Source organism: Streptomyces sp. NPDC087844 (assembly GCF_044742785.1).
Classification (GTDB): domain Bacteria; phylum Actinomycetota; class Actinomycetes; order Streptomycetales; family Streptomycetaceae; genus Streptomyces.
Genome location: NZ_JBIUVD010000003.1, coordinates 1 through 55,222, shown reverse-complemented (window position 1 = coordinate 55,222; position 55,222 = coordinate 1). Strand labels below are relative to the sequence as shown.

The window sequence follows — 55,222 nt, the reverse complement described above, 5'->3', positions numbered from 1 at the left end:
CGACGACGTACACCCCGGTGGGGCCCGCGCTCTTCATGGCCTCGTCGAAGCGGCTGCCGGTGCCCTTGGAGCCCAGCATCACCGCGCCGTTGCCCTGCACCAGCTCGGCGTGCACCACCTTGCCCTCCTCGTCCTCGTACACCGAGGCCTCGGTGAAGCCGAAAGCATCCGCGAGCTGCCTGAGCGCGGATTTCGCGTCCGCGTACAACAGCGTCGGGTAGATGCTCGGGCGTCCGCTGTCCGTGCCGGCCATGCCGATCACTCCTTCCGGTCCCCGCTGTCCTGTCCCACCGATGGGGCAGCACCTGAATGTGACCTGCCCCACAGTCTGGCACCCGGCACTGACAGCGCCCCGCGAACGCCTGCGAAGGCCCGCGAACGTCCGGGAGCGGACGCTCGGCGGAAGGTGTCGCAGCGGGCGGGCCGAACGGAGGACGAGGAACGACGGGCGGCCACGGGGCAATGAGCGTCACACCCCCGAACACCCGCACACAGAAAAAGTGGTTGCATCGCCCCGTTAGACTTGGTCCATGGCCATTCTCCTCGTGCATTAGACGGCGTGAACGCCCTCAGCCGCCCGCCCCGTCAACAACCCTGCCCAGGAGTCTGTCCGTGATTTCCGCTTCCGGTATCGAACTGCGTGCCGGCGCCCGCATGCTCATCGAGTCCGCCACCTTCCGCATCACGAAGGGCGACCGTATCGGTCTGGTCGGTCGCAACGGCGCGGGCAAGACCACGCTCACCAAGGTCCTCGCAGGTGAGGGAACCCCCGCCGCGGGCACCGTCGCCCGCTCGGGCGAGGTCGGCTACCTCCCGCAGGACCCGCGCACCGGCGACCTCGACATGCTGGCCGGCGACCGCGTCCTGTCCGCGCGCGGCCTGGACACCCTGATCCGCAAGATGCGCGAGAACGAACAGCGCATCGCGAGCGGCTCGGGCGCCACCCGCGAGAAGGCGATGCGGCAGTACGAGCGCCAGGAGACGGAGTTCCTCACCAAGGGCGGGTACTCCGCCGAGGCGGAGGCCGCCACCATCGCCGCCGCGCTCAACCTGCCCGACCGGGTGCTCGGCCAGCCCCTCCATACGCTCTCCGGCGGTCAGCGCCGCCGTATCGAGCTGGCCCGCATCCTCTTCTCGGACGCGGACACCCTGCTCCTCGACGAGCCCACGAACCACCTCGACGCCGACTCCATCGTCTGGCTCCGCGACTACCTGAAGACGTACCGCGGCGGCTTCATCGTGATCTCCCACGACGTCGACCTGGTCGAGACGGTCGTCAACAAGGTGTTCTACCTGGATGCCAACCGCGCCCAGATCGACGTCTACAACATGGGCTGGAAGCTGTACCAGCAGCAGCGCGAGGCCGACGAGAAGCGCCGCAAGCGCGAGCGGCAGAACGCCGAGAAGAAGGCCACCGCCCTGCACACACAGGCCGACAAGATGCGCGCCAAGGCCACCAAGACCGTCGCCGCGCAGAACATGGCCAAGCGGGCCGACAAGCTCCTCGCGGGCCTGGAGGCCGAGCGGAAGTCCGACAAGGTCGCCAAGCTGCGCTTCCCCGACCCGTCGCCCTGCGGCAAGACCCCGCTGATGGCGGAGGGCCTGTCCAAGTCGTACGGCTCCCTGGAGATCTTCACCGACGTCGACCTGGCCATCGACAAGGGTTCCCGCGTCGTCATCCTCGGCCTGAACGGCGCGGGCAAGACGACCCTGCTCCGCCTCCTCGGCGGCGCGGAGAAGCCCGACACCGGCCAGGTCATCGAGGGCCACGGCCTCAAGCTCGGCTACTACGCGCAGGAGCACGAGACCCTCGACCCCGAGCGCTCGGTCCTGGAGAACATGCGCTCCGCCGCCCCGGACCTCGACCTCGTCCAGGTCCGCAAGACGCTCGGCTCGTTCCTGTTCTCCGGCGACGACGTCGACAAGCCGGCCTCCGTCCTCTCCGGCGGCGAGAAGACCCGTCTGGCGCTCGCCACCCTCGTGGTGTCGTCCGCGAACGTCCTGCTCCTCGACGAGCCGACGAACAACCTCGACCCGGCCAGCCGCGAGGAGATCCTCGGCGCGCTGCGCACCTACAAGGGTGCCGTCGTCCTCGTCACGCACGACGAGGGTGCCGTCCACGCGCTCCAGCCGGAGCGGATCATCCTGCTGCCCGACGGCGTCGAGGACCTCTGGGGTGCCGACTACGCGGACCTGGTGGCCCTCGCCTGAGCGGTTCACGGTGTTTGATCGTTTGACTGATCCACTTCGTATGGATCATTCGGCCGATCGGTGATCCATCATCTGAGTGAGATCTCCTCGTACCGAGGTGTGTCCTACATCCATTCTCCGGCCGGGCCCTCCGTCTCCGAAGGCCCGGCCGTCGCGCGTCTCTGACCTGGACCTTCACCTCCGAACTCGTGCGGAGGTACGGACAGCGGGTGGATGGAATATGAAATTCCGCTCATGGTGACGAGCTGCCACAACGCAAGCTCGTCCCATCGACCTTGCCGAATGGGTGGCCAGGACGCTCATGAGGGGTGATCATGAGAAGTCCAGAGCGCACTTCCGCTGAGGAGGCACGGGTGGCCGAGACTCTGAAGAAGGGCAGCCGGGTAACCGGCGCCGCGCGCGACAAGCTCGCGGCAGACCTGAAGAAGAAGTACGACTCCGGTGCGAGCATTCGGGCGCTGGCCGAGGAGACCGGCCGCTCGTATGGTTTCGTGCACCGGATGCTCAGTGAGTCGGGCGTCACGCTTCGTGGGCGTGGCGGAGCGACGCGAGGCAAGAAGTCCGCGTCGGCCTGACGCCGGACGGCTCCTCGTTCTCCGATGGTGGCCACCCGGTCGGTCTCTTGACCGCCCGGGTGGTTACTGTGCAGTCACTTAAGGGTGTGCCCGCACGGCACCCCCGCTGACCGCACCCATCGGAGGCGCCCCCATGGCTTCGTTCGACTTGCTGCTCGACAAGGACGGCGTACGGCTCACCGTCGACGACGCGATCGCCACGGTGACGCTGACCAACCCGGCCAAGCGCAACGCGCAGAGCCCCGCCCTGTGGCGGGCGCTGGCCGAGGCCGGTCGGCTGCTGCCGGGCACCGTCCGGGTCGTGGTGCTGCGCGCCGAAGGCAAGTCCTTCTCCGCGGGGCTCGACCGGCAGGCGTTCACGCCCGAGGGCTTCGACGGCGAGCCGTCCTTCATCGATCTCGCACGCGGTTCCGACGCCGAACTCGACGCGGCCATCGCCGAGTACCAGGACGGTTTCACCTGGTGGCGGCGGAGCGACATCGTGTCCATCGCGGCTGTACAGGGACACGCCATCGGCGCGGGCTTCCAGCTCGCGCTCGCCTGTGACCTGCGCGTCGTCGCCGACGACGTGCAGTTCGCCATGCGCGAGACCGGCCTGGGCCTCGTCCCCGACCTCACGGGTACGCATCCGCTGGTGGGGCTGGTCGGCTACGCCCGTGCGCTGGAGATCTGTGCGACGGGGCGGTTCGTGCAGGCGGAGGAGGCGCAGCGGGCCGGGCTCGCGAACATCGCCGTGCCCGTCGATCAGCTCGACGACACGGTGAGTGAACTGGCCGTCGCGCTGCTGGCCGCGCCGCGTGACGCGCTTGTCGAGACGAAGGCGCTGCTCCAGGGTGCGTCGGGTCGTACGTATGAGGAGCAGCGGGTTGCCGAGCGGGGGGCTCAGGGGCGGCGGTTGCGCGATCTCGCGGGGCTTTCCGACTGATTCCGACCAGGGGGTAGGCGTCCCCGGGCGGGCCTCGTCCCCGAGGGGGTGGGGTCCGCGGGTCGGGGGCACGTGCGGGTCCGATGGGGTCCGGTGAGGGCCGGTTGCGCAGTTCCCCGCGCCCCTGACGGGCCCCTGACGGGGCTCCTAAGGGCCCGGAGTCACCGCTGTCACCAGTACCGCTGCCGACGGGTGGTCCGGAAGCGATTCGGTGGTGGTCGCGCGGACCGCTCCGGCCACGTCCAGCGCGCGCTCGGTCGTGTCCACCGCGATCTCCACGTGGACATGGCGGCGGGGGAGCGCCGCCTCGCTGTGGAGCTCGGTGACGCGCGCCTTGCCCGTCAGGGCTGTCACGCCCGGGACGGCGAGTGCGGCGGTGGCCACGCGGGACTCGTCCGTGTCGGGGGAGGGATGCGGCACGGCGGAGGGTGCCGGGTCGGGCTCCGCCGGGCGCGGCGGGTCCTCGCCCTCCTCCAGCAGACCCTCCTCCAGCAGGCCCGTCACCCGCAGGTCCACCTCCGTGACCGTCAGACCGAGAGCGTCCACCGCCGTCGTGGTGAGGGCCGCGCGGAGACGGGACGCGGCCGTCGGCAGGGGCTCGGTCGGCGTGGCCGCGAACTCCGCGTCGATGCGCAGTGGACCGGGCGGCAGCGCGCTCGGCGGCGGGGGCACGGCGGGCTCGGCCGCGCTGTCCGGGTCGACGAGGGCGAGGCGCAGGGAACCGAGGCGTACACCCGGCACAGGGTGTGCCGCCCGGCGCAGTACGGCGACGGCCGCCGCCTCCGTGATCCACGCGCCGTCACCCGGGCCGCCCAACGGCAGCAGTCTGCCCAGGCCGAGCTGTTGCCGCACTGCTTGCGTCCATCGGTCCGCCGTCATCGTCCCAGCCTGCCGTATTCCTGGCGCGCGACTCGGCAACCCGTCCTAATGTGGGCGAAGAGGCCCACCGAAAGGGGATGCACGGCGATGAGCGACACGACTCAGCGCAATCGGCCGGAGAGCCCGGAGGCCGAGCAGCCGGACCAGCAGCAGGTGAGGAAGGCCGCCGTGACCAAGCGCGGCGGCGGCGATCCGTCGACCCGGGGGCGTACCACCATCGCCGACGGGGTCGTGGAGAAGATCGCCGGGCTCGCCGCCCGGGACGTCCTCGGGGTGCACGCCATGGGCAGCGGGATCTCGCGGACCTTCGGTGCCGTCCGCGACCGGGTGCCGGGCGGTGGCGCGAAGTCCGTCACGCGCGGGGTAAAGGCCGAGGTCGGTGAGGTGCAGACCGCGCTCGACCTGGAGATCGTCGTCGACTACGGCGTGTCCATCGCCGATGTCGCCCGTGACGTACGGGAGAACGTCATCGCGGCCGTCGAGCGCATGACGGGCCTTGAGGTCGTCGAGGTCAACATCGCGGTCAGCGACGTCAAGCTGCCGGACGAAGAGGACGAGGAACCGGAGAGCCGGCTCCAGTGACCGACCTGCTGAGGAGCGCACCATGAGCATGGCCGTGATCGGCATGATCGCCGGAATGGCGCTGGGATTCGCCGGGTACTTCGGCGGCTTCGGCGCGTTCCTCCTGGTGGCCGCGCTGGGCGCCATCGGCTTCGTCGTGGGCCGCTTCCTTGAGGGGGACCTGGACCCCGGTGACTTCTTCCGGTCCCGCGGCACCCGCGACGACCGCCGGCGGTGACGCGCGTGTCCGAGGCTGTCGCGCCGGGCGAGCGGGGCGCCACGAGGATCGCCGACCGGGTCGTCGCGAAGATTGCCGCGCAGGCGGCCCGTGAGGCGCTCGACGTGCTGCCTCCCGGCGCGATGCCCCCGCACGCCACGGTCGTCGTCCACCAGGACTCCGCCCGTGTCGGTGTCAGTCTCGAACTCGGCTACCCCTGTGACATCGGCGGCCGGTGCGGTGCCGTGCGTCGCCGAGTCGCTCAGCGGGTAGAGGCGTTGGCGGGCATGAAAGTTCCCGAGGTCACCGTCCAGGTGGAGCGGTTGCACTCCGCGCAGACGCGCGGCGCGGTACAGGGGAGGACGCGATGAGCGAGCCCCAGGGCTCCGAGAGCACCCGGCAGCTGCCCGTCATCGAGAAGGCCGCCGAGAGCGAGCTCGGCCGGTCCACCGCCGCCGCCGACCACACACCCCTGCCGACCCTCGACCACGGCGAGGACGGCGACGGCCGGTTCTGGTCGGCCCGCCGCATCCCCGCGGGCGTCCTCGCGCTGCTGGTCCTGCTTGCCGCGGGTCTCCTGCTGTACGACGTCGTCGCCGTCCGTGCCGGCCGGCCTGCCATGCACTGGCGCAGGTCCCTGGCCCGTGAACTCGCCGAGCGGCCCCTGGACGACACCGGGGTGCTCGTCGGCGCCGGGGTCGCGACCGCGCTGGGCCTGTGGCTGCTCGTCCTCGCCGCGACCCCGGGACTGCGTGACGTTCTGACGATGCGGCGCGCCCACCCCGACGTACGGGCCGGCCTGCACCGGAACGCCGCCGCGATGGTGCTGCGCGACCGGGCCATGGAGGTGTCGGGCGTGCGGTCGGTCCGGGTCCGTATGGGGCGTGGGAAGGCCGACGTCCGCGCGGTCGCGCACTTCCGTGAACTCGACGACGTACGCGCCGATCTGGACGCCACGCTCGCCGACGGCGTCAGGGGGCTCGGCCTGGCCCGGCGGCCCGCGCTGTCGGTGCGTGTCGCCCGGCCGGGCCGGAAGGGGTGAACGGAGTGCTGAGGATCGTGAACCGGGTCCTGCTGGGCCTCGCGGGTCTGCTCCTGGTCGTGCTCGGCGGCTCCGTGCTCGCCGTGGGCCTCGGTGCGGCCCCGCCGTCGTGGTGGATCCACGACGGCCGGCACGACGTGCTGCTGAGCGACGCCGACCGGGCGCGGTGGCGGGCCGACGGCTGGTGGTGGCCGGCCGTCATCGCCGCACTGGCGGTGGCCGTGCTGCTCGCCCTGTGGTGGCTGACGGCGGTGCTGCGCCGACGCCGCCTCGCCGAGGTGCTGGTCGACACCGGCGACGGCGAGGGCGCGCTCCTGCGGGGCCGGGCCCTGGAGGGCGTACTGGCCGCCGAGGCGGGCGCGTCGGAAGGGGTACGGGGCGCGCGGGCGTCGCTCATGGGCCGGCGTAGTGCCCCCGAGGCGCGGGTCCGCCTGGTGCTGGAGCCGCATGCCGACCCGGGCGAAACCCTGACCCGCCTGACGACGGAGTCACTCGCCCACGCCAGGGACTCGGCCGGCCTGGCGTCACTCCCGACGGAGGTACACCTGCGCGGGGCGAAACACGGCGCAGAACGAGTCAACTGACCCGCACCCCGCCTGTTTTCCGGGGGCGCGGGGAACGGCGCGACAAGTCCCCACGATCGCGCAGCGACGAACTGACCAGCGGCCCCGCCTCCAGGGGCGCGGGGAACTGCGCGACAAGTCCCCACCGGCCGCGGCGACAACACGACCCGCGGTCGAAAGCGGAACCCCCGGGATCAGAACCCGTTCCGGGCCCCGCCATCCACCGGCACCATGATGCCGGTCAGATAAGACGCCGCAGGCGACAGCAGAAACGCGGCGGTCCGCCCGAACTCCTCCGGCCTCCCGTACCGCCGCAACGGAATCCGCGCCTCATTGGCCGCCCGAGCGGCCGCAGGATCGGCCGCGTACCCGTCCAGCTCGCGCACGCGATCCGTGTCGATCCGGGCAGGCAGCACCCCGACCACCCGGATCCCGCGCGGACCCAGCTCGTCGGAGAGGGACTTGGCGAACCCGGCGAGCCCGGGGCGCAGACCGTTGGAGATGGTCAGCCCCGCGATCGGTTCGTGCACCGAACCGGAGAGCACGAAGCCGATGACCCCGCCCTCGCCCAGCTCGGCGGCAGCCGCCCGCGCCAGCCGCACCGCGCCGAGGAAGACGGACTCGAACGCCGCCTGCCACTGCTCGTCCGTGTTGTCGGCGACGAAGCCGGGCGGCGGGCCGCCGACGCTGATCAGGATGCCGTCGAAGCCGCCGAACCGCTCACGGGCGGCCGCGATCAGGCTCGCCGGCGCCGAGGGGTCGGCGTTGTCCACGGCCACCCCGTGGGCGTTCGCGCCGAGCGCGGTCGCCGCCTCGGCCACCGTCTTCGCGTCGCGCCCGGTGACGATCACCTTCGCGCCGTCGGCGACGAGTTCACGCGCGGAGGCGTGACCCAGGCCGCGCGTTGCTCCGGTGACGACGTAGACGCGGTCCTTCAGCCCAAGATCCATGGCTCCTATCCTGCCTCGTCCGCCCCCGCCCCGTCCCCCTCGGGCACTCCGGTCTTCTTCTCGTCGTCGAACAGCGCGAGGGCGGTGCCCACCAGACCGATGTGGCTGAACGCCTGCGGAAAGTTGCCGAGCTGGTGTCCGGCCACGGGGTCGTACTCCTCCGCCAGCAGCCCCACGTCGTTGCGGAGCGCAATCAGCCGCTCGAACAGGTCGAGGGCTTCCTTCGTACGGCCCGTCAGATGCAGTGCGTCCGCCAGCCAGAAGGAACAGACGAGGAACGAACCCTCGCCGCCGGGCAGGCCGTCGACCTCCTTGAGGTCCGAGCCGGACGGCTCCGATCCGTGCGGGCCCGAGCCGTCGGGGGAGGCGTCGTAGCGGTGTACGAAGCCGTCCCGGGCGAGCTCGGAGCGCACCGCGTCGACCGTGCCGACCACCCGTGGGTCGTCCGGCGGCAGGAAACCGAGGCGGGGGATGAGCAGCAGCGCGGCGTCCAGTTCACGGGAGCCGTAGGACTGCGTGAACGTGTTCCGCTCGGGGTCGAAGCCGCGCTCGCACACCTCCCGGTGCACCTCGTCCCGCATCGCGCGCCATTTGCCGACGTCGCCGTCCAGCTCGGGGTTCTCCTCCAGGGTGCGTACCGTGCGGTCGGCGGCGACCCACGCCATCACCTTCGAGTGCACGAAGTGGCGGCGCGGCCCGCGCACCTCCCACAGCCCCTCGTCGGGCTTGCGCCACGCCGTGTGCAGGAAGTCCATCATGGCCTGGTGGAGACGCCACATGTCCGGTTCGGCCGGCAGCCCCGCGTGCTGCGCCAGCGTGAGGGAGTCGATCACCTCCCCGTACACGTCGAGCTGCAACTGCCGTACGGCCTCGTTGCCGATCCGCACCGGCGCCGAGCCGCGGAACCCGGGCAGCCACGCCAGTTCGTACTCGGGGATCCGTCGCTCGCCCGCCAGCCCGTACATGATCTGCAGGTCCGCCGGATCGCCCGCGACCGCGCGCAGCAGCCAGTTGCGCCAGGCCTCCGCCTCCTCCTGGTAGCCGCACGCGAGCAGCGCGCCCAGCGCGAGTGTGGAGTCCCGCAGCCAGCAGTAGCGGTAGTCCCAGTTGCGGACGCCGCCGATCTCCTCGGGGAGCGAGGTCGTGGGGGCGGCGACGATACCGCCGCTCGGCGCGTACGTGAGGGCCTTGAGGGTGATCAGGGAACGGACGACGGCGTCGCGGTGCGGTCCGTCGTAACGGCAGCGGTCGGCCCAGGCCTGCCAGTCGTCGACGCTGTGCCGCAGCGCCTCGAAGGGGTCGACGAGGTCGGGCCGCGGCTCGTGCGAGGGGTGCCAGGTCAGGACGAAGGCGACCTTCTCGCCCTCGGCGACCGTGAACTCCGCGTGCGTACCGCAGTCCTCGCCCCAGGTGTGGACCTCGGGCTCGCTGCGCAGCCACACCGAGTCGGGGCCCGCCACGGCCACCCGGTGGCCGTCGGACCTGCGCACCCACGGGACGACCGAGCCGTAGTCGAAGCGCAGCCGCAGGGTGCTGCGCACGGTGACGCGGCCCCTGAGCCCCTCGACTATCCGCACGACATCGGGGGCGCGGTCGCGCTGCGGCATCAGGTCGGTGACGCGTACCGAGCCGTCCTCGGTGTCCCACTCGGTGTCGAGCACGAGTGTGTCGGGCCGGTACGCCCGGCGGGTGCAGGTGCCCGATCCCTTCGGCGCGATCCGCCAGTGTCCGTTGTCCTCGTCCCCCAGCAGTTTCGCGAAGCAGGCCGCCGAGTCGAACCGGGGCAGGCAGAGCCAGTCGATCGAACCGTCCCGCCCGACCAGGGCGGCGGTCTGGTGGTCGCCGATGAGCGCGTAGTCCTCGATGGAAGGGTGCACGTTGTGCGGGTTCCCTTGGGATCCGGCGATCAACCTTTACGGGTCGACTCGCCAGCTCCCCCTGCGGGCAGCGTGTTTCGGATGCGGATGCGGATGCGGGTCCGGTGGGGGCTGGTCGCGCAGTTCGTCGCGCCCCTGAAGGCGCGCGGTTGGCCGCGCAGCCGAAGACGCGCGGGTGCCCGGGCATCTTCAGGGGCGCGGGAACTGCGCAGTCTTTTCGCCTTCAGGGGGCGTGGGGCTCAGACGGGGGCGGGCTCCGTCGTCGGGGTGGACTCGGCCTCGGCGGCCTCCGCGCGGTCGCGGTGTTCGCGGCGGACCAGGACCACGAAGCCCACCGGGACGCCCGCGGCGAAGAGCCACCACTGGACCGCGTACGCCATGTGGGGGCCGATGTCGCTGTGGTTGGGCGCCGGGATCAGTTCGGGGACGTCGCCCTCGGGCTCGGGCTCGGTCAGTTCGACGTAGCCGCCGAGGACCTGCTTGCCCAGCGCCTTCGACTGCTGCTCGCTGTTGATCAGCATGACCATGCGGTCGGGCAGGCCGCGCACGTCCTTGATGCCGCTGCCGCCGGCCGTCTCGTCGGCCATCAGCCGGCCGGTGACCGTGATCTCGCCCTTCGCGGGCGCGGGAATCCTCGGGAACTCGGTCTGCGCGCCCTCCGCGGGGATCCAGCCGCGGTTGACCATGAGGACCCGGCCGTCGTCCAGGACGAACGGTGTCAGTACGTGGAAGCCGACCTCTTCGTCGGAGTTGGTGCGGCGGCGGACCACGACCTCGTCGGCGGTGTCGAAGGTGCCCTTCGCCGTCACCCGGCGGTACAGGTTCTCGTGCTGGACCGCCTGCCCCGGCGCGGTCAGCGACTCGGCGGGGGCGGGCTTCGCGGACAGCGAGTCCGAGATCACCTGGTTCAGGGCGACCTTGTGCTCGTGCCGGTGCAGTTGCCAGAAGCCCAGCTCGATCATCGTCGGGATGAGCGCGAGCATGATGAGGGTGAGGATCACCCACTGCCGGGACAACAGGAAGCGGTACACCCCACGACCGTACAACCGGGTCGTGGGGTGCGTTCGGTCGGGTACCGGGTCACCCGCGCGCCGGGTCACACCCTGTCGATGATCCCCACCTTTCCCTCCGCGCGGGCGCAGTGGGCACCGCAGTACCAGTGGCCCTCGACCTCGACGCCCTGCCCGATGATCTGGACCCGGCAGTGCTCGCACAGGGGTGCCATGCGGTGGATCGCGCAGGAGAAGCAGTCGAAGACGTGCACCGCTCCCTGTGCGTGGACTTCGAAGGTCATTCCGTAGCTGTTGCCGCAAACCTCACATGTCGCCATGCGCCACAGGGTGGGCCGTTCCCGCGGTCCGGGCGAGCGGTCCGTGGGCGAGTCGCGTGGCAATCACCCGTCCGTACGGTCACGCCCGCGCCGCCGGTCCCGCCGCCGGTTCCACATTCCCGAGGAGTTGGCCGAACGCCGCCTCGTCGACGACCGGGGTGCCGAACTGGCGCGCCTTGACCACCTTGGACGTACCGGACTCCGGGTCGTTCGTGACGAGCAGGCTGGTCAGGCGGGACAGGCTCGTCGCGACATGCAGCCCGGCCTCGACGGCACGGTCCTCCAGGAGGTCGCGCTCGACCGAGGTGTCCCCGGAGAACGCGATACGCATGCCCTGTTTGAGCTGCTTGCCCGGTTCGTACCGGCCCGGATTCGGATACGGGCAGGCGGGCCGCTTGCGCGAGGGACGCCAACTCGCCGGTGGACCCGACGAGTAGCCACCGGACGAGTAACCCCCGGAGCCCCCGGACTGCCGTCCGATGAGCGGAGCCGCCCGGTCCGTCCACTCCGTCAGCGGCCGGCACTCCAGGAGCGGCAGCCGTACGCCGTCGCGCGCGGCGGTGTGCAGACTCGGACGGAACGCCTCGGCGAGCACGCGCGCGTCGTCCAGCGCGTGGTGCGCGCGCTGCTGTACGACGCCGAAGTGCGCGGCCAGCGACTCCAGCTTGTGGTTGGCCAGCGGCAGCCGCAGTTCCTTGGACAGCGCGATGGTGCACAGCCGCTGACGGACCGGTGCCTCGCGCTGGGCGCGCGCGTACTCCCGGGCGATCATCGACCAGTCGAAGACCGCGTTGTGCGCGACGAGCACCCGGCCCTCAAGCCGGGTCGCGAACTCCTCGGCGATCTCCGGGAACAGGGGCGCCCCTTCGAGCACGTCGCTCGTCAGGCCGTGGATCCACACGGGGCCCGGGTCCCGCTCCGGGTTGACCAGTGTGTACCAGTGGTCCTCGACCTCGCCGCGCGCGTCCAGCCGGTAGACCGCGGCCGACACTATGCGGTCGTCGCGGGCCAGTCCTGTGGTCTCCACGTCGACGACCGCGTACCCCTGGGGATACGCGGCCGGCCACGGGGTGGTGGACGGTGCGGTCTGACGGTCTTCGAGCATGGTCACTGAGGATAAGGGGCGCGACTGACACTCCTGTCCCCGGAGTCCGAACCCGGGGCGTATTCAGCACCCTTCGGCGACATTGCGGCGACATTGCGGCGATTCGCCGCGGGTTCGTGCCCGCACGGCTATGGACCATTGCCGCGCCCGGTGCGACTGTGCTGCGCGCCTGGACCGAACGGTGGCACGCGCGAGAGGAAATGCGGGAGTGGCACGCACGAGCGGAATGCGCGAGTGACACGCACGAGCGAGACGCATGCGACGCGAAGGGCGGTACGGCATGGCACGCGTACGGTACGGCGCGCGGACCGGGGCGGAGATCGCCGCCGCGCGCACCGCGGGTTCCCGGCTCCCCGACATCTGGTCCACCGGTGTGGTGGCCGTCTGGGAGAGCGACCCGGACGCGGTCGCGGCGGTCCTGCCGCCTCCGCTCAAACCCACCGGACGTCCCCTCGTGAGGGTGAACATCAGCAAGGTGGACCTGCGCGGATACCCGCTGGGCGCGGGCTCGTTCGCGGTCGCCGCCGCGCACGACGGGGTCGAGGGCTGGTATCCGCTCGTCATGCCGATGACCCACGAACGGGCTCTCGTCGGCGGCCGTGAGGTCTTCGGCGAACCCAAGAAGCTCGGCGAGGTGGCGGTCGAGCGCGAGGGCCTCGTCGTACGCGCCGCCCTCGCCCGGCACGGCATCGAGTTCGTGGAGGTGCGCGGCGCCGTGAGCGGTCCGCTGTCCCTGCCGGAACCGGCCCGGAAGACCGACTTCTACTTCAAGTTCCTGCCCGCGGTGGACGGTTCGGGCGACGGTTCCGGCTTCGACGCCGACCCCGTCCTCGTGCACTGCGTGCGCGACGAGAAGGTGCGCAAGCTGGAGCGGATCACCGGTGACGTCGTCCTGCGGGAGTCGATGTACGACCCCGTCGCCGATCTCCCGGTCCGCGAACTCCTCGGGATCACCATCGGCGAGAAGACCACGGACCAGAAGGGCACGGTCGTCGGACGCGTCGACGCGCGGGCGCTGTTGCCCTACATCCACCAGCGGTACGACGACCCGCGGCAGATCCTCGACGGGCCGCCCGAGGGGAGCGCCCGATGAACCTGGCCGAGGGGCAGGTCGCCGTCGTCACCGGCGCGGCGAGCGGGGTCGGCCTCGCCCTGGCACGGCGGTTCGCGGCGGACGGGCTGAAGGTCGTCCTCGCGGACGTGGAGGCGGGCGCCCTGGAGAAGGCCGCCGCCGCGCTGCGCGAGGAAGGCGCCGTGGTGCACGCGCGCGTGGTGGACGTCGGCGAGCGCGAGGAGGTCGTCGCGCTCGCCGAGGAGACGTACGAGAGGTTCGGCGCCGTGCACGTCCTGTGCAACAACGCGGGGGTCGGCTCGGGCGCCGAGGGCCGGATGTGGGAGCACGACCCGAACGACTGGAAATGGGCGTTCGCGGTCAACGTGTGGGGCGTCTTCCACGGCATCCAGGCCTTCGTCCCGAGAATGCTCGCCGGCGGCGAACCGGGACACGTCGTCAACACCTCGTCCGGCGACGGCGGTATCGCGCCGCTGCCCACCGCTTCCGTGTACGCCGTCACCAAGTCGGCCGTCGTGACGATGACGGAGTCCCTGTACGCGCACCTGAGGGCGGAGCACGCGCGCGTGGGGGCCTCCGTGCTCTTCCCCGGACCCCACATGCTCCGTACGGGCCTGTGGGAGTCGCACCGCAACAGGCCCGTACGGTACGCCAAGCAGCGGCCCCGCAGGACCCCGTACCGCAGTCTCGGCCAGTGGGAGGCCGCGATGCGGGAGGCGGGGAAGGAGGTGCGGTTCACGCCGGTCGAGGAGGTCGCCGACTTCGTGGTGGACGGCATCCGCGCGGACCGCTTCTGGCTGCTGCCGCCGAGCGAACACAGCGACGCGCAGATCCGCGCGCGGTCGCGCTCGATGCTCGACCGCGCCGATCCGGCGTACCTGGAGAACTTCGTCCTGGACTGAGAGCCGAACCGAGGAGCCGTTATGGCCTCTGCACCGGAGCCCTATCTGATCATCTCGTCCGACTGCCACGCCGGGCTGCCCACCGAGGAGTACCGGCCCTATCTGGAGGCCCGTTTCCACCGGGACTTCGACGAGTTCCTCGCGGGGCAGGGCCGCCGCCGCGAGGAGATGACACGCCTGGGCATCCGCAACGAGTCCTTCGCCGACAAGTGGTTCCACGACAACGAGGAGGGCCTGCGCGGCGGCTGGGACTCCGCGCAGCGCCTCAAGGAACTGGACGGCGACGGAGTGGCGGGTGAGGTGGTCTTCCCGGACGCCGACGCCGTGGACAGCCGCACGGCCGCACCCTTCGGCGTGGGCCTCGGCCTCTCCGGCGACCACGACCCGGGCCTCGGCATGGCGGGCGCGCAGGCCCACAACAGGTGGCTCGCCGAGTTCGTCGGCGAACACCCCGAACGCCACTGCGGCGTCGCCCTGCTCCCCGTCACGGCACCCACGGACCGGGTCGTCGCCGAGATCCACCGCGCCAAGGAGTCAGGACTCGGCGCCCTGATGATCCCGTCCATGTGGGTCGACAAGGAGCCCTACCACGACCGCCGTTACGACCCCGTGTGGGCGGCGGCGGCCGAGTGCGGAATGCCGGTGATGACGCACTCCGGGGCGGCGCCGCGCCACGAGTACGGCGACCACCTCGGCATCTACGTGAGCGAGGTGACCTGGTGGCCCGCCCGGCCGCTGTGGTTCCTGCTCTGGTCGGGCGTCTTCGAGCGGCACCCCGGGCTCAGGTTCGGTGTGGCCGAGTCCGGCTGCTGGTGGCTGCCGAACCTGCTGTGGTTCATGGACCGGCTCTATCTGGGCGCGCACGGCGGCAAGAAGCTGTCCCCCTTCGCGGAACTACGGCGTCCGCCGCACGAGTACCTCGACCGCCAGGTCTTCGTCTGCGCGACGAACACCAAACGCCGTGAGCTGGCACAGCGGTACGAGATCGGCGTCGACAACATCCTCTGGGGGAGCGACTTCCCGCACCCCGAGGGCACGTGGCCCGACACGCGCGCGTGGCTCTCGCGGACCTTCCACGACATCCCGGTGACGGAGACCCGCCGCATGCTGGGCCTCGCGGCGGCGGAGGTCTTCGGCTTCGACACCGACGCGCTGGCCCCGCTCGCGCGGCGCATCGGCCCGACGCCCGCGGACCTCGGCCAGTGCGAGGACCAGCCGTCGGTCGAGGCGTCCTGGGCGCGCTCGCGCGAGGTGGGCCGCCACTGGCTGACGGACCACGACTTCCCGGTCCTGGGGGCGGACCGGTGAGCGCGGACCGTACGAGCGGCTCGGACCGCTACACCGTCATCTCGGCGGACTGCCACGCGGGAGCCGACCTGCTGGACTACCGGCCGTACCTGTCGAAGGCGTACCACGACGAGTTCGACGCCTGGGCGGCCACGTACGTCAATCCGTACGAGGACCTGATGGCCGACACGGCCGACAGGAACTGGAACTCGGAGCGCCGGCTCGCGGAGCTCGAACAGGACGGCATAGTCGCCGAGGTCGTGTTCCCGAACACCATTCCGCCGTTCTTCCCGTCCGGGTCACTGATGGCGCCGGCGCCGGCGGCCGAGGAGTTCGAACGGCGCTGGGCGGGGCTGCGCGCCCACAACCGCTGGCTCGCGGACTTCTGCTCGGCCGCTCCCGGCCGCCGCGCGGGCGTCTTCCAGATCCTCCTGAACGACGTGGGGGAGGCGGTGAAGGAGATCAGGTGGGCCGTCGGTGCGGGCCTCAAGGGCGGCCTGCTGCTGCCCGGCACCCCGCCCGGCTCGGGACTGCCGGAGCTGTACTCATCGACGTACGACCCCATCTGGGCGGTGTGCGAGGAACTGGCCGTGCCCGTGAACCACCACGCGGGCTCGGCCTCGCCGCCGCTCGGGGAGGAGCCGGCGGCCCGGGCGGTCTTCATGGTGGAGACGACCTGGTTCTCGCACCGCGCGCTGTGGCACCTGATCTTCGGCGGTGCCTTCCGCCGCCACCCCGGCCTGAAACTCGTACTGACCGAGCAGGGTTCGGGCTGGATCCCCGGCGTGCTCGACATGCTGGACTACTACCACGGCCGCCTGGTGGCCGCGGCGACGAGGGCGGCCACCGCCGAGTCCAGGTTCGGCGCGGGTCTTGCCGCTTCGATGGGCAAGGGGCCCTCCCAGGTGTGGCGGGACAACTGCTTCGTGGGGGCGAGTTTCATGCGCCCCCACGAGGTGCCGCTGCGGGACCGCATCGGCCTCGACAAGATCATGTGGGGCAGCGACTACCCGCACGACGAGGGCACCCACCCGTACAGCAGGGAGGGCCTGCGGATCGCGTACGCGGGCCTGCCGCGTGAGGAGATCACGGCGATGGCGGGCGGGAACGCGGCCCGGGTGTACGGCTTCGACCTGGACCTCCTCGATCCCCTCGCGGCGAAGACCGGCCCGACGGTGCGGGAGATCGCCGAGCCGCTGGGCGAGCCCCCCGCGGACGCGACAAGTCCGGCGTTCGCCCGGGGAGGGTCGGTACGCGTCTGGTGACGGGCCATCCCTGAAGGCGAGGCGAGGCGAGGCGAGGCGCTCGGGAGGGAGGTGCCCAACAAGCGCGTACCGTCGGTAATACTTGTGGGTAACAAGGTCTAGCCCTCAGCCGACCGGCCGTCCTACGGTGCAGTCATGCCGAACCTGCCCGATGTCGTGCTGTGGTCGATACCCGCGTTCCTGCTGCTCACCGTGGTGGAGATGGTGAGTGTCCGCATCCATCCGGACGAGGACGCCGCGGGATACGAGACGAAGGACGCCGCCACGAGTGTCGGTATGGGCCTGGGCAGTATGGCCTTCGACTTCCTGTGGAAGATCCCGATCCTCGCCGTCCACACGGCCGTATACGAGCTGACACCACTGCGCGTGCCCGTCCTCTGGTGGACGGTGCCGGTGCTCCTGCTGGCGCAGGACTTCTTCTACTACTGGTCCCATCGCGGGCACCACGTGATCCGCATCCTGTGGGCCTGCCACGTCGTGCACCACTCCAGCGAGAAGTTCAACCTCACCACCGCGCTGCGACAGCCCTGGACCACCTGGACGGTGTGGCCGTTCTACGTGCCCCTCGTCGCCCTCGGCGTCCATCCGGCCGCCCTCGCGTTCTGCTCGTCCGTGAACCTCGTGTACCAGTTCTGGATCCACACCGAGCGCATCGACAAGCTGCCCCGGCCCTTCGAGTCCGTCTTCAACACGCCCTCGCACCACAGGGTCCATCACGCCTCCCAGGGCGGGTATCTCGACCGGAACTTCGGCGGGATCCTGATCGTCTGGGACCGCCTCTTCGGGTCGTTCGTCCCGGAGACGGACCGGCCGGTGTACGGGCTGACCAAGAACATCCACACGTACAACCCGATCCGCGTCGCCACGCACGAGTACGGCGCCATCGTCAGGGACCTGAGAGCGGCGGGGAGCTGGCGCGAGCGGGCCGGGCGGGTGTTCGGGGGGCCGGGCCGGCAACCCCGCCCCTCGGGGTCCGCGCCCGCATCCGCTCCGGTGCGGGCCGCCACTCAGGAGACCCCCGTCACGGAATCCCTCTCGTGAACCCGCGCCACGCGCGCGTGCTGCTCGTCGCTTAACGGGGGACGGGGACGGGGGACGGGGTACGCGGTCGTCGAGGCCGTCGGCACCGGGCAGGCGATGAGCACGGCCGGGGACCACACCCGCGACGGGGGCGCCATCGGCTTCGTCGGCGTGCCGCACGGCGGCGGTACCCGACTGGACCCGAGCGTCATGTTCGACCGCGGCATCGCCCCGCGCGGCGGTGCCGCGCCCGTCCGCGCCCGCATCCCGGAACCGCTGCCCGGCGTGCCGGCCGGGACCGTCGACCCCTCGCCCGTCCTCGACCCGACGGCCGGTCCGGACGGCGTACCGGACGGCGTATTGGACGGCTACGAGGCGATGGACGGGCGCACCGCGCTCAGGGTCATGGTCGCCGCCTGACCGACCGGCGACCGACCGGCGACCGACCGGCGACCGACCGGCGTCCGCCGGCGAGCCGACCGGTCACCAGCGGATCGGCACCGGCACCGCCGTGAGCAGGGCCGAGACCGCCACCACCAGACCCAGCGCCACGACCTCCGCGCGTGCGGGGGAGTAGGCGGTGAGCGGATCGGCCGCCCGGCGCAGCCGACGCCGGGCATACAGTGCGAGGACGGCGACGACGACCACGAGGAGCACCTTCGCCAGCAGTGTGCGCCCATAGGCGGTCGTCGTCAGCTGGTCCAGTACCGTGCCGGCCGGCATCCGGCGCAGGGTGCTGCACACGCCCGTCGCGGTGATCGCGGCGAGCAGAACGGCCGCCACGCGCGCGTAGAGGCCCAACAACGCGGCGCCCTCCCCGGGGGCGCTGTTCCGCCACCGGAGCATTGTGCGCAGTACGTACAGCAGCCCGCCCGCCCACAGGGCCGCACAGGTCACGTGAACGAGCGTCAGCCCCGAACCGATCAGTGGGCTCTGTTCGGTCGTCGGATGGGCGCGCAGCGCCTCCGCGACGGCCACCGCGGCCAGCGGCCACACCTGGGTGCCCGGCCGGCGCGACAGGGCGCACAGGCCCAGCGCGACGAACGCGTTGACCTCCAGGAGCGCGAGCGCGCCGTCCCTCGACTGGTAGAGCCCGCCGATGTCCATGTCGGAGAGGCTGCGCGGCACCAGGTTCCCGGTGGCCACCACGGAGGCGAGACCCAGCGAGGCGACGAAACCGGCGGCGGCCGACGCCGGGGCCCAGCCGCGCGGCACGTCCTGCCAGGGGGCGCCGGGCACCCGACGTGCCAGCCGGGTGACGAACAGCTCGCCGGCCGGCACGCACACCGCCGCGAACAGGACCGTCCGCAGCAACGCGATCCCGCCCACCCCGGGCGCGGCGGCCTCACCCGTGCCGCTCAGCACGACGGACGGCCCGAGCAGGGGGATCAGCGCGGCCAGCGCCACCAGGGCGAGGACGGTGACGGAACGTCGCGGGGAGGCCGCGCTCACCCGGGGAGCGCCCGGCTCGCCTGCCGCCTCGCGACCCGTGTCGGCAGTCGGTCGTATCGAACTCACCCCAAGATCTTCACCAGTCGTCCCAGACCGGGGCAAGTCCTGGAAAACGACTGGCGGTACGGCATTCCACCCGCCCCACGGGCATTCCGCCCATTCATACGCGCACGGGCGCCAGGCGACTCAGCTCCGGCGGAGGGAATCCGAGCCCGCCGACGTGACGTCGGCAGGACGTCGACACGAAGGGGCCGGACAGCGCACGGCTGCCCGGCCCCTCACGTGATGCCCGCAGACTACGCGGGTCCTACTTCGTCACCGCGTCCAGCGCGTCCGCGGTGCCCCAGCCGTAGAAGCTGTTGCGGTTCTTCGAGCCCTCGCAGACCGCGTCGACCTTGCCGTCGCCGTCGATGTCGTACGGGTCCGTGCACGGCGTGGCATCGGCCTCCGCGTACAGCAGGGCCTTGACCAGGGCCGCCGAGGCGTGCGGGTGCGTCGACTTGATCAGGGCCGCCACGCCCGCGACGTGCGGGGACGCCATGGACGTACCGGCCATGTAGCCCCATGAGCCGCCCGGCAGCGGGCCGAGGATCAGGCCGCTGGTGGCGGGCGGTGCCGGGGTCTGGTAGCGCGTCGAGTCGCCGCCGGGGGCCGCGATGTCGATGACGCCCAGGCCGTGGTTGGAGAAGGACGACTTGATGCCCTTCGCGCCGGTCGAGGAGACCGTGACGACGCCCGGCAGCTGGGTCGGGATGTCGAGGCACTCGGACGGGTCGATGACGCGGTCCGAGGGGGTCGAGTCGTTCGGCGAGACCGGGTCGGTGATCTCGTCGGCGGCGAGGTCGTAGTTCTCGTTGCCGGCCGCCGCGACGTTGACCGTGCCCTTCTTCTCCGCGTACCGCGTCGCCCGGGTGAGGGCCTCGACGAGCGCCTTCTGGTCCGGGTCGTTCTTGCAGTTGAAGTACCACGGGTCGGTGTAATAGCTGTTGTTCGTGACGTCCACGCCGTGCTCGGCCGCCCACATGAAGCCGCAGACGACGGCCTCCGTGTAGAAGAAGCCGGCCGTCGTGGAGACCTTGATTCCGGACACCTTCACGCCGGGCGCGACGCCCGTGACGCCGATGCCGTTCTTCGCGGCGGCGATCTCGCCCGCCACGTGCGTGCCGTGCGGGCTCTCGGCGGCGCTCGGCCGCCAGGCGCCGTCGGTCGTGTCCGGCTTGCCCGACACGCAGTTCACCGACGCCTCGCGGTCGAAGTTCGGCGCGATGTCGGGGTGCGTGTCGTCGACGCCGGTGTCGATCACGGCGACGGTGACCTTCTTGCTGCCGAGCGTCTTCTCGTGCGCCTTGTCCGCCTTGATGGCGGGCAGGTCCCACTGCAGGGGCTCCAGCGGGTCCTGTCCGGCGACGGCGTCGACGTCGGCTATCTCCTCCGCGCTGAGCGCCCTCGGGGTACCGACGTCGGTCGTGGACTGCGCGGGCAGCGGCGCCGTACGCGTCGAGCCCGCCGACTCCACGCCGCGCACCTGGCGGATGGTCTTGGCGAAGTCGGCGTTCGACGAGTGGACGACGATCACGCCGATCCGGTCGTACGACGTCACGATCGTGCCGCCGGCCTTGGCGATGGCCTTCTTCACCTGCGACGAAATGCCGTGCCCGGGACGGACGTTGACGACGTAGCTCAGCGGGGTGGCCGCCGCCGAGATCTGCTCGGCCACGTCGGCCGCCCCGGTCGCTCCGGCCGCGTCGGCCGCCGGAGCGGCGGACGCGCTGACGTTCGGCAGGAAGGCGAGAGCCGTGGCCATGGCCATTCCCAGCGGGATGGCTATGAGGCGGCGCGAGCGGGTGGTGGGCGCGGTCATGCTGTCTCCAGTTCGTTTCACGAATGCGTGCGGGCCGTGCCGTGCCGTGCCGTGCGGGAAGTTCTGGGCGATCCGGCTACTTGACCGCCTTCAGGGCGTTGACGATGCCGAAGCCGTAGAAGCCGTTCACGCGCTCGCCGCCCTCACAGGTGGCGTCCTGCGTGCCGTTGCCGTCCTGGTCGTAGGAGTCCGGGCAGCCCGGGTTGTCGGCCTGGGCCTTCAACAGCGCCTGCAGCTGGGCCGGGCTCGCCCACGGGTGCTCGGACTTCAGCAGCGCGGCGACACCCGCGGCGTGCGGCGACGCCATCGACGTTCCCTGGAGGAAGCCGTACTGGTTGTTCGGCATCGTGGAGAGGATGCGGCCGTTCTTCGACGGGGTGTCCGGGATCTGGTAGAGCCGGTCACCGCCGGGAGCGGCGATGTCGATGACACCCTTGCCGTACGTCGAGTAGTACGACTTGACGTTCTGTACGCCGGTCGCGCTCACCGTGACGACACCCGGCAACTGGGTCGGTACGTCGAAGCACTCGTGCGGGTCGATCGTGCGGGTGACCGGCGTCGAGTCGTCGGGGCTGGACTCGTCCACGATGGCGTCCGAGGCCAGGTCGTGGTTGGAGTTGCCGGCCGACGCGAGGTGCAGGGTCCCCTTCTTCGTGGCGTACTGCTGGGCCCGGTTGACCGCGTCGACGATCGCCTTCTGGTCGGGGTCGTCCATGCAGTTGTAGAGCCACGGGTCCACGTAGTAACTGTTGTTCGTGATCTCCACGCCGTGGTCGGCGGCGAACACGAAGGCGCAGACGACGCTCTCCGGGTAGAAGAGGCCGTTGTCCGGGTCGCTGACCTTGATGCCGGAGACCTTCACGCCGGGCGCGACACCGGCGACGCCGATGCCGTTGCGGGCGGCGGCGATCTCACCGGCGACATGCGTGCCGTGGTAGTCGGCGGCGGTGTACGGACGCCAGGCGCCCGCACTCGTGTCGGCCACGCCGCCCACACAGTTGGCGGACTGCTTGGCGGAGAAGTTGGGGGCCAGGTCCGGGTGCGTGTCGTCGACACCCGTGTCGATCACGGCGACCGTGACCTTGCTGCTGCCCGGGTTGATCTTCGCGGCCTTGTCGGCGCCTATCGCGCGCAGGTCCCACTGGTCGGCCTCAAGGGGCTCGCTCTCGGGGGTGGCCGCGGCCTTCACCTTCGCGGCCTCGGCGGCCGACAGATAGTCGGCGGCGCCCTCGTCCGTCGTACCCGCGGCGGTCAGCGGGGTCGTACGCGTCGCGCCGGCGGACTGGACGCCGCGCACCGCGCGGATCCGCGGCCCGAACTCGGGACTGGCCGAGTGGGCGACTATGACGCCGATCTTGTCGTACGTGATGACGACGGTGCCGCCGGCCTCGACGATCGCCTTCTTCACCGACCCGATCGTGCGGTGGTCGGTCTTCGTGTTCACCACGTACGCGAGGTTCGGTCCGTCGGCCGCGGTGGCGGCGGGTGCGGGTGCGGACCGCTGCGGGGCGGCCGAAGCGGCACCCGGCAGGAAACCGAGCGTGGCGGTGAGGGACAGCACGACGGGCACGGCGAGCGCGAGGCGGCGTCTGGAGCGCAGATGAGCCATGGGGTCTCCACATCATCCGGAAAAGGAACCGGCCCGAACACAGGTGGTGCTCGGGCAGGTACATGGCGGGTGGTGCTGGGCCGAAACTATCTCCCGTCGTCCCTGGCCAGCAATGACTTACGGGGATGTCTTGTGAAACGCCGGAGACGAGTTCCGAAAGAAGTGTCCGGAGTTGAACCGCTCCCCGTGCGGCGCCGTGACGTTGAGCAGGGAGCACGAGCACCGTCGAGCCCTCTGTTGGATCACGTCCGGGGGACCTTGGGCGTGTTTCGAAAGTCCCGTCTGCCCAGCGACGTCATGCACGTGCTCTCGCCGCACCGGGCGCAGACCCAAGTACGTCCAGTACGAGGGTCTGCGCCCGGCACTCCCCCAGCCTCCGGCCGGGGGGACCCCCAGAGCACGCACCTGACGCCGCCGGGCCCGCCCTCCGGGCGGACGACGCTACTTTCGAAACGCGCCCTGGCATCGCCATCCGGCCCACGTGATCCACGTCACCGTGAGGTCAGAAATCAGCCATGCCCGAACCCAGTCCGTCCTTTGATCCGGACAGACCCCCGTCCGCCGTCGAACCCGAACCCACCTCTGAACCCGCACCCACCTCTGAACCCGCACCCGCAACGCGAGGAGACTCCGTGGCCACCGACGCACCACCCCCCTCGAAAACCGAACCTCATCTCCCGTCCACAGCGGAGTTCGTCGAGGTGCAGGAGAGCGCCGAGTTCGGTGAACTGCGCCGCGCCCACCGCTCCTTCGCCTTCCCGGTGACCGTCGGCTTCATCAGCTGGTACCTGCTGTACGTCCTGCTGTCGATCTACGCGGACGACTTCATGGGCACCAAACTCTTCGGCAACTTCAACGTCGCCTTCGTCCTGGGCCTCGCCCAGTTCCTCACCACGTTCCTCATCGCCTGGTGGTACGAGCGGCACTCGTCCAGCAAACTCGACCCCAAGGCCGAGGCGATCAAGTCCCGGATGGAGGGCGGCGCATGAGCCCCGCGATCACTCAGGTCCAGCTCGCACAGACGCAGTTGGCGGCGGGGGAGGCCGGCGAGCACCGGCCGCTGATCATCTCCCTGTTCGCGGTCTTCGTCGTCGCGACCCTGGTCATCACCGTCTGGGCGGGCCGGCAGACCAAGGACGCAGCCGACTTCTACGCCGGCGGCCGTTCGTTCAGCGCCTTCCAGAACGGGCTCGCCGTCTCCGGCGACTACATGTCCGCCGCCTCGTTCCTCGGCATCGCGGGCGCCATCGCCCTCTTCGGGTACGACGGCTTCCTGTACTCCATCGGCTTCCTCGTCGCCTGGCTGGTGGCGCTGCTCCTGGTCGCCGAGCCGCTGCGCAACTCCGGCAAGTACACGATGGGTGACGTCCTCGCCTACCGCATGCGCCAGCGCCCGGTCCGCACCGCGGCGGGCACCTCCACGATCGTCGTCTCGATCTTCTATCTGCTCGCGCAGATGGCGGGCGCGGGCGTCCTGGTCTCGCTGCTGCTCGGCATCACCAGCGACGCCGGCAAGGTCGGCATCGTTGCCCTGGTCGGCATCCTGATGATCGTGTACGTCACCATCGGCGGCATGAAGGGCACCACCTGGGTCCAGATGGTCAAGGCCGTGCTGCTCATCAGCGGCACCCTGCTCATCACCTTCCTGGTGCTGCTCAAGTTCGACTTCAACGTCTCCGACCTGCTCGGCAAGGCGGCCGAGAACAGCGGCGGCGGCGCGGCGTTCCTGGAGCCCGGCCTGAAGTACGGGCTCACGACCACCTCCAGCATCGACTTCATCTCGCTGGGCATCGCCCTGGTGCTGGGCACCGCCGGTCTGCCGCACATCCTGATCCGCTTCTACACCGTGCCCAACGCCAAGGCCGCGCGTAAGTCCGTGAACTGGGCGATCGGCATCATCGGCGGCTTCTACCTGATGACCATCGCGCTCGGCTTCGGCGCGGCGGCCCTCATCTCGAAGAAGGAGATCGTCGAGTCGAATCCCGCGGGCAACACGGCGGCACCCCTGCTCGCCCTGCACCTCGGGGGCGTCGACTCGGCCTGGGGCGCCATCCTGCTCGCCGTGATCTCCGCGGTGGCCTTCGCCACGATCCTCGCCGTGGTCGCCGGTCTGACCCTGGCGTCGTCCTCGTCGTTCGCCCACGACATCTACGCGAACGTCATCAAGAAGGGCAAGGCGACCGAGAAGGAAGAGCTCAGGGCGGCCCGCTACGCCACCATCGGCATCGGTGTCGTCTCCATCGGCCTCGGCGCCCTGGCCCGTGACCTCAACGTCGCCGGTCTGGTGGCCCTCGCCTTCGCGGTCGCCGCCTCCGCCAACCTGCCGACGATCCTCTACAGCCTCTTCTGGAAGCGCTTCACCACCCAGGGCGCGCTGTGGTCGATCTACGGAGGACTCGCCACGGCGGTCGGCCTGGTGCTCTTCTCGCCGGTCGTCTCGGGCAAGGCCACCTCCATGTTCCCGGATGTCGACTTCCACTGGTTCCCGCTGGAGAACCCGGGCATCATCTCGATCCCCGTCGGCTTCCTGCTGGGCTTCCTCGGCACCCTCCTGTCCAAGGAGGAGCCGGACGCCGGCAAGTACGCCGAGCTGGAGGTCCGTTCCCTCACCGGGACCGGAGCGCACTGACCGCCGGCCACCGGTCGTCACGCACCGCGGCCGCGTCGTAGATCCCTACGACGCGGCCGCGGTGCGTCTCGTGTGATCACGCCACTCCTGTTGTCGGTCCTGTCACGTAGGCTCGTTCGTACCGGGTCGACCGATCGTTCGAAGCGATCCGGTCGCTCGAAGCGGTCCGGCCGTTCGGAACCGGCGGCCCGTGTCGCGGTCCGTATCTAGGGAGGGGCCCACGTGCTCATCGACACCTACGGCCGGGTGGCCACCGACCTGCGCGTCTCGCTGACCGACCGGTGCAACCTCAGATGTACGTACTGCATGCCCGAGGAGGGCCTGCAGTGGCTGGCCAAGCCCGACCTGCTCACGGACGACGAGATCGTCCGCCTCATCGACCTGGCGGTGACCCGGCTGGGTATCACCGAGGTCCGCTTCACCGGCGGCGAGCCACTGCTGCGCCCCGGCCTGGTCGGGATCGTCGAGCGCGTGGCCGCGCTCGAACCCCGCCCCCAGATGTCCCTGACGACGAACGGCATCGGCCTCAAGCGCACAGCGACCGCCCTCAAGGCGGCGGGCCTCGACCGTGTCAACGTCTCGCTGGACACCCTGCGCCCGGACGTCTTCAAGACCCTCACCCGCCGCGACCGCCACAAGGACGTCACCGAGGGCCTCGAAGCGGCCCGCGCCGCGGGACTGACCCCGGTCAAGGTCAATTCCGTACTGATGCCCGGACTGAACGAGAACGAGGCGCCCGACCTGCTCGCCTGGGCCGTGGAGAACGACTACGAACTGCGGTTCATCGAGCAGATGCCGCTGGACGCGCAGCACGGTTGGAAGCGCGACGGCATGGTCACCGCCGGTGACATCCTCGCCTCGCTGCGCACGCGCTTCGAGCTCACGGAGGAGGGGTCCGACGAGCGGGGCTCGGCACCCGCCGAGCGCTGGGTGGTGGACGGCGGCCCGCACCGGGTCGGCGTGATCGCCTCGGTCACCCGCCCGTTCTGCTCGGCCTGCGACCGTACGCGGCTCACCGCGGACGGGCAGGTCCGCACCTGTCTCTTCGCCCAGGAGGAGACCGATCTGCGGGCGGCGCTCCGCTCGGACGCGTCGGACGAGGAGATCGCCCGGATCTGGCGGCTGGCGATGTGGGGAAAGAAGGCCGGGGCAGGTCTGGACGACCCTTCCTTCGTACAGCCGGACCGCCCGATGTCGGCGATCGGCGGCTGACCGCCGAGCTCTTCGCTCAGCTCTCGGGCGGCTGCTCCGCGGACTCCCATTCCGCCAGAGGGACCACGTCCTTCAGGAACCCGCGGACGCTCAGGAACTTCGACAGGTGGTCGCGGTGCTCCTCGCACGCGAGCCAGGTCTTGCGGCGCTCCGGCGTGTGCAGTTTCGGGTTGTTCCAGGCGAGCACCCACACGGCGTCGGCCCGGCAGCCCTTGGCGGAGCAGATGGGAGAGGACGGGGACGACGGCTCGGAACCGGGGACGTTCAGGATCACGTCCTCGACACTAGTCGAGTCCCGACGGGTCTGGGCGGGTCCAAAAAGGCGACGCCGAGCAGCCACGGGGGGAGCTGCCCGGCGTCGGTCTGTCACTCCGACGGGGGATGCGGAGTGCGTACCAAGTATGTCACGGGTAACCCATCGCCCGGCAACGGAACAACATGATTGATCTGAGCTTTTCTTGAGCTTGGCAGGGATTTCGGATTCCGCTTTTTGAGGATCCGCGGTGCTCAGGCCCGCTCGTGCGGTTCGTCCCGCAGCCGGGTGCCGGGGTCGGCCGTCAGGTCTTCCGCCACGGGTTCCGCGACGCCGCCGGCGCCCGGCCCCGCAAGCGTCGGACGGGTCGGAGCGGTCACGAAAGTGGACGGCAGCGAAGGCGCGTTCTCGCGTCCCGCGTTGGCGATCACGACGGAGACGTAGGGGAGCAGCACGCCGAGCACCAGTGCAACGACGGCGACATGGCGCTCGACGTTCCAGAGCGTGGCCGCGAGGACGACGGAAACCGTACGGACGGACATCGAGATGATGTAGCGGCGCTGCCTGCCGCGTACGTCGTCGGCGAGCCCCTGCCTGGCCCCGGTGATCCGGAATACCTCGGTCTCGCTCTGCTTCCGCATCACGTTCCACCACCCCGCCTGCATCGGACGCTCCCCGGCCGGTACGGGCAACAACGTTACGCCGCGGCCGCGCCGCCCACGAGACCGGGTCGGCCGTGGTGCGGATGGGGACGTCTGCGCCGTAGCGCGTATGGCCGTGCCCGACATGCGCCGTACGGCACACGGGCCGAGACTGGGTGCAATGCTCTCGTAGAGCCGTATAGGAGGCAGCCATGGGCTGGTTGTGGGCGATCATCGTGGGATTCGTGCTGGGCTTGCTGGCCAAGGCGATCATTCCTGGCAAGCAGCACAGTCCGCTCTGGCTCACCACGATCTTCGGAATCATCGGCGCGATCGTGGGCAACGCGATCGCCCGCGGCATCGGCATCGGTGAGACCAGCGGTGTCGACTGGGGCCGCCACGCCCTTCAGCTGGTGGCCGCGGTCGTCATCGTCTTCCTGGGAGACATGCTCTACACGGCGATGAGGGGCAACAGACAAAGAGCCTGAGGCAGAGGCGAAAAGACTGCGCCGTTCCCCGCGCCCCTTTTCAGGGGCGCGGGGAACGGCGCAGTCTTTTCGCCTTTCAAAGGGCCGACGGCCCCTGGGAGGGTGCGACCTCCACGGCGGCAAGCGACTTCTTGCCCCGCCGGAGCACCAGCCACCGCCCGTGCAGCAGATCCTCCGCGGAGGGAACCGCGTCCTCCGAGGCGACCTTCACATTGTTCACGTACGCGCCCCCCTCCTTCACGGCCCGCCGCGCAGCGGACTTGCTGGGCACGAGCCCGACCTCGGCGAACAGGTCGACCACGGACCCCGGCGCGGCCACCCGCACCCGAGGCAGCTCGGACAGCGCGGCACTCAGCGTCGCCGCGTCGAGCTCGCTCAGCTGTCCCTGCCCGAACAACGCCCGCGAAGCGGCGATCACGGCGGCGGTCTGCCCGGCCCCGTGCACCAGCGTCGTCAGCTCCTCCGCCAGCGCACGCTGCGCGGTGCGGGCCTGAGGCCGCTCCTCGGTCAGCTTCTCCAGCTCCTCCAACTCCTCCCGGGACCGGAAGGACAGGATCCGCATGTAGGTCGAGACGTCCCGGTCGTCCACGTTCAGCCAGAACTGGTAGAACGCGTACGGTGTCGTCAGTCCCGGGTCGAGCCAGATGGCGCCGCTCTCGCTCTTGCCGAACTTGGTGCCGTCCGCCTTGACCATCAGCGGCGTCGCGATGCAGTGCGCCTGGGCGTCCGGCTCCAGGCGGTGGATCAGGTCCAGGCCCGCCGTGAGGTTGCCCCACTGGTCGCTGCCGCCCTGCTGGAGCGTGCAGCCGTACCGCCGGTAGAGCTCCAGGAAGTCCATGCCCTGCAGCAGCTGGTAGCTGAACTCCGTGTAGCTGATGCCCTCCTGCGACTCCAGACGCCGGGCGACCGAGTCCTTGGTGAGCATCTTGTTGACGCGGAAGTGCTTGCCGATGTCCCGGAGGAACTCGATGGCCGAGAGACCGGCCGTCCAGTCCAGGTTGTTCACCATGACCGCGGCGTTCTCGCCCTCGAAGGACAGGAACGGCTCGATCTGGGAACGCAGCCGGCCGACCCAGTCGGCGACCGTCTCCGGGTCGTTCAGCGTGCGCTCCGCCGTCGGGCGCGGGTCGCCGATCTGGCCGGTCGCCCCACCCACCAGGGCCAGCGGACGCAGCCCCGCCTGCTGGAGCCGCCGCATGGTGAGGACCTGCACCAGGTGCCCGACGTGCAGCGAGGCCGCGGTGGGGTCGAAGCCGCAATAGAACGTGACGGGACCGTCCGCGAGCGCCTTGCGCAATGCGTTCTCGTCGGTGGACAGGGCGAACAGCCCGCGCCACTTCAGCTCGTCGACGATGTCCGTCACGGTTCTCGTGTCTCCTTGGATGAACTTCGGGCAGTCGTGTGTCTCTTCGGGCGGCCTGGCGACAGCCGACCGCGAGGCCGGCCATCGAGGCTGTCCGTCGAGGTTATACGCCCTGACTGACAGAGCTCATATTGAAGTCCGGCACCCGCAGCGCCGGCATCGCGGCCCTGGTGAACCAGTCGCTCCACTCGCGCGGCAGTGTCTTCTCGGTCCGCCCCGCCTCGGTCGCCCGGCCCAGCAGCCCCACCGGCGACTCGTTGAACCGGAAGTTGTTCACCTCGCCGGTGACCTCGCCGTTCTCCACGAGGTAGACGCCGTCCCGGGTCAGACCCGTCAGCAGCAGCGTCGCCGGGTCGACCTCGCGGATGTACCAGAGGCAGGTCAGCAGCAGCCCGCGCCCGGTCGCGGCGACCATCTCCTCCAGCGAGGTCTTGTCGCCGCCGTCGAGGACGAGGTTGCCGATGCCGGGAGCCACCGGCAGACCGGTCAGGGCAGCGCTGTGCCGGGTGCTCGTCAGGCGCTTCAACTCGCCCTCGCGGACCCACTCCGTGGCTTTGAGGGGCAGTCCGTTGTCGAAGACGGAGGCGTCGTCCCCGGAGGAGTGGGTGAGGACGAAGGGGGCGCTTTCGAGCCCGGCCTCGTTCGGGTCGCTGCGCAGGGTGAGCGGCAGGTCGGTGAGCCGGTCGCCGACGCGGGTACCGCCGCCGGGCTTGCTGAACACCGTCCGGCCCTCCGCCGCGTCCCGGGCCGCCGCCGACCACATCTGGTAGATCAGCAGGTCCGCGACGGCGGTCGGCGGCAGCAGTGTCTCGTACCGCCCGGCGGGCAGGTCGATCCGCCGCTCCGCCCAGCCCAGCCGGACGGCCAGCTCGGCGTCGAGCGCCGCCGGGTCGACGTCCTTGAAGTCCCGCGTCGAACGCCCGGCCCACGCGGAGCGCGTACGGTCCGGGGACTTGGCGTTCAGCTCCAGCGTCCCGTTCGGCTGGTCGTGGCGCAGGCGCAGCCCCGTGGACGTACCGAGGTAGCTGGTGACGAGCTCGTGGTTGGCGAAGCCGTACAGCTCCCGGCCGCCCGCACGCGCGCGTGCGAACGATTCGCCGAGTGCCGGGGCGAAGTCGGTGAACACGGCCGACGAGGTCTCGGCGGGCCCGTCCGTGAAGTCGGGGGAGGCGGGCACGCCCTCGACGAGCGGCTGCGCGTCCTCGGCGGGGCCCGCCCCGCGCGCCGCGGCCTCGGCGGCCCGTACCAGCGGCTCCAGTTCGTCGGCGGTCACGGCGGAGCGCGAGACGACTCCGGAGGCGGTGCCCTCACGGCCGTCGACCGTGGCGACGACGGTCAGCGTGCGCCCGCGCGTGACACCGTTCGTGGTCAGCGCGTTGCCCGCCCAGCGCAGGTTCGCGGTCGACTGCTCGTCGGCGATGACGACGCACCCGTCCGCCCGGGACAGTGCGAGGGCGCGCTCGACGATCTCGTGCGGCTTGTCTGTACGAGGACTCATCGACCGGCCTCCTGCGTGGTGTTGAGGATGTTGACGCCCTTGAAGAGGGCCGACGGGCAGCCGTGCGAGACCGCCGCGACCTGGCCCGGCTGGGCCTTGCCGCAGTTGAAGGCACCGCCCAGGACGTAGGTCTGCGGGCCGCCGACGGCCGCCATCGAGCCCCAGAAGTCCGTGGTCGTCGCCTGGTAGGCGACATCCCGCAGCTGGCCCGTGATCTGCCCGTTCTCGATCCTGAAGAACCGCTGGCCGGTGAACTGGAAGTTGTAGCGCTGCATGTCGATCGACCAGGACCGGTCGCCGACGACGTAGATCCCGCGGTCGACGCTCCCGATGAGGTCGTCCGTGGACATCCCCGCCGGATCGGGCCGGAGCGACACGTTCGCCATGCGCTGTACGGGCACATGACCGGGCGAGTCGGCGTACGCGCAGCCGTTGGACCGCTCGAAACCGGTCAGCTTCGCGATCCTGCGGTCCAGTTGGTAGCCGACGAGCGTGCCGTCCTTCACCAGGTCCCAGGACTGCCCGGCCACGCCCTCGTCGTCGTACCCGACGGTCGCGAGCCCGTGCTCGGCGGTGCGGTCGCCCGTCACGTTCATCAGCTCGGAGCCGTACCGCAGCTTGCCCAGCTGGTCGAAGGTGGCGAACGAGGTCCCGGCGTACGCGGCCTCGTAACCGAGCGCGCGGTCCAGCTCGGTGGCGTGGCCGATGGACTCGTGGATGGTCAGCCACAGGTTGGACGGGTCGACGACCAGGTCGTACACCCCGGCCGTGACGCTCGGCGCCCGCATCTTCTCGGCCAGCAGCTCCGGGATCCGCCCGAGCTCCGCGTCCCAGTCCCAGCCGGTGCCCGTGAGGTACTCCCAGCCGCGCCCGACGGGCGGCGCGATCGTGCGCATCGAGTCGAACTCGCCGCTCGACCCGTCGACGGCCACGGCGGTCAGCTGGGGGTGCAGCCGGACCCGCTGCTGAGTGGTCACCGTGCCCGCCGTGTCCGCGTAGAACTTGTTCTCGTGCACGGTCAGCAGCGAGGCGTCGACATGGCTGACGCCGCTCGCCGCGAGCAGCCGCGCACTCCACTCGGCCAGCAGCCCGGACTTCTCCTCGTCCGGTACGGAGAAGGGGTCGATCTCGTACGAGGAGATCCACGTCCTGTCCGCGTGCACGGGCTCGTCGGCCAACTCCACGCGCTCAGCGGAGCCGGCCGCCTTGATCACCTTCGCTGACAGCTTGGCCATGGCCACGGCCTGCGACGCCACCTTCGCGGCGGCGTCCATCGTCAGGTCGACGCCGGAGGCGAACCCCCAGGTGCCGCCGTGCACGACCCGTACCGCGTACCCGAGGTCGGTCGTGTCCGACGACCCCGCGGGCTTCGCGTCCCGCAGCCGCCAGGCCGCGCTGCGCACCCGCTCGAACCGGAAGTCCGCATGGTCGGCGCCCAGCGCCCGGGCCCGCGCGAGCGCCGCGTCGGCCAGGGCCCGTAGCGGCAGTGCCGTGAAGGCTTCGTCGATGGAATGGGGCACGGAGGTCTCCCTTGTTGTCGCCTGTCGGTCCGATCATGTCGCGCGGGCGGGCCCGGCGGCCACACTTTTCTGTAGGGACCCGACAGCGAGTCCCCCGAGCCACTGTCGGTGCCCGATTCTCCGCGAAGCCGACCGTACCGATAGGTTTTCGAGGTACCAGACCGGCTATCGAAAGGGTGATCCGTTGAGCCGCTCGGTTCTCGTCACCGGAGGAAACCGGGGCATCGGCCTCGCCATCGCCCGCACGTTCGCCGACGCGGGCGACAAGGTGGCGATCACATACCGTTCGGGCGAGCCCCCGGCCGCCCTCACCGAACTGGGCTGCCTCGCGGTCAAGTGCGACATCACCGACACCGAGCAGGTGGAGCAGGCCTACAAGGAGATCGAGGCCGCGCACGGCCCGGTCGAGGTGCTCGTCGCCAACGCCGGTGTCACCAAGGACCAGTTGCTGATGCGGATGTCCGAGGAGGACTTCACGTCCGTCCTGGACACCAACCTGACGGGCACCTTCCGGGTCGTGAAGCGCGCCAACCGCGGCATGCTGCGCGCCAGGAAGGGCCGCGTCGTCCTCATCTCCTCGGTGGTCGGCCTCCTCGGCTCGGCCGGGCAGGCGAACTACGCGGCCTCCAAGGCCGGCCTGGTCGGATTCGCGCGCTCGCTCGCCCGTGAGCTGGGCTCGCGCAACCTCACCTTCAACGTCGTCGCGCCCGGTTTCGTCGACACCGACATGACCAAGGCGCTCACCGACGAGCAGCGTGAGGCCATCGTGAAGCAGGTGCCGCTGGGCCGGTACGCGCAGCCCGAGGAGATCGCCGCGACGGTGCGGTTCCTCGCCTCGGAAGAGGCCTCGTACATCACTGGAGCCGTCATCCCCGTAGACGGCGGACTGGGAATGGGTCACTGATCACCATGAGCGGAATTCTTGAGGGCAAGCGTGTCCTGATCACCGGTGTGCTGACGGAGGCGTCCATCGCCTTCCACACCGCGAAGCTGGCCCAGGAGCAGGGTGCCGAGATCATCCTGACCGCGTTCCCGCGGCCCACGCTGACCGAGCGCATCGCCAAGAAGCTTCCCAAGCCCACCAAGGTCATCGAGCTCGACGTGACCAACGACGAGCACCTCGGGCGGCTCGTCGAGGTCGTGGGCGCGGAGCTGGGCAGCCTCGACGGCGTCGTGCACTCCATCGGCTTCGCCCCGCAGGACGCCCTCGGCGGCAACTTCCTGAACACGCCGTTCGAGTCGGTCGCCACGGCCATGCACGTCTCCGCCTTCTCCCTGAAGTCGCTGACCATGGCCTGCCTGCCGCTGATGCAGAACGGCGGCGGCTCGGTCGTCGGCCTCACCTTCGACGCCCAGTACGCCTGGCCGCAGTACGACTGGATGGGCCCGGCCAAGGCCGCCCTGGAGGCCACCAGCCGCTACCTCGCCCGCGACCTGGGCAAGCAGAACGTGCGCTCCAACCTCATCTCGGCCGGCCCGCTCGGCTCGATGGCGGCCAAGTCCATCCCGGGCTTCACCGAACTGGCCTCCGTCTGGGACAACCGCTCGCCCCTGGAGTGGGACCTCAAGGACCCCGAGCCGGCCGGCCGCGGTGTCGTCGCCCTGCTCAGCGACTGGTTCCCGAAGACCACCGGCGAGATCATCCACGTCGACGGCGGTCTGCACGCGATCGGCGCGTAACCGCCCCGGCCACGCCCCACGAAGGTCCTTCACGGTGTCGACGCCCCGTTCCCCGCAGCGCGCGGGGAGCGGGGCGTCACCCGTTCGGCCCCACCGGCCGGGCGGCCAAGAGGGGTAACGGCCCACTCTGAAGTAGGAGTTCTTCTCCTGCAGATGCCCTCCAAAGCCCAGCCGAGGAGGTCCCTTTGTGCGCCTGTCCCAGGTCCGACGCACGCGTCGGCTCCACAGGAACGGTCTCGCGGCGGCTCCCACCGCGCTGTTCGCCGCTCTGACCCTGCTGCTCGCGGTGCCCTCCGACGCCGCCTCGCACACCGCGCACAGCGCGGGAACAGCACCCCACGCGCGCGTGCCCGCCGAGAAACGGCCCTTCGGGGCGGCGTGCCGGACCGTCGTCGACGGTTCCCATGTGACGGCGTACTGCCGCAACCCGTATCCGGAACCCGACCATGTCGGTCTGCACATCGAGTGCGACCGGTGGTGGGACCTCGACGCCGACGGGACGAGGGTCGAGGCGGGCCCCGCGCAGAACGTCCGGCTGACCGGCCGCTGCTGGAAGGAAGTCCGCTCGGCGTGGGTCAGCCACCGGAAGTGACGTTCGCCTACGGCCCCTACTGCCCCGCAGGCTCGGACCGACCGGCGCGGCACAGGAACGGATAGCCGGCCGCCTCCGAGGCCGCCGTCCGCGCGTCGCCCGCACGGATCGCGTCCACCAGACGTGTGTGGTCCATGTGCGTCTCGGGCGTCAGCTCCTCGCCGACGTCCTCGCGCAGCCAGTCGCGCACGACCTCGCCCAGGTCCGCGTACATCGCCGTCATGACGTCGTTGTGGGACGCGGCGACCACGGCCAGGTGGAAGGTCGTGTCGGCGGTCACGAAGGCCTCGGTGTCGCCCGACTCCCAGGCCTCCTCCCGGCGCACGAGGAGCGCGTCCAGCTGTTTGAGATCGCGCTCGGTGCGGCGCTCGGCGGCCAGCCTCGCCGCGCTCGACTCCAGCGTGGAGCGCAGCTCGGCGATGTGCCGCGGGTCGGCGTCCGCGAACCGGCGGTGCATCACCCCGGCCAGCTCGCTGGTCGCCAGCACATAGGTGCCCGAGCCCTGCCGGATGTCGAGCAGGCCGTTGTGCGCCAGGGCCCGCACGGCCTCCCGGACCGTGTTGCGTGCCACGCCCAGCTGCTCGACCAGCTCCGGCTCGGTGGGGATGCGGGAGCCCACCGGCCACTCGCCCGAGGTGATCTCGTTCCGCAGAGCGGCGATGACCTGTTCGGACAGCGCCGACCGGCGGGGGTGGCTCAGGGGCATGACGGTCCTTCGCACCAGGGGGTTGGACAACCAATCATCCCATGATTCTATGATGGGGTTCATGACTGGCGAGGAAACCCGGACGACCGTGTCCCCACCGATACCGATACGCAGCTCCGCGCAGGACGCGGACCTCCGTACGCCCCCCACGCGCGCGTGGATGACGCGTCTCGTGATCGCCGGCATCGTCCTGACGGCCCTCAACCTGCGCCCCGCCATCACCAGCCTGGGCGCCCTCCTGGAAGAGGTACGCGACGGCCTCGGCATGAGCGGGAGCGTCGCCGGACTCCTCACCTCCGTACCGCCGCTGTGCTTCGCCGTCTTCGGCGTCATGGCGCCGCGCCTCGCCCGTCGCTTCGGAGCCGCCGCGGTGGTCTGCGCCGGCATGCTCGCGATCGGCACGGGTCTGGTGCTGCGGCCCTTCGTCGGGGGCACGGTGGGCTTCCTCGTCGCCAGCGCCCTCGCCCTCATGGGCATCGCCGTCAGCAACGTCCTCATGCCGGTGATCGTCAAGCGCTGGTTCCCGGACCGCGTCGGCACCATGACCGGCCTCTACTCCATGGCCCTCGCTCTCGGCACCGCCGCCGCGGCCGCCGTCACCGTGCCCATGACCCGGGCCCTGGGCGGGAACTGGCAGTCGGGCCTCGCCGTCTGGGCCTCGCTCGCAGCCGTCGCCGTCCTGCCCTGGATCCCTCTGGTACGGGCCAAGGGCACGCCCCTGTCCGCCGAGAGCGCCGCCACCCGGGCCCCGGCCTCCGCCGGCGCCCCGGACTCGACCACGGCCCCCGGAGCGCGTCAGGAGGCCGCCCCGCTGCGGATCACCCGCAGCCGTACCGCCTGGGCACTCGCGGTCTTCTTCGGGCTGCAGGCCACCGCCGCGTACATCACGATGGGCTGGATGGCGCAGATCTTCCGGGACGCCGGTGTCCCTGCGGGCACCGCCGGACTGCTGCTCGCGGTCACGATGGTGATGGGCGTGCCCCTGGCCTTCGTCATACCGCGGCTGGCCACCCGGCTGCCCCACCAGGGGCCGATCGTCGTCGCCCTCGGCCTCTGCGGGTTCGCCGGCTACGGAGGGCTCTATCTCGCCCCGGCCGCCGGCGCCTGGGCGTGGGCCCTGCTGCTCGGTATCGCGAACTGCGCGTTCCCGCTGGCCCTCACCATGGTCGGCATGCGGGCCAGGACCGGAGCGGGAGTCGTGCAGCTCTCGGCCTTCGCGCAGAGCACCGGCTATCTCATCTCGATCCCCGGCCCGCTGCTGGTGGGCGTGCTCTACCAGCACAGCGGCGGCTGGGGGCTGCCGATCGCGCTCATGGCGGGCCTGCTGGTCCCGCAGATCGTGGTGGGCGTCCTGGCGGGCCGCGACCGCACGGTGGAGGACGAGGCCGCGCGGTGACCGCCTGCTCCAGGCCCGCACGGTGACCGCCCCGGCCCGCCCGCCGACCGCCCCCGGGCACCGACCCCACCGGTGAGGAGCCGGGCGAAGAGTGCGAGACTGGGCGTATGCCCGTGCTCGATCCGAACCCCAAGAACGGCCAGAAGAAGATGCTGCTCGTCTTCGGCGCGTTCCTCCTCATCTTCGTGGTCATCGGCGTCATCGCCTCCATCGCCTCACCCTGACCGGGCTCCGCCGCGCCCTCACGGGAGCGAATGGTGGGGTTATCCCCCCGTCCCCTAGGGGGCGAGTGTCAGGGTCAAGTGGGTGGATCACCGGATGGGTTGAGGGCTCCCGAGTCCGTACCTTCGAGATGTGACCGCGAGGACGCGGACCACGGACCACTCGAAGCCCCACGGAGGCGGCATGTCGGCCCCAACGCACACCCCGCCCCACCCGGCGACCGGGCGCGGCGTCGATACGCGACTGCCCTGGTGGGCGCTTCTCCTCCCCGCGCTCGCCTTCGCGGCGCTCCTGCTGCTGATACTGAACCCCGCTGACGCCCACGCGGCGGGCACGGCCCCGGCGGTCGGCAGCCTCTTCGAGCGAATCCAGCAGATGGTGCCGCACCAGGGCTCCTGAGAGTGCCGCACCAGGGCTCGTGAGCTCCCCGCGCCCCGTGGTGGGGCAGCGCATCAACTCCCTGCGCCCCATGGCGTATTTCATGCGAAGCTGGGACCCATGAGCGTCGCAGAACCCCGCAGGATTGTCCTTTTCCGGCATGCGAAGGCCGACTGGCCCGAAGTGCCCGACCACGAGCGTCCGCTGGCTGAGCGGGGCCGCAAGGACGCCGCCGTCGCCGGACGCAAGCTGGCCGACACCGGCATCCCCTTCGATCTGGCCCTCTGCTCCACCGCGACCCGGACCCGCGAGACATGGAAGCTCGCCGTCCAGGAACTGCCGCACCGGCCGAAAACGGTCTACGAGGAGCGGCTCTACGAAGCCTCCCCGGGCGAGCTGATCGCCGTGCTGAACGAAACCCCGGACGACGCGCGGAACGCCCTCCTGATCGGCCACAACCCCGGAGTGCAGGGCCTCGCCGACATCCTGGCCGGCCGGTCCGAGGCCGACGCGAAGGAAGGGGTGAGCCGCGAGTTCCACCCCGCCGCGTTCGCCGTCCTCTCCTTCACCGGCTCGTGGAAGAGCCTGGAGCCCGGCGCGGCCACGCTGCTCGACTACTGGGACCCGTCCGAGTGAACACACCCTGAGCGCGGACGGGGCCCGGCACCATCGTGGTGCCGGGCCCCGTCCCTGTCGGAGGTCTGTCAGTCCACGTGCATGTCCGCCGCCTCGACCTCTTCGCGCGTCACGCCCAGCAGGTAGAGGACCGTGTCCAGGAAGGGGAAGTTCACCGCGGTGTGCGCCGCCTGGCGCACCACCGGCTTGGCGTTGAAGGCGACCCCCAGACCGGCCGCGTTGAGCATGTCCAGGTCGTTGGCCCCGTCGCCGATCGCCACCGTCTGGGAGATCGGTACGCCCGCCTCCGCGGCGAACCGGCGCAGCAGCCGCGCCTTGCCCGCCCGGTCCACGATCTCGCCGATGACCCGGCCCGTCAGTTTCCCGTCGACGATCTCCAGCGTGTTGGCCTGGGCGAAGTCCAGCCCGAGCCGTTCCCGCAGATCGTCCGTCACCTGGGTGAAGCCGCCCGAGACGACACCGACCTGGAAGCCGAGCCGCTTCAGCGTGCGGATGAGTGTGCGCGCCCCCGGTGTCAGCCGCACCTCGCTGCGCACCTTGTCCACCACGGAGGCGTCGAGCCCCTGGAGCAGCTTCACGCGCGCGTGCAGGGACTGCTCGAAGTCCAGCTCGCCCCGCATCGCCGCCGCCGTCACCTCGGCGACCTCGGCCTCGCAGCCGGCATGCGCCGCGAACAGCTCGATGACCTCGTCCTGGATGAGCGTGGAGTCCACGTCCATGACGACCAGGCGCTGGGCCCGCCGGTGCAGCCCGGCCGCGACCACCGCGATGTCGACGCCGAGCGCGGCGGCCTCGGTCACCAGAGCGGTCCGCAGCTCCTCGGGCTCCGTACCGGACACCGCGAACTCGACCGCGGTCACGGGGTACTTGGCCAGCCGGAAGATACGGTCGATGTTGCCGCCGGCCCCGGTGATCCGGGCGGCGATGGCGGCCGTCGACTCCGCGGTGAGCGGATGCCCGAGAACGGTCACCAGCGACCTGCCGTGCCCGCGGGGGCGGTTGTCGCCGTGACCGGAGATGATCTCGGTCTGCAGCCGCATCGAGTCCGCCCAGCTGTGCACGGTGGCGCGCAGATCCCCCTCCAGACCGGCCGGCGGATGCGTCACGAGCGCGCACAGCACGATCCGGCCACGGGTGACGACCTGCTCGATGTCGACCACGTCGACCGAGTAGGCGGCGAGGGTGTCGAAGAGCCCGGCGGTGATACCGGGACGGTCCTTGCCGAAGATCTTGACGAGGAGAGTGGGGACATCGGTGGGGACATCAGTGGGGACATCAGGGGTCTGTGATGCGCTCATGGTGCTTACACCGTATCCGGCACTCCGTGCCGAATGCCCCCGAGGTCCGCCTGACGGACAGGGAACAGTACATGTCGCCCGGGGGCCCCGGGCCTTCACGGGCGGCGTCGGCCCCGCGCCCGCTTCCGGTCAGCGGCGCCCGCCCGGCTTGCGGGGCGGAGGCGGGGGCGGCGGCTCGTCCGGCGGATGCGGCCCGTCCTGCGACGAGCGGGGACGGCGCCGGGGCCCGGACCCGGGAGGCCCCGGACGGGGCGACGGCGGGAAGGGGCCGATCACTGTCTGCGCCCCGTACACGTCGTCGTCGGGCGGACGCGCGCCCGGCGGCTGCCCGCCGCCGGGAGCCTGCCTACGAGGCCCTGCCTGCCCACCAGGAGGCCGCGGCCGGCCGCCGGGGCCGGGGTCGCGGGACTGCGTCCCCGGGGGCCTGGGGCCGCCGGGGGACTGGGGGCCGGGGCGCCGCCCGGGCCCGGACTGCCGTAACTCGTCGGGCAGCCGCAGATAGGGATTGGTCTCGGGGTTCGCCGGCCGGAACGGTGTCCCGGGGCGGTAGGGGCCAACCTCCCCGGCCGCCTGCCCGGCCGTCTGCCCGGCCACCTCCGTGTACGGAGCGACGGCTTCCGGGGCGACTGCGCCCGCGTCCCCGTCACCCCGTGCCGGCGGCGCCGCCTGCCGCCCGGCGGCACCCGACGCGCACGCCAGCAGCGCGCCCACCGCCCCCGCGACCGCGCCCCACAGCGCCCCGAGCAGCAGCGCCATGCCGGGCTGTCCTCGCAACTCGATCCCGGAGTCGAACGCGTCTATACCGAGCACGGACAGCGAGGCGTCCACGGACACCTCCGTCAGCCGGCCCAGCAACGGCAGCACCAGCGCGGTCACGACCGCCAGCCGCAGCGCGCAGCGAGCCGCGAAACCGAGGACGCCCCGCTCCCGTACGAACGGAGTGCGGGCCGCGGTCAGGACGCCCGCGAACAGCATCGCCAGGGCCGCCGCGACCCCCAGCAGCCAGACCCGGCTGTCCAGTTCGGCCAGCCTGCTCAGGGTCACGGGCTTGTCGGAGAACTTCAGGAGGTCGTCCATGGGATCCGGCAGGAACTGCAGGAACGGACCCGTGGCCGTCCCGTCCCACGGCACGAGAAGACCGATCGGGATACCGAGCCACACGCCGTTGGGCGCCCCGAGCAGGGCGGCGCCTGCGATCCGTTTCGGGTGGTCGTCGCCGACCGCCGCGTACGCAGCCGCCGCGAAGCCCGCGAGGACCGTCACCAGCAACACCGTGACCAGCGCGGACACCGCGGGCCGCACCAGGCGGTGCACCGCCGTCCAGCCGCCCGGCAGCGGGGTCCTGCGCGAGGCCAGCAGCGCGATCAGCAGGACGCCGAGCACCCAGCCCAGACCGCCGAGGAGCGTCGGCACGGTGTCGACGGTGAAGCCGACCTTCGCGTCGGCGTCCGCGAGATCCCCGAGCCGGTCCGGCAGCAGACCGCCGATGTCGCCGAGTCCGGGCACCTCCACGTCGTCGGGTACCCCGCCGCCCGGCAGCTTGTCCAGCCCGAGGGAACCGCCGTCGATCGTGATGATGTCGTGTCCCGCCCAGGCGAGGCCCCCGAGCATCGCCACGAAGAGGGCGGCCACCGTGCCCGCCCGCGCCAGCAGTTCGGCGGGCGCGATCACCGCGCCCGCCCCGCGCAGGGAGCGCAGGAAGAACCAGGACAGCAGCAGCGCGCCCACCAGGCTCACTCCGAGTGGCGTGATCTGGAGGGCGGTGTCGGCCTGCGCGCCTTCCAGTCCGAACGCCGACATATCGCCCGAAGGCGTCACCGAACCACCCGCCCCGAGCGCCACGAGCGCCGCGGTCATCGGCCCGAGCGAGGCCGTCTCGTCGGCACCCAGCAGATGCAGCCCGAGCGCCGCCACGCCCGCCATGCCTGTCAACACCCAGCTCACGGCGGCGATCGAGGACAGCAGCACATCCCCCAGCGGCACGCGCCTGCCGTGTCCCACGGACCCGTCGCTCATCATCAGCCCCCCGACTCCGCACCCGCGACACCTCGGCCGCGGTGTCCCCCTCGCGTGGGATTACCACTCTCCGGTCCGGTTTCAACCCCGTCAATGGAAACGGACAAGGCGCCCGTAGTCGGTCTTCGAGAGGCCCGGCTTTCGGTCAGGGGCCTCCTACTGAAATAGTTCCCCACGATGTTCGACATCCCTAGACTCCCTGTGTTGGGGGTACATCGGGGGACAACACAGTGGGGCATGGAGTGCCAGAACTCGTACTGGAATTGAACGGACGGACCTGGACGCTCGAAGCGTCCAGGCCTTACACCCTCGGACGCGATCCGCAGGGAGACATCGTGCTCGAAGACGCCAGGGTGTCCTGGCGTCACGCCACGATCAGCTGGGGCGGCCGCAGTTGGGTCATCGAGGACCACGGCAGCACCAACGGCACATTCGTGCAGGGGCAGCGGATCCATCACATGGAGATCGGCCCCGGCTCGGCCGTGCACCTCGGCAACGCGACCGACGGACCACGACTGAGCCTGACGGGCGCCGCGGCCACCACACCGCAGGCACAGCCCCAGCAGCAGCCGTACGCTGCTCAGGGCGCACCCGCGGCCGCCTGGGCCCAGCAGACTCCGCAGACGCCGCAGGCGCCGGAGCAGAGCTGGCAGCAGTCGCCGCAGGGGCAGCAGGGCGGCCACATCCCGCAGCAGGGCTCCGGCGGCGCCGCGGGGGCGCCGCCGGTCTACGGGGACCGCAGCCCGACCACGTTCCACCAGATGTCGCTGGGCCGCGTGATGCGTATCGGCCGTGCGCTGGAGAACGAGCTGGTCGTGTCCGACCTGCAGGTCTCGCGGCACCACGCCGAGTTCCACGCGACGCCCGACGGGCGCTACGAGATCCGTGACCTCGGCTCGCACAACGGCACGTTCGTCAACGGTATGCCGATCGCCAAGGGCGGCTCCGCGCTGCTCGGCGCGAACGACATCGTCGGCGTCGGCCACTCGACGTTCCGCCTGGTGGGCGACCGCCTTGAGGAGTTCGTCGACACCGGTGAGATCTCCTTCTCGGCCCGCCACCTGACCGTCACGGTCGACGGCGGCAAGCAGATCCTCAAGGACGTCTCCTTCGGCGTACCGGAGAAGTCGCTCGTCGCGGTCATCGGCCCCTCCGGCTCCGGCAAGTCGACGCTCCTGAAGGCGCTCACGGGCTACCGCCCCGCCAACGAGGGTGACGTCCTCTACGACAACCGAAACCTCTACAAGCAGTTCGCCGAGCTGCGTCAGCGCATCGGTCTGGTCCCGCAGGACGACATCCTGCACAAGGAGCTGACCGTAAAGAAGGCCCTCAAGTACGCGGCCAAGCTGCGCTTCCCCGCGGACACCACGACCCAGGAGCGCGACTCCCGGATCGACGAGGTGCTGCGCGAGCTCAAGCTCGACGTCCACAAGGAGAAGAAGGTCACCTCCCTCTCCGGTGGCCAGCGCAAGCGCGTCTCGGTGGCCCTGGAGCTGCTGACCAAGCCGTCGCTTATCTTCCTGGACGAGCCGACCTCCGGTCTCGACCCGGGCATGGACCGCGATGTCATGCAGCTGCTGCGCGGCCTCGCCGACGACGGCCGTACGGTGCTCGTCGTCACGCACTCCGTGGCGGAACTGGCCATCTGCGACAAACTTCTGGTCATGGCGCCCGGCGGTTCCGTGGCGTATTTCGGTCCGCCCGAGGAGGCACTGAACTTCTTCGGCTACGACACCTGGGCCGATGTCTTCTCCGCCTTCGAGAACTACCGCGACTACGACTGGGCGGGCCGCTGGAAGGGCTCGCAGCACTACCAGATGTACGCCGCGGACATCGACGCGGTCGCCCCGCAGTCCGTACACATGCCGCCGCCGCAGTCGATGCGGCCGCCGAAGCCCCAGGGCTGGCTCTCCCAGCTGAGCACACTGGTCCGGCGGTACGTCTCGGTCATCGCGTCCGACAAGGGCTTCCTGGCCCTGACGGTGATCCTGCCGGCGGTCCTCGGCGCGGTCAGCCTGCTCATCGAGCCGGACAAGACGCTGCTGGTGAACGAGAGACTGCAGCCGAACGGCCTGCCCGTGCCGAACAGCACGGCCGCGACCGTGCTGCTGATCCTCGCCGTCGGCGCCTGTTTCGCGGGTGCCGCGAACTCGGTCCGTGAGCTGATCAAGGAACGGGTCATCTACGAGCGGGAGCGCGCGACCGGTCTGTCGCGTTCCGCGTATCTGATGTCCAAGGTGATCGTCCTCGGCGCCATCACCATGTTCCAGGGCGCGCTGGTCGGCGCGATCGGCTTCATGAGCCGGACCATCCCCGACAAGGGCCTGATCATCGGCGGCGCGGTCGCCCTCGAACTCTCCCTGCCGATCATGGCGCTCGGCTTCACCTCGATGATGTTCGGCCTGGTCATCTCCTCGCTGGTGAAGACCGCCGAGAAGACCATGCCCCTGCTGGTGATGTTCGCGATCATCCAGGTCGTGTTCACCGGGTGCCTGTTCCCGCTGAACGGCGCCATCGGCGTGAACCAGTTCTCGTACCTCATGCCGTCGCGCTGGGCGGTCGGCGCCGCCGGCTCCACGCTCGACTTCAACAAGATCAACCCGCACAACACGGCCGAGACCGATCCCCTCTGGGATCACACGGTGCTGACCTGGGTCCTGGACATGACGGCCCTGTTCGCCCTCGCCGCGGTCTGCGGCTTCCTGGTGGCCCGCTTCCTGCGCCGCCACGAGCCGGAGGTCATGCGCAAGTAGCACGCGCGAAGGGCGGCACCCCGGTGGGGTGCCGCCCTTCTCGACGTACGGGCAGAGGTCCGCGCAGGCCTCAGTACGCGCTGTTGACGTTGTCGATCGAGCCGTAGCGGTCCGCCGCGTAGTTGGCGGCGGCGGTGATGTTGGCGACCGGGTTGTACTGGCTGTAGGCGGTGCCGGCGACGTGGTACGCGTCGAAGGTCGGCTTGATGACCTGCAGCAGACCGATGGACGGGACGCCGTTGATGGCGTTGATGTCCCAGCCGTTGATCGCGTTCGGGTTGCCCGAGGACTCCCGGATGATGTTGCGGTGCAGACCGTCGTACGTACCCGGGATGCCGTGCTTCTTCATGATGTCCAGCGACTGGCGTATCCAGCCGTCGAGGTTGTTCGCGTAGGTCTTCGCGGCGACCGGCTTGACCGCGGCACGCTGGGCGGACCGGCTCGCGGCCTCCTTCGCCTTGCGGGCGTCCGCTACCTTCTTCGTCGCGGCGGCCTCCGCGGCCTTCTTCGCGGCGGCGGCGTCGGCCGCCTTCTTCTTCGCGGCGGCGGCCTGGGCGTCGGCCAGCTGGCCGCTGAGGCCGACGGTCCTGACCTTCAGCTGCTGTGACGAGAACGCGGCCGGAGCGGCGGAGACCGAGTCGGCGCTCGCCTTCGTGTCGGCGGGAGCCAGCGAGAACGCGAGGGCGGCGGCGCCGAGCGTGGCGACACCGGCGAAGGAGAACTTGTGGACCTTGGTCATGGCGGGGATGCGACCAGGAATGCTGTGCTGCTTGGGCATGGCTGGAGGACCTCTTCGAATAGCGCGGAGGCCGCTCTCGATCCGATGGGGACAGAAAGTGTTTCCGGATCTGACGCCGTGGGTAAGCACCTGCGGCATCGAGCGACGGGAGCCATTGTTAGCGGCCCGAATTTTCGATGGCAAAGGTGTGACGTACGACCTCGGGTAGTGGACCCCCAAGGGGCAAATCGGACAGATCTCTACGTCTGCCCCGCTCACCGGGAGTCCAGTTGTCTCCTATGCCCCTTCGTACGTGATGTGCGCCCTATGTGCGGGCTCACACCGGACGCGGCTCGGACTCACCGGCAGTTGCTGAGGCGATCCTCTGTGTGAAGGTTCTCCGCGAGGGTCTTCGGCAGGTCCTCCGGGAGGATGAGGTGCACGTCGCCGCACTCGTGCCACGGGCAGCGCCCGCGCAGCGCGTCCTCGTACCCGCGGTCGACGGCCACCTCACCGGCGATCACCTCAAGCATCAGCAGATGCGAGGCCTCGGGCTCGTGCAGCCCGGTGAGCGGCCCGTCGGGACCTGCCGCCGACTCCACGGCGCGTACGGCCGTGGTGCCGACCCCGATGACCCTGCCGTCGCCGGCCTTCGCCGCGTTGATCAGCGGCGCCGAGGTCTCCGGCACCGTGAAGCGCTCCGGGTGCGGCGGCTCGTGCGCCTCGGCCGAGGCGACCCCCGTGTGCAGGGTGCCGGGCGCGAACCGCACACCACGGCTCACCAGCTCCGCCACCAGCCGCGCGGTGAAGGGCCGCGCCGCGCTCGGCGTCTCCACGCTCCCCGCCCCGTCGGCGGACGGCAGCGCGAAAACGGTCCGGTACGCGGCCGGCGGCTGGTCCCGGTCCGTAGCGGAGTAGCGAATGGGCCTCCCGTGCCGTTGCAGCAGCCCCGGCACGTCGGCATCCGAGACCCGCCCCCACCGCAGCCGCGCTCCGCCCGGACAGCGGCTCCTCCAGTACGAGCCGTACATTCCCCGGCAACCGCGCCTCCGCCCCCGCGGGCCCGCCCCCGCCGCTCCGGGCGGCTGTCCTCGACATAGGAACCCGAAGACCGTCGCCGCCTCATGCGCGGGCCGCAGTGCGCGGGGGTCCTTCGCCCTAGGTCCGGCGGACCGGGCCGGGGGCGCCGCAAGGCGGATACGCGCTGTCACACCCCGCCGGTACCGTGAGGCCATGAGTCATGGACCCCGGTCGGGCCTGCTCGCGGTGAGCACCGCGCTGCTGGCCATGAGCAGGCACCTGGAGGTGCGCGACGTCCTCAAGACGATCGTCGCCTCCGCCCGCGAACTGCTCGACGCGCAGTACGCGGCTCTGGGGGTCCCCGACGACCACGGGGGCTTCGCCCAGTTCGTCGTCGACGGTGTCAGCGACGCCCAGTGGAAGGCCATCGGCCCGCTCCCGCGCCAGCACGGCATCCTCGCCGCGATGCTGCACGAGGCCCGCCCGGAGCGCCTCGCCGACGTCCGCAAGGACCCGCGCTTCGAGGGCTGGCCCGCCGCCCATCCCGACATGTCCGACTTCCTGGGCCTGCCCATCCGCGACGGCGACGAGGTCATCGGCGCCCTCTTCCTCGCGAACAAGACCTGCCCCGAGCCGGAAGGCGGCTGCGGTTTCACCGAGGACGACGAGGAACTCCTGGGGATCCTCGCCCAGCACGCCGCGATCGCCCTCACGAACGCCCGCCTGTACGAGCGCAGCCGTGAGCTGACCATCGCCGAGGAGCGCTCCCGCCTCGCCCACGAACTGCACGACGCCGTCAGCCAGAAGCTGTTCTCCCTGCGCCTGACCGCCCAGGCCGCCGCGGCCCTGGTGGACCGCGACCCCGGCCGCGCCAAGGGCGAACTCCAGCAGGTCGCCGCCCTCGCCGCCGAGGCCGCCGACGAACTGCGCGCCGCGGTCGTCGAGTTGCGCCCCGCCGCCCTCGACGAGGACGGCCTGGTCGCCACCTTGCGCACCCAGATACAGGTCCTCGACCGGGCCCACTCCGCGCGCGTGACCTTCGACAGCCGCGGTGTCCGCGCGCTGCCCGCTGCCCAGGAGGAGGCCATGCTGCGGGTCGCCCAGGAGGCGCTGCACAACGCGTTGCGGCACTCGGGCGCGGCCCGCGTCGACGTCACCGTGGAGAAGCGCGGTCCGGGTGCCGTCCTGCGCGTCACGGACGACGGCGGCGGCTTCGAACCCAAGGCGACCCGCCGCGCGGGACGCCACCTCGGTCTGGTCTCCATGCGCGACCGGAGCAACGGCGTCGGTGGCGAGCTCACCGTGGAATCGGCGCCCGGCAAGGGCACCACGATCGAGATGGAGGTCCCTGGTGGCTGACGCAATCAAGGTGCTGCTCGTCGACGACCACCAGGTCGTCCGCCGGGGACTGCGCACCTTCCTTGAGGTGCAGGACGACATCGAGGTCGTGGGGGAGGCGTCCGACGGCGCCGAAGGAGTCGCCCGAGCCGAGGAGTTGCAGCCCGACATCGTCCTCATGGACGTCAAGATGCCGGGCATGGACGGCGTGGAGGCCCTGCGCAGGCTCCGCGAACTGGACAACCCCGCGCGCGTGCTCGTCGTCACCAGCTTCACCGAGCAGCGCACGGTGATCCCGGCCCTGCGCGCGGGCGCCGCGGGCTATGTCTACAAGGACGTGGACCCGGACGCGCTCGCCGGAGCCATCCGCTCGGTCCACGCCGGGCACATCCTGCTGCAGCCCGAGGTGGCCGGTGCCCTGCTGTCCCAGGAGGGCACCAACTACACCCAGGGGAGAGGCGGTTCGCTCACAGAGCGGGAGCGCGAGGTGCTCGGCCTGATCGCCGACGGCCGCTCCAACCGCGAGATAGCCCGCGCCCTCGTCCTCTCCGAGAAGACCGTCAAGACGCATGTCTCGAACATTCTGATGAAGCTCGACCTCTCCGACCGCACCCAGGCCGCGCTGTGGGCCGTACGCCACGGTGTGGCGGGCTGATGACCTGCTGATCCGTACGGCGGCCGGCCTTCGGCACGGCAATGCGGAGGGTCTCCCTCCGGACTGAGATTCATACCGTAGTGGGAATGTCACCCGGATGGCGCATCCTTCTTCGGTCGCCGCCGTTCTCCAGTGCGTGCTGCGGCGCTTTGCCGCAGTGGTTCACAAGGAGAGGGCTCAGAAGTGAAGAACCTGAAGAAGGCCGCTGCCGTCACGATGGTGGCCGGTGGCCTCGTTGCCGCCGGTGCCGGTTTCGCCTCCGCCACCGACGGTGCGCACGCCGCCGGCAAGGCCGTGGGCTCGCCGGGTGTCGCCTCGGGCAACCTCGTCCAGGTCCCGGTCGCCATCCCCGTGAACGCGGTCGGCAACACCGTGAACGTCATCGGCGTCCTGAACCCGGCGTTCGGCAACCACGGCTTCAACGGCTGACGTACGCCCCGGGGCAAGTGACCACCGGCCTTCCAGGTTCGCCTGGGAGGCCGGTCCGTTTTTCGGCTGGTCGGACCACTGGCCCGAACGGGCAGAACGCGCTCACCCGCCGTGCCGTCCACACCCCGCGGACGTTGCTCAGGCTACGGCCCGCGGCAGGGCCGGATACGCAATCGCAGGAGGAACGCTTTTCATGAACATCGCCAAGAAGGCCGCCCTGGCCGTCACCGTCGCCGGTATCGCAGCGGGTGCCTCGGCCGGTGCCGCTGTCGCCGACTCGGAGGCCGACGGCGCTGCCGTGAAGTCACCGGGCGTCGCCTCGGGCAACGCGATCCAGGTCCCGATCCACGTCCCCGTCAACCTCGTCGGAGACAGCATCAATGTGATCGGACTCCTGAACCCGACCTTCGGCAACGAGGGCGTCAACGACTGACGTTCCGCCCGACCGAGGGCCCCGCGGACCACACGGACCGCGGGGCCCTCGGCCTTTCCCGGGGTTGCCCGTCCGCACCCGGGTCCGGCCCTCAGCGCACCCCGCGCTCCCGCTCCTCCACGAACGCGTTGTACGCCGCCACCTGAGCCCGCCTGGCCGTCCGTTCGACCGGGCGCAGCGCCTCCGAGCGCGCGGCCATCTCCGATGCGCTGACGGCCCCGCCGTGCCCGTTGCCGTACGCCACCGAGACCAGCAGCCCGACACGGCGGGACAGCGCCAACACCCGCACCGCTCTGGGCGGGTAGCCGGGCGCGAGTACCTCGCCGTCCCGCTCGGCCCGTGCCCGGTACGCGTCGAGCGCCGCCTCGGCGACCGGGCCCGAGCCCGCCACATCGAGCCGCGACAGCACCTCGGTCGCGTCACGCAGCGCTTCCGCGAGCTCCCGCTCCGCCTCCCCGAGGGACGGCACATCGGCGGGCGGCGCCTCGCGCACCGGCAGACAGTGCCAGCCGACCTCCACATGCACATCACCGTCGGGCCCGGCCTCGTACACCTCGGGCACGAGCCCGAGACCGACCCCGTGACAGACGACGGCCTCCTCGGCCTCCAGGGCGCGCGCGTTGAAATCCGGCGGACCGCTCAGCCCGAGCGGATGCCCCGGCGCGGGCAGCGCGACCCGCAGACCGGTCGCCCCGAGCGCGCGCAGCCGCCCCAGGGCGAGCGAGAGCCCGACGGGTCCCGTCTCGCCGGGCAGCCCGGCGACCCGGTGCACGGCGTCCTCACCGACAATGGCGACGACTGCGTCATCCGGTGAGACCAATCCGGCCAACAGTGCGTTTCCCCATGCCGCCAACCGTCCTGAACGTGGTTCCGAAAGCATGCCTCCCACTTTAAGGAACCGCTTAAGGACCGGCCGATGGATTGGACGGGTGGACCGGTGGCGTAGGTTTTCCCTGGGGGCTGCGTCCACAGACGTCAGCGACGGCCGAGACTGCAATGGGAGACAGCGCGCTCATGAGCGATGTACTGGAGCTTGAGGACGTATCCGTGGTCCGAGAGGGCCGGGCTCTGGTGGACCAGGTCTCCTGGTCGGTCAAGGAAGGCGAGCGCTGGGTCATCCTCGGACCCAACGGCGCCGGAAAGACGACCCTCCTCAACCTCGCCTCCAGCTACCTCTTCCCCAGCCAGGGCACCGCCACCATCCTCGGTGAGACCCTCGGCAAGGTCGACGTCTTCGAGCTGCGCCCGCGGATCGGCGTGGCCGGCATCGCCATGGCCGACAAGCTCCCCAAGCGCCAGACCGTCCTGCAGACGGTGCTGACCGCCGCGTACGGCATGACGGCCGGCTGGCACGAGGACTACGAGGACGTCGACGAGCAGCGCGCCCGCGCCTTCCTCGACCGCCTCGGGATGACCGAGTTCGTGGACCGCAGGTTCGGCACGCTCTCCGAGGGCGAGCGCAAGCGCACCCTCATCGCCCGCGCGCTGATGACCGACCCCGAGCTGCTGCTCCTCGACGAGCCCGCCGCCGGCCTCGACCTCGGCGGCCGCGAGGACCTCGTACGCCGTCTCGGCCGCCTCGCCCGCGACCCGATCGCCCCCTCCATGATCATGGTCACACACCATGTCGAGGAGATCGCCCCCGGCTTCACCCACGTCCTGATGATCCGCCAGGGCAAGGTGCTCGCGGCAGGACCCCTGGAACTGGAACTCACCTCGCGCAACCTCTCGTTGTGCTTCGGCCTCCCGCTCGTCGTCAGCCAAACCGGAGACCGCTGGACCGCCCAAGGCCTCCCGCTGTCCTGACGAACCTCTCCTGACAACCGGAAACACCCGTCCCAACAGGGTCGGCGCCCTGTCGGGGACGGGACCCGCGGACCTACCATGACCATGTGAACGACATCGACGCATGGGTGTGGTGGCTGATCGGCGCGGCCGGGCTCGGAATCCCGTTGGTCGTGACCGCGATGCCGGAATTCGGAATGCTGGCCGTCGGCGCCGTCGCGGGTGCCGTGACCGCGGGGCTGGGAGGCGGTGTGGTCCTCCAGGTCGTCGTCTTCGCCGCCGTCTCGGTCGCGCTCATCGCGGTGGTACGGCCCGTGGCGGCCCGGCATCGGGCCCAACGGCCCCAACTGGCCTCGGGCATCGACGCGTTGAAAGGCAAGCAGGCCGTCGTCCTGGAGAGAGTGGACGGTTCGGGAGGCCGGATCAAACTCGCGGGCGAGATCTGGTCCGCACGCTCGCTCGACACCACACGCGCCTACGACGTGGGCCAGGAAGTGGATGTCGTGGAGATCGAGGGAGCCACGGCGATCGTTCTGTGACCTCCCGAGGCGTCCAGTGAACGGAACGTCGCACGTGGCGAGTTGTGGTCTGACACACTCGTCCAGCAAGATCCTCGACAGTTACGAGATCTTCGGCAGTCACGAGATTTTCCGGAAGCACCGAGGCGGAGAAGGGTACGGGGAGCCACGATGGAACCGATCATCATCGTCCTGATCATTCTGGTGGTGTTGGTCTTCATCGCGTTGATCAAGACCATCCAAGTCATTCCCCAGGCCAGCGCCGCCATCGTCGAGCGCTTCGGCCGCTACACGCGGACTCTGAACGCGGGACTCAACATCGTCGTCCCGTTCATCGACTCGATCCGCAACCGCATCGACCTCCGTGAGCAGGTCGTGCCGTTCCCGCCCCAGCCGGTGATCACCCAGGACAACCTGGTCGTGAACATCGACACCGTCATCTACTACCAGGTGACCGACGCCCGCGCCGCGACCTACGAGGTCGCCAGCTACATCCAGGCGATCGAGCAGCTCACCGTCACCACGCTCCGCAACATCATCGGCGGCATGGACCTGGAGCGGACCCTGACCTCCCGCGAGGAGATCAACGCGGCCCTGCGCGGTGTCCTCGACGAGGCCACCGGCAAGTGGGGCATCCGCGTCAACCGCGTCGAGCTCAAGGCGATCGAGCCGCCCACCTCCATCCAGGACTCGATGGAGAAGCAGATGCGCGCCGACCGTGACAAGCGCGCGGCGATCCTCACCGCGGAAGGTATCCGCCAGTCGCAGATCCTCACCGCGGAGGGCGAGAAGCAGTCCGCGATCCTCCGTGCCGAGGGCGAGGCCCGCGCCGCCGCACTGCGCGCCGAGGGCGAGGCCCAGGCGATTCGTACGGTCTTCGAGTCCATCCACGCCGGTGACGCGGACGAGAAGCTCCTCGCCTACCAGTACCTCCAGATGCTGCCGAAGATCGCCGAAGGCGACGCGAACAAGCTCTGGATCGTCCCCAGCGAGATCGGCGACGCGCTCAAGGGCCTGAGCGGCGCCATGGGCAACATGGGCAACATGGGCCCGATGGGCGGCAAACAGGGCGGCGGCGGCACAGAACGCCGAGAAAAGCCCTCAGTGGACTGACCTCGTCCGAACACACACAGAGGCTCACCTCACAAGAGGTGAGCCCCTGCTCGTTCCCGTCACTGTCTCAGGGGCTCCGCCCCCGAACCCCCGCTCACGCCGGCTGCGCGAGCCACTCAGGCAAAGCCTCAAGATCATCCCGTCCCAGCGCCAGCAACATCGCGTCCGCCGGTGTGGGCTCGAACGGCCGCCGCAACAACGGCATCCCGGCCTGGTCAGGCGTCCGAGCCGCCTTCCGGTGATTGTCCTCCGCACACGACGCAACCGTGTTCAGCCACGAGTCCTGACCCCCCTGAGCCCGCGGCACCACATGGTCCACCGTGGTCGCCCGCCGACCGCAGTACGCGCACTTGTGCCGGTCACGCACCAGCACACCCCGCCGCGACCACGGTGCTTGTCTTCGGAAGGGCACCCGCACATAACGGCAGAGCCTGATCACCCGGGGCGCGGGTATGTCCAGCGCGGCTCCGCGCATACGCAGTTCGGGGTGGGCCTGCTCGACGACCGCCTTGTCCTGCAGCACCAGAACGACGGCTCGGTTCAACGTCACCGTCGACAGCGGCTCGAAGCTCGCGTTCAGCACCAGCGTGTCCCGCATCCAGCCCACCTCCCATGCGCACCGGCCCACCACCTGGCGGGCGTGGATCAACTCTGGCCGGGCACGCCGAGATGGACAACGCAATAAAAATGCCCGCCCCTGATCAATTCCAAGACCAGGGACGGGCAAACACTCAGTGAAAGGTCAGCTCTCCGCGGGAGCCGCGTACGACGGCACGACGGGAGGGGAGCAAGCCACGGAGAAGCGCGGCCTCGCGGACTCAGAACCAGTTGCGGCGGCTGCCCACCTCGGACAGCCACTGGTTGAGGTACGCGGCCCAGTCCGTGCCCTGGAAGTCGTTGAGCCCGACCTGGAAGGAGCGGAAGGAGTCGCTGCCCTCGCTGAACAGACCCGGCTTCTTGTCCATCTCCAGGACGACGTCCATCTCGCGGTCGTCCGCGACGAAGGTCAGCTCGACCTGGTTGAGCCCGCGGTACTGCTGCGGCGGGAAGAACTCGATCTCCTGGTAGAACGGCAGCTTCTGCCGCGTGCCCCGGATGTGCCCCTTCTCCAGGTCCGCGCTCTTGAAGCGGAAGCCCAGCTGGAGGAAGGCGTCCAGCAGCGCCTGCTGCGCCGGCAGCGGGTGCACGCTGATCGGGTCCAGGTCACCGGAGTCCACCGCGCGCGCGATGGCCAGCTCCGTGGTCACACCGATGTTCATGCCGCGCAGCGACTGACCGGCGATGTTCGTGATCGGCGTCTCCCACGGGATCTCAAGACCGAACGGTACCGCGTGCACGCCGTTGGCCTGGAGCTCGAAGGCACCGCCGAGCTGGAGCTTCGTGAACTCGATGTTCTGCTTGTACTCCTGGTCGTCGCTGCCCTCGACCTCGACCTTGGCCTGCAGCCCGACCGACAGTCCCTCGATCCGCTGGCTCACGGACCCGCCCTGGATCCGCACCTCACCCTGGACGACACCGCCCGGAACGACGTTGACCTCGGTCAGCTCCGTCTCGACCGAAGCCCCACCGGCACCCAGGCTCGCAAGCAGCCGCTTGAACCCCATCGTCTTCTCCTCTTTCGGGCAACGCCCCGTTGTTGTTCGGTCCGGATCGGATCCTTGATCCATACATACGCGATCCAGCCGGGTCCGGTTCCGCGCCCTCACCCTGGCAAAACGGGCGCTCCCTGACCACCCCGCACGCACTCGGACGTGTGAAGTACGCTCATAAGCCATGATCGCGGCCCCTGACCGTACGCCCCTCGCCCGGGACTTCTTCGACCGACCTGTACTTGAGGTCGCCCCCGACCTCCTGGGGCGCGTACTCGTGCGCACGGACCCGGACGGTTCGACCGATCCGATCGAGCTGCGCATCACAGAGGTCGAGGCCTACGACGGCGCGAACGATCCCGGCTCCCACGCGTTCCGCGGCCCCACGGCCCGCAACGCGGTGATGTTCGGTCCGCCCGGGTACGTGTACGTCTACTTCACCTACGGCATGTGGCACTGCATGAACCTGGTCTGTGGCCCGGAGGGCAGGGCTGGCGCGGTCCTGCTCCGCGCGGGAGAGATCACCGAAGGTGTCGAGGTGGCTCGCAAACGTCGACTTTCGGCCCGACACGACCGAGAACTGGCCAAAGGCCCGGCCCGTCTGGCCACGGCCCTGGGGGTCGACCGGTCCCTCGACGGCACGGACGCATGTGCCTCGCAGAGTTCACCGCTGCGCCTTCTCCACGGCACCCCTGTGCCTTCCGACCAGGTACTCAGCGGTCCGCGTACCGGAGTGTCCGGCGACGGAGGTGTCCACCCGTGGCGCTTCTGGATCACCAGCGACCCGACGGTGAGCCCTTATCGGGCCCACACCCCTCGCCGCCGCCGAACTTGACTCGCCCTTGGGCGATACGTAACGTAGCCCGAGCCGCTTGAACCGGGTACTGCGTTCAGCCAGCAGCCGGAAGTGGCCAACCCACTACCTACGACTTCCTCTCAGCGAGGGTCCATTCAGCATGTCCGCGTGCCTGAATTCGAACTCGCGGAACTCGATTATGAGTTGCCGAGGGGATCGGCTAACGTAGTGAATGTCGAAAGGCCGCAAGGTCAATAGGCAAATCCCACCGACTGGGAATCGGGCCTGAAAGGGTCTGGTAGAGTCGGACTCGCCGGAAAGGGAAACGCGAAAGCGAAAACCTGGAAAGCACCGAGGAAATCGGAACCGGAAACGGTCTGATAGAGTCGGAAACGCAAGACCGAAGGGAAGCGCCCGGAGGAAAGCCCGAGAGGGTGAGTACAAAGGAAGCGTCCGTTCCTTGAGAACTCAACAGCGTGCCAAAAATCAACGCCAGATATGTTGATACCCCGTCCACCACATCGTGGTGGGTGGAGGTTCCTTTGAAAAAGTCCTGCCGGGGTAACACCTGGTAGGCGCATCAGCGAGGACGCTGTGAACAGTCTTCCTTATTCCGGTTGACTGTTCCGCTCTCATGATGTTGTCCCGATTACGGGAAAACATTCACGGAGAGTTTGATCCTGGCTCAGGACGAACGCTGGCGGCGTGCTTAACACATGCAAGTCGAACGATGAACCACTTCGGTGGGGATTAGTGGCGAACGGGTGAGTAACACGTGGGCAATCTGCCCTTCACTCTGGGACAAGCCCTGGAAACGGGGTCTAATACCGGATGATACTTCCAC

General features: G+C 70.4%; 55 protein-coding genes, 1 rRNA gene and 2 pseudogenes (1 of these 58 cut by a window edge). 35 read left to right on the top strand and 23 right to left on the bottom strand.

From position 1 onward, the window contains the following. Positions 1-253, bottom strand: the 5' portion of a protein-coding gene (locus ACIOKD_RS07125) for a VOC family protein (protein ID WP_402079402.1). Its footprint begins 161 nt before the window's first position; the window shows 253 of its 414 coding nt (coding positions 1-253); the start codon lies at positions 251-253; the stop codon falls past the left edge of the window. Positions 254-612: 359 nt separating this feature from the next. On the opposite strand from ACIOKD_RS07125, the gene ACIOKD_RS07120 reads away from it, so the two are divergent. The 3 genes from ACIOKD_RS07120 (at position 613) to ACIOKD_RS07110 (ending at position 3,711) form a co-directional block, all read left to right on the top strand. After that, positions 613-2,211, top strand: coding sequence for an ABC-F family ATP-binding cassette domain-containing protein (locus tag ACIOKD_RS07120; RefSeq protein ID WP_402079399.1), 1,599 nt, complete (start codon positions 613-615; stop codon positions 2,209-2,211). Positions 2,212-2,564: 353 nt separating this feature from the next. Further along, the gene (locus ACIOKD_RS07115; RefSeq protein WP_006143370.1) at positions 2,565-2,786 is read left to right on the top strand and encodes a helix-turn-helix domain-containing protein; all 222 of its coding nucleotides are present in this window, start codon (positions 2,565-2,567) and stop codon (positions 2,784-2,786) included. A 133-nt stretch (positions 2,787-2,919) separates the two neighbouring features. Continuing rightward, positions 2,920-3,711: an enoyl-CoA hydratase/isomerase family protein gene (locus ACIOKD_RS07110; protein ID WP_402079397.1), complete on the top strand. Its 792-nt coding sequence runs from the start codon at positions 2,920-2,922 to the stop codon at positions 3,709-3,711. 147 nt (positions 3,712-3,858) lie between these two features. Here the strand turns inward: ACIOKD_RS07110 and ACIOKD_RS07105 are convergent, their stop codons facing one another. After that, on the bottom strand, positions 3,859-4,590 hold the full coding sequence (locus tag ACIOKD_RS07105) for a nucleopolyhedrovirus P10 family protein (protein WP_402079395.1): 732 nt from the start codon (positions 4,588-4,590) through the stop codon (positions 3,859-3,861). An 87-nt stretch (positions 4,591-4,677) separates the two neighbouring features. Here ACIOKD_RS07105 and ACIOKD_RS07100 point away from each other — a divergent pair, with 87 nt between their 5' ends. From ACIOKD_RS07100 to amaP, 5 genes are read left to right on the top strand one after another with little or no spacing between them, the layout of a single operon-like run. Then, a complete protein-coding gene (locus ACIOKD_RS07100) occupies positions 4,678-5,172 on the top strand; it encodes an Asp23/Gls24 family envelope stress response protein (RefSeq protein WP_402079392.1) in 495 nt (164 codons plus the stop codon). A gap of 22 nt (positions 5,173-5,194) precedes the next feature. After that, the gene (locus ACIOKD_RS07095; RefSeq protein ID WP_107017754.1) at positions 5,195-5,389 is read left to right on the top strand and encodes a hypothetical protein; all 195 of its coding nucleotides are present in this window, start codon (positions 5,195-5,197) and stop codon (positions 5,387-5,389) included. 5 nt (positions 5,390-5,394) lie between these two features. Beyond that, positions 5,395-5,739 (top strand): Asp23/Gls24 family envelope stress response protein, encoded by a 345-nt coding sequence (locus ACIOKD_RS07090; protein ID WP_402079388.1) that lies wholly within the window; start codon positions 5,395-5,397, stop codon positions 5,737-5,739. Beyond that, positions 5,736-6,410 (top strand): DUF6286 domain-containing protein, encoded by a 675-nt coding sequence (locus ACIOKD_RS07085; RefSeq protein ID WP_402079385.1) that lies wholly within the window; start codon positions 5,736-5,738, stop codon positions 6,408-6,410. Before ACIOKD_RS07090 ends, ACIOKD_RS07085 begins: the two co-directional genes overlap by 4 nt. A gap of 5 nt (positions 6,411-6,415) precedes the next feature. After that, the gene (gene amaP, locus ACIOKD_RS07080) at positions 6,416-6,994 is read left to right on the top strand and encodes an alkaline shock response membrane anchor protein AmaP (protein WP_402079383.1); all 579 of its coding nucleotides are present in this window, start codon (positions 6,416-6,418) and stop codon (positions 6,992-6,994) included. A gap of 173 nt (positions 6,995-7,167) precedes the next feature. On the opposite strand, the gene ACIOKD_RS07075 is transcribed toward amaP, so the two are convergent. The 5 genes from ACIOKD_RS07075 to ACIOKD_RS07055 all read right to left on the bottom strand — a co-directional run bounded on the left by ACIOKD_RS07075 (position 7,168) and on the right by ACIOKD_RS07055 (position 12,235). Next, the gene (locus ACIOKD_RS07075; protein ID WP_402079381.1) at positions 7,168-7,923 is read right to left on the bottom strand and encodes an SDR family oxidoreductase; all 756 of its coding nucleotides are present in this window, start codon (positions 7,921-7,923) and stop codon (positions 7,168-7,170) included. Between the two features lie 5 nt (positions 7,924-7,928). Continuing rightward, positions 7,929-9,800, bottom strand: a complete 1,872-nt coding sequence (locus ACIOKD_RS07070) for a glycoside hydrolase family 15 protein (protein ID WP_402079378.1) — start codon at positions 9,798-9,800, stop codon at positions 7,929-7,931. A gap of 239 nt (positions 9,801-10,039) precedes the next feature. Beyond that, complete coding sequence (locus ACIOKD_RS07065) at positions 10,040-10,831, bottom strand: SURF1 family protein (RefSeq protein WP_402079375.1); 792 nt, start codon at positions 10,829-10,831, stop codon at positions 10,040-10,042. Positions 10,832-10,896: 65 nt separating this feature from the next. Beyond that, positions 10,897-11,130 (bottom strand): hypothetical protein, encoded by a 234-nt coding sequence (locus tag ACIOKD_RS07060; RefSeq protein WP_079103534.1) that lies wholly within the window; start codon positions 11,128-11,130, stop codon positions 10,897-10,899. Between the two features lie 79 nt (positions 11,131-11,209). Beyond that, complete coding sequence (locus ACIOKD_RS07055; RefSeq protein ID WP_402079372.1) at positions 11,210-12,235, bottom strand: DEDDh family exonuclease; 1,026 nt, start codon at positions 12,233-12,235, stop codon at positions 11,210-11,212. Between the two features lie 280 nt (positions 12,236-12,515). On the opposite strand from ACIOKD_RS07055, the gene ACIOKD_RS07050 reads away from it, so the two are divergent. The 6 genes and pseudogenes from ACIOKD_RS07050 to ACIOKD_RS07025 form a co-directional block, all read left to right on the top strand. Beyond that, positions 12,516-13,328: an acetoacetate decarboxylase family protein gene (locus tag ACIOKD_RS07050; protein ID WP_402079369.1), complete on the top strand. Its 813-nt coding sequence runs from the start codon at positions 12,516-12,518 to the stop codon at positions 13,326-13,328. Next, the gene (locus ACIOKD_RS07045) at positions 13,325-14,209 is read left to right on the top strand and encodes an SDR family NAD(P)-dependent oxidoreductase (protein WP_402079365.1); all 885 of its coding nucleotides are present in this window, start codon (positions 13,325-13,327) and stop codon (positions 14,207-14,209) included. The genes ACIOKD_RS07050 and ACIOKD_RS07045 overlap by 4 nt, the downstream gene beginning before the upstream one ends. 21 nt (positions 14,210-14,230) lie before the next feature. Then, entirely contained in the window at positions 14,231-15,517 is a 1,287-nt protein-coding gene (locus ACIOKD_RS07040) for an amidohydrolase family protein (RefSeq protein WP_402079362.1), read from the top strand. Next, positions 15,514-16,761 carry an amidohydrolase family protein gene (locus ACIOKD_RS07035; RefSeq protein WP_402079360.1) on the top strand — a complete coding sequence of 416 codons (1,248 nt, stop codon included), beginning with the start codon at positions 15,514-15,516 and terminating at the stop codon, positions 16,759-16,761. Before ACIOKD_RS07040 ends, ACIOKD_RS07035 begins: the two co-directional genes overlap by 4 nt. A 135-nt stretch (positions 16,762-16,896) precedes the next feature. Further along, entirely contained in the window at positions 16,897-17,802 is a 906-nt protein-coding gene (locus ACIOKD_RS07030; protein WP_402079358.1) for a sterol desaturase family protein, read from the top strand. 42 nt (positions 17,803-17,844) lie between these two features. Beyond that, positions 17,845-18,201, top strand: a pseudogene (locus ACIOKD_RS07025) (IMP dehydrogenase); the annotation flags it as partial. A gap of 63 nt (positions 18,202-18,264) precedes the next feature. On the opposite strand, the gene ACIOKD_RS07020 reads toward ACIOKD_RS07025, so the two are convergent. The 3 genes from ACIOKD_RS07020 to ACIOKD_RS07010 form a co-directional block, all read right to left on the bottom strand. Further along, a complete protein-coding gene (locus ACIOKD_RS07020; RefSeq protein WP_402079356.1) occupies positions 18,265-19,299 on the bottom strand; it encodes a CopD family protein in 1,035 nt (344 codons plus the stop codon). A 241-nt stretch (positions 19,300-19,540) separates the two neighbouring features. Beyond that, positions 19,541-21,094: a S8 family peptidase gene (locus tag ACIOKD_RS07015; RefSeq protein ID WP_402079354.1), complete on the bottom strand. Its 1,554-nt coding sequence runs from the start codon at positions 21,092-21,094 to the stop codon at positions 19,541-19,543. A 76-nt stretch (positions 21,095-21,170) separates the two neighbouring features. Next, positions 21,171-22,703 (bottom strand): S8 family peptidase, encoded by a 1,533-nt coding sequence (locus tag ACIOKD_RS07010; protein WP_402079351.1) that lies wholly within the window; start codon positions 22,701-22,703, stop codon positions 21,171-21,173. A gap of 632 nt (positions 22,704-23,335) precedes the next feature. Here ACIOKD_RS07010 and ACIOKD_RS07005 point away from each other — a divergent pair. From ACIOKD_RS07005 to moaA, 3 genes are all read left to right on the top strand, one after another. Next, complete coding sequence (locus ACIOKD_RS07005) at positions 23,336-23,692, top strand: DUF485 domain-containing protein (RefSeq protein WP_402079349.1); 357 nt, start codon at positions 23,336-23,338, stop codon at positions 23,690-23,692. Then, positions 23,689-25,332 carry a cation acetate symporter gene (locus ACIOKD_RS07000; RefSeq protein ID WP_402079346.1) on the top strand — a complete coding sequence of 548 codons (1,644 nt, stop codon included), beginning with the start codon at positions 23,689-23,691 and terminating at the stop codon, positions 25,330-25,332. The genes ACIOKD_RS07005 and ACIOKD_RS07000 overlap by 4 nt, the downstream gene beginning before the upstream one ends. A gap of 222 nt (positions 25,333-25,554) precedes the next feature. Beyond that, a complete protein-coding gene (gene moaA, locus ACIOKD_RS06995; protein WP_402079343.1) occupies positions 25,555-26,544 on the top strand; it encodes a GTP 3',8-cyclase MoaA in 990 nt (329 codons plus the stop codon). A 16-nt stretch (positions 26,545-26,560) separates the two neighbouring features. On the opposite strand, the gene ACIOKD_RS06990 is transcribed toward moaA, so the two are convergent. Both ACIOKD_RS06990 and ACIOKD_RS06985 read right to left on the bottom strand, forming a co-directional pair. Further along, positions 26,561-26,818 carry a hypothetical protein gene (locus ACIOKD_RS06990; protein WP_402079340.1) on the bottom strand — a complete coding sequence of 86 codons (258 nt, stop codon included), beginning with the start codon at positions 26,816-26,818 and terminating at the stop codon, positions 26,561-26,563. A gap of 233 nt (positions 26,819-27,051) precedes the next feature. After that, on the bottom strand, positions 27,052-27,438 hold the full coding sequence (locus ACIOKD_RS06985) for a DUF3099 domain-containing protein (protein ID WP_402079338.1): 387 nt from the start codon (positions 27,436-27,438) through the stop codon (positions 27,052-27,054). 212 nt (positions 27,439-27,650) lie between these two features. Here ACIOKD_RS06985 and ACIOKD_RS06980 point away from each other — a divergent pair, with 212 nt between their 5' ends. After that, positions 27,651-27,926, top strand: coding sequence for a GlsB/YeaQ/YmgE family stress response membrane protein (locus ACIOKD_RS06980; protein ID WP_402079336.1), 276 nt, complete (start codon positions 27,651-27,653; stop codon positions 27,924-27,926). Between the two features lie 76 nt (positions 27,927-28,002). Here the strand turns inward: ACIOKD_RS06980 and tyrS are convergent, their stop codons facing one another. From tyrS to ACIOKD_RS06965, 3 genes are all read right to left on the bottom strand, one after another. Continuing rightward, complete coding sequence (tyrS, locus tag ACIOKD_RS06975; protein ID WP_402079334.1) at positions 28,003-29,289, bottom strand: tyrosine--tRNA ligase; 1,287 nt, start codon at positions 29,287-29,289, stop codon at positions 28,003-28,005. A gap of 103 nt (positions 29,290-29,392) precedes the next feature. Continuing rightward, positions 29,393-30,787: a metallopeptidase TldD-related protein gene (locus ACIOKD_RS06970; protein ID WP_402079331.1), complete on the bottom strand. Its 1,395-nt coding sequence runs from the start codon at positions 30,785-30,787 to the stop codon at positions 29,393-29,395. Next, the gene (locus tag ACIOKD_RS06965) at positions 30,784-32,307 is read right to left on the bottom strand and encodes a TldD/PmbA family protein (protein ID WP_402079328.1); all 1,524 of its coding nucleotides are present in this window, start codon (positions 32,305-32,307) and stop codon (positions 30,784-30,786) included. The genes ACIOKD_RS06970 and ACIOKD_RS06965 overlap by 4 nt, the downstream gene beginning before the upstream one ends. Before the next feature lie 184 nt (positions 32,308-32,491). On the opposite strand from ACIOKD_RS06965, the gene fabG reads away from it, so the two are divergent. The 3 genes from fabG (at position 32,492) to ACIOKD_RS06950 (ending at position 34,579) form a co-directional block, all read left to right on the top strand. Beyond that, complete coding sequence (gene fabG / locus ACIOKD_RS06960) at positions 32,492-33,211, top strand: 3-oxoacyl-[acyl-carrier-protein] reductase (protein ID WP_107017775.1); 720 nt, start codon at positions 32,492-32,494, stop codon at positions 33,209-33,211. A gap of 5 nt (positions 33,212-33,216) precedes the next feature. Continuing rightward, on the top strand, positions 33,217-33,987 hold the full coding sequence (gene fabI / locus ACIOKD_RS06955) for an enoyl-ACP reductase FabI (RefSeq protein WP_402079325.1): 771 nt from the start codon (positions 33,217-33,219) through the stop codon (positions 33,985-33,987). 256 nt (positions 33,988-34,243) lie between these two features. Next, positions 34,244-34,579, top strand: a complete 336-nt coding sequence (locus ACIOKD_RS06950) for a hypothetical protein (protein ID WP_402080636.1) — start codon at positions 34,244-34,246, stop codon at positions 34,577-34,579. 16 nt (positions 34,580-34,595) lie between these two features. On the opposite strand, the gene ACIOKD_RS06945 is transcribed toward ACIOKD_RS06950, so the two are convergent. Beyond that, positions 34,596-35,285: a FadR/GntR family transcriptional regulator gene (locus ACIOKD_RS06945; RefSeq protein WP_402079323.1), complete on the bottom strand. Its 690-nt coding sequence runs from the start codon at positions 35,283-35,285 to the stop codon at positions 34,596-34,598. Positions 35,286-35,346: 61 nt separating this feature from the next. Here ACIOKD_RS06945 and ACIOKD_RS06940 point away from each other — a divergent pair, with 61 nt between their 5' ends. The 4 genes from ACIOKD_RS06940 (at position 35,347) to ACIOKD_RS06925 (ending at position 37,917) form a co-directional block, all read left to right on the top strand. Continuing rightward, positions 35,347-36,681: a CynX/NimT family MFS transporter gene (locus ACIOKD_RS06940; protein ID WP_402079320.1), complete on the top strand. Its 1,335-nt coding sequence runs from the start codon at positions 35,347-35,349 to the stop codon at positions 36,679-36,681. Positions 36,682-36,788: 107 nt separating this feature from the next. Beyond that, complete coding sequence (locus ACIOKD_RS06935; RefSeq protein WP_107017780.1) at positions 36,789-36,905, top strand: SGM_5486 family transporter-associated protein; 117 nt, start codon at positions 36,789-36,791, stop codon at positions 36,903-36,905. Positions 36,906-37,086: 181 nt separating this feature from the next. Beyond that, a complete protein-coding gene (locus ACIOKD_RS06930; RefSeq protein ID WP_402079317.1) occupies positions 37,087-37,302 on the top strand; it encodes a hypothetical protein in 216 nt (71 codons plus the stop codon). A 99-nt stretch (positions 37,303-37,401) separates the two neighbouring features. Next, a complete protein-coding gene (locus tag ACIOKD_RS06925) occupies positions 37,402-37,917 on the top strand; it encodes a SixA phosphatase family protein (RefSeq protein WP_402079314.1) in 516 nt (171 codons plus the stop codon). A gap of 68 nt (positions 37,918-37,985) precedes the next feature. On the opposite strand, the gene serB is transcribed toward ACIOKD_RS06925, so the two are convergent. Then, positions 37,986-39,215, bottom strand: coding sequence for a phosphoserine phosphatase SerB (gene serB / locus ACIOKD_RS06920; protein ID WP_402079312.1), 1,230 nt, complete (start codon positions 39,213-39,215; stop codon positions 37,986-37,988). 129 nt (positions 39,216-39,344) lie between these two features. Next, positions 39,345-41,234 carry a streptophobe family protein gene (locus ACIOKD_RS06915; RefSeq protein ID WP_402079310.1) on the bottom strand — a complete coding sequence of 630 codons (1,890 nt, stop codon included), beginning with the start codon at positions 41,232-41,234 and terminating at the stop codon, positions 39,345-39,347. Positions 41,235-41,473: 239 nt separating this feature from the next. On the opposite strand from ACIOKD_RS06915, the gene ACIOKD_RS06910 reads away from it, so the two are divergent. Then, complete coding sequence (locus ACIOKD_RS06910; protein ID WP_402079307.1) at positions 41,474-43,984, top strand: FHA domain-containing protein; 2,511 nt, start codon at positions 41,474-41,476, stop codon at positions 43,982-43,984. 70 nt (positions 43,985-44,054) lie between these two features. Here the strand turns inward: ACIOKD_RS06910 and ACIOKD_RS06905 are convergent, their stop codons facing one another. After that, positions 44,055-44,762 (bottom strand): transglycosylase SLT domain-containing protein, encoded by a 708-nt coding sequence (locus ACIOKD_RS06905; RefSeq protein ID WP_402079305.1) that lies wholly within the window; start codon positions 44,760-44,762, stop codon positions 44,055-44,057. Between the two features lie 299 nt (positions 44,763-45,061). Further along, positions 45,062-45,824: pseudogene (locus ACIOKD_RS06900) on the bottom strand (S-adenosylmethionine:tRNA ribosyltransferase-isomerase); the annotation flags it as partial. 111 nt (positions 45,825-45,935) lie between these two features. Here ACIOKD_RS06900 and ACIOKD_RS06895 point away from each other — a divergent pair. From ACIOKD_RS06895 to ACIOKD_RS06880, 4 genes are all read left to right on the top strand, one after another. Next, complete coding sequence (locus tag ACIOKD_RS06895) at positions 45,936-47,081, top strand: GAF domain-containing sensor histidine kinase (protein WP_402079303.1); 1,146 nt, start codon at positions 45,936-45,938, stop codon at positions 47,079-47,081. Next, positions 47,074-47,715, top strand: a complete 642-nt coding sequence (locus ACIOKD_RS06890; protein ID WP_402079301.1) for a response regulator — start codon at positions 47,074-47,076, stop codon at positions 47,713-47,715. The genes ACIOKD_RS06895 and ACIOKD_RS06890 overlap by 8 nt, the downstream gene beginning before the upstream one ends. A gap of 183 nt (positions 47,716-47,898) precedes the next feature. Then, entirely contained in the window at positions 47,899-48,144 is a 246-nt protein-coding gene (chpE, locus tag ACIOKD_RS06885; protein WP_402079299.1) for a chaplin ChpE, read from the top strand. A gap of 193 nt (positions 48,145-48,337) precedes the next feature. After that, the gene (locus tag ACIOKD_RS06880; protein ID WP_402079296.1) at positions 48,338-48,577 is read left to right on the top strand and encodes a chaplin; all 240 of its coding nucleotides are present in this window, start codon (positions 48,338-48,340) and stop codon (positions 48,575-48,577) included. A 91-nt stretch (positions 48,578-48,668) separates the two neighbouring features. Here ACIOKD_RS06880 and ACIOKD_RS06875 read toward each other — a convergent pair whose 3' ends face one another. Next, positions 48,669-49,457, bottom strand: coding sequence for a hypothetical protein (locus tag ACIOKD_RS06875; protein WP_402079293.1), 789 nt, complete (start codon positions 49,455-49,457; stop codon positions 48,669-48,671). A gap of 134 nt (positions 49,458-49,591) precedes the next feature. Here ACIOKD_RS06875 and ACIOKD_RS06870 point away from each other — a divergent pair, with 134 nt between their 5' ends. From ACIOKD_RS06870 to ACIOKD_RS06860, 3 genes are all read left to right on the top strand, one after another. Continuing rightward, positions 49,592-50,383: an ABC transporter ATP-binding protein gene (locus tag ACIOKD_RS06870; protein WP_402079290.1), complete on the top strand. Its 792-nt coding sequence runs from the start codon at positions 49,592-49,594 to the stop codon at positions 50,381-50,383. An 86-nt stretch (positions 50,384-50,469) separates the two neighbouring features. Beyond that, entirely contained in the window at positions 50,470-50,901 is a 432-nt protein-coding gene (locus ACIOKD_RS06865; RefSeq protein WP_402079288.1) for an NfeD family protein, read from the top strand. A 150-nt stretch (positions 50,902-51,051) separates the two neighbouring features. Beyond that, a complete protein-coding gene (locus ACIOKD_RS06860) occupies positions 51,052-51,993 on the top strand; it encodes an SPFH domain-containing protein (RefSeq protein WP_402079285.1) in 942 nt (313 codons plus the stop codon). 94 nt (positions 51,994-52,087) lie between these two features. Here ACIOKD_RS06860 and ACIOKD_RS06855 read toward each other — a convergent pair whose 3' ends face one another. Next, positions 52,088-52,591: an HNH endonuclease gene (locus ACIOKD_RS06855; protein ID WP_107017795.1), complete on the bottom strand. Its 504-nt coding sequence runs from the start codon at positions 52,589-52,591 to the stop codon at positions 52,088-52,090. Positions 52,592-52,811: 220 nt separating this feature from the next. After that, positions 52,812-53,597, bottom strand: coding sequence for a sporulation protein (locus ACIOKD_RS06850; protein ID WP_402079282.1), 786 nt, complete (start codon positions 53,595-53,597; stop codon positions 52,812-52,814). Between the two features lie 169 nt (positions 53,598-53,766). Here ACIOKD_RS06850 and ACIOKD_RS06845 point away from each other — a divergent pair, with 169 nt between their 5' ends. Beyond that, a complete protein-coding gene (locus tag ACIOKD_RS06845; RefSeq protein WP_402079280.1) occupies positions 53,767-54,417 on the top strand; it encodes a DNA-3-methyladenine glycosylase in 651 nt (216 codons plus the stop codon). Between the two features lie 623 nt (positions 54,418-55,040). Further along, positions 55,041-55,222 (top strand): 16S ribosomal RNA (locus ACIOKD_RS06840); the annotation flags it as partial.

Excerpts from the sequence above, each read along its gene's own strand:
- ACIOKD_RS06860 (WP_402079285.1), top strand. The coding sequence starts at position 51,052 with ATGGAACCGATCATCATCGTCCTGATCATTCTGGTGGTGTTGGTCTTC.
- ACIOKD_RS07110 (WP_402079397.1), top strand. The coding sequence starts at position 2,920 with ATGGCTTCGTTCGACTTGCTGCTCGACAAGGACGGCGTACGGCTCACC.
- ACIOKD_RS07045 (WP_402079365.1), top strand. The coding sequence starts at position 13,325 with ATGAACCTGGCCGAGGGGCAGGTCGCCGTCGTCACCGGCGCGGCGAGC.
- serB (WP_402079312.1), bottom strand. The coding sequence starts at position 39,215 with ATGAGCGCATCACAGACCCCTGATGTCCCCACTGATGTCCCCACCGAT.
- ACIOKD_RS06905 (WP_402079305.1), bottom strand. The coding sequence starts at position 44,762 with ATGCCCAAGCAGCACAGCATTCCTGGTCGCATCCCCGCCATGACCAAG.
- ACIOKD_RS06875 (WP_402079293.1), bottom strand. The coding sequence starts at position 49,457 with ATGCTTTCGGAACCACGTTCAGGACGGTTGGCGGCATGGGGAAACGCA.
- ACIOKD_RS07095 (WP_107017754.1), top strand. The coding sequence starts at position 5,195 with ATGAGCATGGCCGTGATCGGCATGATCGCCGGAATGGCGCTGGGATTC.
- ACIOKD_RS06940 (WP_402079320.1), top strand. The coding sequence starts at position 35,347 with ATGACTGGCGAGGAAACCCGGACGACCGTGTCCCCACCGATACCGATA.
- ACIOKD_RS06945 (WP_402079323.1), bottom strand. The coding sequence starts at position 35,285 with ATGCCCCTGAGCCACCCCCGCCGGTCGGCGCTGTCCGAACAGGTCATC.
- ACIOKD_RS06925 (WP_402079314.1), top strand. The coding sequence starts at position 37,402 with ATGAGCGTCGCAGAACCCCGCAGGATTGTCCTTTTCCGGCATGCGAAG.
- ACIOKD_RS07085 (WP_402079385.1), top strand. The coding sequence starts at position 5,736 with ATGAGCGAGCCCCAGGGCTCCGAGAGCACCCGGCAGCTGCCCGTCATC.
- ACIOKD_RS06930 (WP_402079317.1), top strand. The coding sequence starts at position 37,087 with ATGTCGGCCCCAACGCACACCCCGCCCCACCCGGCGACCGGGCGCGGC.
- ACIOKD_RS07015 (WP_402079354.1), bottom strand. The coding sequence starts at position 21,094 with ATGACCGCGCCCACCACCCGCTCGCGCCGCCTCATAGCCATCCCGCTG.
- ACIOKD_RS06915 (WP_402079310.1), bottom strand. The coding sequence starts at position 41,234 with ATGATGAGCGACGGGTCCGTGGGACACGGCAGGCGCGTGCCGCTGGGG.
- ACIOKD_RS06855 (WP_107017795.1), bottom strand. The coding sequence starts at position 52,591 with ATGCGGGACACGCTGGTGCTGAACGCGAGCTTCGAGCCGCTGTCGACG.
- ACIOKD_RS06870 (WP_402079290.1), top strand. The coding sequence starts at position 49,592 with ATGAGCGATGTACTGGAGCTTGAGGACGTATCCGTGGTCCGAGAGGGC.
- ACIOKD_RS06880 (WP_402079296.1), top strand. The coding sequence starts at position 48,338 with ATGAACATCGCCAAGAAGGCCGCCCTGGCCGTCACCGTCGCCGGTATC.
- ACIOKD_RS06980 (WP_402079336.1), top strand. The coding sequence starts at position 27,651 with ATGGGCTGGTTGTGGGCGATCATCGTGGGATTCGTGCTGGGCTTGCTG.
- ACIOKD_RS07000 (WP_402079346.1), top strand. The coding sequence starts at position 23,689 with ATGAGCCCCGCGATCACTCAGGTCCAGCTCGCACAGACGCAGTTGGCG.
- ACIOKD_RS07105 (WP_402079395.1), bottom strand. The coding sequence starts at position 4,590 with ATGACGGCGGACCGATGGACGCAAGCAGTGCGGCAACAGCTCGGCCTG.
- ACIOKD_RS07100 (WP_402079392.1), top strand. The coding sequence starts at position 4,678 with ATGAGCGACACGACTCAGCGCAATCGGCCGGAGAGCCCGGAGGCCGAG.
- ACIOKD_RS07060 (WP_079103534.1), bottom strand. The coding sequence starts at position 11,130 with ATGGCGACATGTGAGGTTTGCGGCAACAGCTACGGAATGACCTTCGAA.
- ACIOKD_RS07050 (WP_402079369.1), top strand. The coding sequence starts at position 12,516 with ATGGCACGCGTACGGTACGGCGCGCGGACCGGGGCGGAGATCGCCGCC.
- ACIOKD_RS07040 (WP_402079362.1), top strand. The coding sequence starts at position 14,231 with ATGGCCTCTGCACCGGAGCCCTATCTGATCATCTCGTCCGACTGCCAC.
- ACIOKD_RS06845 (WP_402079280.1), top strand. The coding sequence starts at position 53,767 with ATGATCGCGGCCCCTGACCGTACGCCCCTCGCCCGGGACTTCTTCGAC.
- ACIOKD_RS06850 (WP_402079282.1), bottom strand. The coding sequence starts at position 53,597 with ATGGGGTTCAAGCGGCTGCTTGCGAGCCTGGGTGCCGGTGGGGCTTCG.
- ACIOKD_RS07010 (WP_402079351.1), bottom strand. The coding sequence starts at position 22,703 with ATGGCTCATCTGCGCTCCAGACGCCGCCTCGCGCTCGCCGTGCCCGTC.
- ACIOKD_RS06935 (WP_107017780.1), top strand. The coding sequence starts at position 36,789 with ATGCCCGTGCTCGATCCGAACCCCAAGAACGGCCAGAAGAAGATGCTG.
- ACIOKD_RS06985 (WP_402079338.1), bottom strand. The coding sequence starts at position 27,438 with ATGCGGAAGCAGAGCGAGACCGAGGTATTCCGGATCACCGGGGCCAGG.
- ACIOKD_RS07030 (WP_402079358.1), top strand. The coding sequence starts at position 16,897 with ATGCCGAACCTGCCCGATGTCGTGCTGTGGTCGATACCCGCGTTCCTG.
- ACIOKD_RS07055 (WP_402079372.1), bottom strand. The coding sequence starts at position 12,235 with ATGCTCGAAGACCGTCAGACCGCACCGTCCACCACCCCGTGGCCGGCC.
- ACIOKD_RS06895 (WP_402079303.1), top strand. The coding sequence starts at position 45,936 with ATGAGTCATGGACCCCGGTCGGGCCTGCTCGCGGTGAGCACCGCGCTG.
- fabI (WP_402079325.1), top strand. The coding sequence starts at position 33,217 with ATGAGCGGAATTCTTGAGGGCAAGCGTGTCCTGATCACCGGTGTGCTG.
- ACIOKD_RS07075 (WP_402079381.1), bottom strand. The coding sequence starts at position 7,923 with ATGGATCTTGGGCTGAAGGACCGCGTCTACGTCGTCACCGGAGCAACG.
- ACIOKD_RS06970 (WP_402079331.1), bottom strand. The coding sequence starts at position 30,787 with ATGAGTCCTCGTACAGACAAGCCGCACGAGATCGTCGAGCGCGCCCTC.